Below are 52,300 nucleotides of genomic sequence, written 5' to 3'. Positions count from 1 at the left end.
GTTCCAGTCGATTCCAGAAATCCGCTCCCTTTCCGCCGACTGTCTGCCAAGCCTCCTCGACGTAAACGTCTCCGGGGTCTCGACTAGCCAGTTACTCGGCAGGAGTGTCCCATATTTCTTCCATCCTTTAAGGATTAATGTAAAAAAACTCAAGGATCACCTCGTCTTAAACTTGGTTCGGGAGGTCCAGCCTACAGGTATTCTTAAATTACATTTCAGTCGATTCCAGACAGTCGCTCCCTTTCCGCGACTGTCTGCCGAGCCCCCTTGACGTAAACACCTCCAGGATCTCGGCTAGCCAGTTACTCGGCAGGAGTGTCGCAACTTTCTTCCATCCAATTAAGGAGTACTGGAAAAAAATACGAAAGATAAATTAGTCTTAAACATGGTTCGTGATGAAACCGGCCTGCAGTTTTTTCTTTTAAAACACAAAGTTGATTGGAACGTAAGGTACGAGACTCCTGCGGGAAAAGCGTGGCATGTGAGACCCCGCAGGCGCGCCGAGGAGGCTCCCGCCCGCCCGCGGAAAGCGAGTGCCTGAAGTGGAAATCAACGTACCCATTTTACAAACCCACAAAAAAAGACTGTCGGCAAACAACTATTATCTAGTTTGTAGACAAAAGGGTTCTATTAAAATAAAACAAAGTTAATTGGAACGTAAGGTACGAGACTCTTGCGGGAAAAGCGTGGCCAAGGGAGACACCGAAGGCGAGAGACAAGGGCGGACCGCCCGCGGAAAGCGAGTGCCTGTAGTGGAAATCAACAATCAGATTTGCTAACCCTCAAAAACACTTTCCGTTTTACCTCAGAAACCCGCTCCCTTCCCTCCGACTGTCTGCGAAGCCTCATCAAAGCAAACGTCTCCGGGGTCCCGGCAGCCGATTTGCAATGGTTACTTTCTGCCTTTCGATTGATAATCATCGATGGTACATAAGCCTGGTACGCCTTTCTCATCCCCTTTAACAAAAAAGCACAAACTTATTCAAACTGATTCTACTAACGTAGTTAATCATATTGACTAAGTTTGTGCTGCATCGAAATCCCCGCACTCCCGGATGAAGGATGAATCAAAAATTTTTCGGGTATGACTACTGTATTACCGCTTCGATAAATGCAGGGAATTTGGACAATAAAAAAATCCCACTGTAAACAGTAGAATTCTTGTAATAATATTAAAACGCAAAGCTTCGTTCTCCAGGTAACGAAACCCTACGTTATGAGTATGTATTGGAGCGGGTGAAGGGAATCGAACCCTCATCATCAGCTTGGAAGGCTGAGGTTTTACCACTAAACTACACCCGCATATTCTTGTAGAAGTTTGTCGAATTACCAATCAACAAAATTAATTATATAGTTTAATGTGAAAAAATGCAATAGGTTTTTAAAAAAAATTAATAATTAGCGTATTGTAACGTTAATATATTCATTCACTCTAGTAAGTATGTTAAAAAGTCCTCTGATTCAGAGAACTTTTTTCATCCTATATGATGATTTAAGACCAAATGACTTCCATTAAACGCGGATAAACCTGCTGTGCCGTTTCAAGCAGCATGATTAACTTCCTGAACGCCAGATCCGGTACGATATCCCCCTCAATGGAGTATGAATAACGAATCGAAATGGTCCCATTTTCTTCATACAGTTTGGAATACCTGAAATTAGCATTAAATTCATTCAACAGTGTATGTACATCCTGTTTCTTTTCAGGGTTCTTCAACTCGGCGACATTAAAGCAAAATAAGTCCGCCACATTTTCATCTTGATTGAAAGCAAATACTAAAAGGACCTTCCACCCGTCCTTTAACTTTTGCTCGGCTCTAAAAAAGGTGGTGCCATCTTCATTCAACTCATTCATATAGATTTTCTCACTAGTTAAAAAATCACGAAATTTAGCAACGTTTGACATGGTTCATCACCTTTCTGTTTATAAGTCCATTTTATAATGAAAACAAGCATTTTTACAGACTTTTCTATTATCCTGCCAATTTCCTCCTTTTAACAGGGGCGACCTTAAAAGGAAGGGAGTCATATATGAACTCCCTTCCTGGATTGATTATTCAGTTGCTTCTCCGCAAAACTGAAGCGCTACTTGCAGGTCCAAAATTACCTGGCGGATTTTTGAGTATCCTTCCATTTCAGGAACTTCTTTATTCGTAAGTGGTCGACCTATATCTGCCGCTATCGTCATGGCTTATCCTTCAAATGGTTTAAGAGATACCACTAATATATTTTACTAGAAAGGAAATCGGCCTTTTCCCGATTGAATATCGAAAAAAGGCCGATTTTGTTATTGCTCCTTAAAATCACAACGAAGAACCTTCCTCAGCTATATTTCCATAAAACTTATAGTTGAGCGAATTCGGGTTCCGCAACTTTTACAAGCTGTTTTCCGAGGTTCGTTCCTTTAAACAGACCTAAAAATGCATCCGGTGTGTTTTCGAACCCTTCAATAATCGTTTCTTCATACTTCAGCTTTCCTTCTTGAAGCCACTTACCTAATTCCGTAGCACCCTCCTGGAATCTAGCAGCATAATTTCCAACTGTGAAACCTTTCATTAGTGCACTGGTTTTGATCATTGCCGATTGCAGACGCGGTCCTAGATCTTTTCCTTCCGCGTTATATGAGGAAATCGCCCCGCATAATGGAATTCGGGCATTCGCATTCAAAAGTGTAAAAACAGCATCGGACACCTCGCCGCCCACATTATCGAAATAAATATCGACTCCATCAGGAACAGCATTGGCTAAATCTGTCGCAAAACTATCACTTTTATAATTTACGGCTCCATCAAACCCGAGCTCTTTCGTTAAGTACTCAAGTTTTTCATCCGAACCAGCGATGCCAACAACCTTCGCACCTTTAATCTTAGCAATTTGTCCGACTACTGAACCAACTGCTCCAGCTGCTCCTGAAACAACTACCGTTTCACCTTCTTGAGGTTTACCAATATCAAGCAAACCAAAATATGCAGTTAAGCCGGTCATTCCAAGAATCCCCAAATGAGTTGTGACCGGAGCCACCTTGGGATCAATCACACGGATTTCCTTTTCAGTGACAACTGTGTATTCTGCCCAGTCGATATTCCCAACAACGACATCCCCTTGTTTGAAGGAATTCGATTTCGACTCAACAACTTCAGCAACAACGCCCCCCGTGATGACCTTATTCAATTCAAATGGAGCTATATATGATTTGGTATCTTGCATTCTGCCACGCATGTATGGATCGACAGATAAATATAGTGTACGTACTAAAATTTCATTATCCTTCGGTGTGGGAACTTCACTCTCAACAAAGTTAAAATCCCCTTTCGAAGGCATACCTTTCGGGCGATTTGCCAGGGTGATTATTTGTTGTTTGGTTTGTGTCATCATTGTTCCTCCTTGGTTTGAATACGTAATTTCGAAAAGAAGCGTATCACTGATGAAGTTCATAGGTCAAAGAATATGATTGGCTATTGCTTCCATAACACTATTTATGTATCCTTTCCTGAAAACCTCAAACTTGCTACAGCCTATTATGTCCCATGTTTTTCATTTTAATAAACGTTTCGCTCACCAGAAAAATTTAACGGCCTTTCCCCGATTGGATACCGGGAAAAGGCCGTAGCTTGAAATACTCTTTTTTTATTTTCCGTTACAGGGCTACTGCCCCTTCTTCTTATGAACTATTTCATGGATAGTCTACATCAATTTTGAAATGAACATCGTTGCCATTCCAAAGTAAATTAGTAACGAGAGTATATCATTCAGTGTTGTAATTAGCGGACCAGACGCAACTGCGGGATCGATGTTGAATTTATATAATATCAAAGGAATAATGGTCCCAGCTAAAGTCCCGATAATCAGGGTCATCACCAATGAACTTCCAACCACTAATCCCAAAACGGGATTTCCCTGCCAAACATAAGCTATGATGGAAATTAATATTCCGCAGGTGATGCCTATTATCAAGCCAACTTTCAGTTCCCGTATAATGAGCCTGGTCACGGCTCCTTTATCCGTATCACTAGTGATTAGGCCTCTTACAACAACAGCTAAAGATTGAGTGCCTGTATTTCCAGTCATCCCTGCGATCATCGGCATAAAGAAGGCAAGTGCAACAACTTTGGACAAGGTTTCTTCAAAACCGCTTATAATGGTTCCGGACACTAATCCGATGAATAAAAGTAAAATAAGCCAGGGCAGCCGACGATATGCGGCCACATGCGCCTTCGTGTCAAAGTCTATAGCTTTACCGGATGCCGATAATTTTTCAATATCTTCATTCGCTTCCTTAATGACAACATCAATAATATCATCGACGGTTACAATTCCTAATAACTCATTATTTTTTTCAACTACTGGAATTGCTAAAAAATCATACCGCTCGATAACACGAGCCACCTCTTCTTGGTCTTCATCTGCAGAAACGGAGATAACCCGGCTGTACATAATATCTTGAATTTTTTCAGATTCATCATTTATTATTAAATCCCGATAAGAGACAACACCTACTAATTTTTTATCATTATCTATTACATAAAGATAGTTGATCGTTTCCGAAAACTCCGCAAAGATTTTCAGTTTTTCAACTGCTTCACGCACCGAATAATGTTGGGGGATCCATACAAAACGGTTTGTCATGATTCTCCCTGCCGTTTCAGGGGGATAATTCATGATATTTTGAACGATTTTTGATTCTTCTTTTTTCATGCCAGAAAGAAGTTCTTCGATTTTTCCAGGGGATAGGTCCTCTAACAATGAAGCTAGATCATCATTATCCATTAAATCCATTACATGGCCGGATTTTTCTATTCCCAATTTACTAAGGATTTTTAATTGATGGACTTTCTCAACTTCTTGAATCAGTTCAGCGATTTGTTCTGAATCGAGTAACAACAAGAAGCGTGTATGATGTTTTTCTGGGAGCCCCTCAAAAATACGCGCAATGTCATATGGTTGGAGTTCATCCAATATCGCTTGAAATTCTTTCTTTTTTCCTTCTTTTAATACCTTTATGATCTGTAAAGTCATTTGATCTTCACTCCTTTTTAGGGGAGCCAAAAAATATTTCCCTTAAATATTAAAAGTAAAAAAAATATTATTATTCCCCTTCCAAAATCTTGTTTCCATTCACGAGTATGTCGTCGTGAATAGTTATCCAAATCCCTCACCTCCAGGAAAAAATAAAAACACCTCCATTACAAATGAAGGTGTTAAATACGGTATATATGCGTACATTGTCTGGATGACAAATACAAACAGCCGTATATGACTGAATGACAAATACAAGCATAAATCCAGTTCCTCCATTCGTAGAGCTTTAGCACTGTGTGGCATAGGACAAAGCCAGCTACATTAAAAACCACCTTATGTCGATGGTTTCTGTTGACCCATTGGCGTCTTTCGACATTTTTGGGCAGTAGCGTATCTCCTACACAGGAGCCTCACCTAACGAGGATATTTAATTTACACATCCACTCTAAAAGAGTTTCATTTAGATGTCAATGGTTAATTCAAATAATTCTAACTTTGACCTGATATCCATCCCCAAAAAAGTTACCTGAAAAAAACACCGACTTTTGCTCTCCCGGTTATTATGCCTGATTGAATGTCCCTTCGATATTTTTTAAGAATTCCTCTTAACAGCCACAATTGCCACCCTATTTAAAAGGATACAACGGAGAAATACATGCAACTACAAGGGAAAATATTGGAATTACATATTGAAACTTACTTATAATGAAGACGGATATCCAATGACTGAGTCTAATTATTTTAAGAAAGGAACTGGCTCAAATGAAAAAAATTTTGTCGATTATATGTATTATCGTAAGTGCTGCTTTATTAATGGCTGGTTGCAGAACCAAGGACGAGGTGCAGGTGAAAGAGAAATCGAAGGAAGTGAGCTCATTGAACGCTATTGAAGGCAGATGGGAAGGAGATATTAAAATCCCAAATCAACCGCTTCCAATCATTGTTCATTTTACGAAGAAAGATGGAACGATAAGTATTCCTGTACAAGGGTTGAATGAATTCCCCTTAACAAGTGTAAGGTTAAGTGAATCAGACTTGTTTTTTGATATGAAAATCCAAAACCAGCAAATTACGTTTGATGGGAAAGTAAACCAGGATAAGATTTCAGGAACATTCGTTCAAAAAGGGCAAGCCTTCCCCTTTGAATTGCTCAAGAAATCCGATCAGGCAGTTGAAGAAAAAGAATCAGGTGAAATCGTGCAGGCCGACTTAAAGAACGGAACCATTAAAGGCCTTTTAGAAACACCAAAACATGAAGGGCCTTTTCCTGTGATGATTATAATTGCGGGTTCCGGGCCGACCGATAAAGATGGTAACACCATTGCAAATCCCGGAAAAAATAATAGTTTGAAAATGTTAGCCGAAAGACTTGCTGAAAAAGGGATTGCAAGCATCCGGTATGATAAGCGCGGAATTGGTGAAAATATGCAATTGGCAGGAAAAGAAGAGGACCTGAGATTTGAACAGTATATTGATGATGCAGCTGCCTGGGTCCAATTTGCCAAAAAGGATGGCCGTTTTTCCAAAGTCGGCATCATCGGCCATAGCGAAGGCTCGTTAATTGGAATGGCAGCCGCAAAGAAAACAGAAACAGACATATTCATTTCATTGGCGGGTGCAGGTGAACCTATTGACCAAGTTCTCATCAAACAGCTTGAAGAGCAGCTTACACCGGCGTTATTAACGGAATCCAAAGATATACTGGCAAAGCTAAAACAAGGAAAACAAGTCGAGACTGTCAGTGCTGATCTGCAAAGTGTATTCCGCCCCTCTGTTCAGCCATACATGATTTCTTGGATTCAATATAACCCGCTAGAATCAGTAAAGGAACTGAATATCCCTGTTCTAATCGTAAACGGCAATAGAGACATTCAAGTGCCGGCAACTAATGCAAAAGCGTTACATGAGGAAAAAGGCGATTCAGAATTACTTATAATCGAAAAGATGAATCATGTATTGAAAGAAGCCCCTGCAGATCGAGCAGGAAATTTAGCAACCTATACAAATCCTGAACTGCCATTATCCTCTGGATTGGTGAGTGGAATCATTGAATTTTTAAATAAAAATGACATCACCAGAAATTGAGAATTGTGTCTCCCCCGGGTTTGCAAAGATCACTCAAATGATTCTTGCGCCTACAATATTAAGGTAAATAAGGAGATCAAAATTGAAAATTATAGCTTTAAAATTACCAATTGATTTGAATGAAAATACTTATGAAGAAATGCTCAATTTGTGTTCTCGACAAAGACAATTGAGCATACACAAATTACAAAAGATAAAGGATAAATACCGTTCTTTATTTGGGGAGCTATTAGCTAAGTGGTGCATAAGTGACAGTTTAAAAGATCCATTTCAAAATATCCAATTTGTCTTAGGTGAAAATAGGAAACCCCATCTAGCAGGAGGAAGAATTCACTTTAATATTTCCCATTCAGGTGATTGGGTTGTTGTTGGCATTCATAATGATTCCATAGGCGTTGATATAGAAGAGGTCAAAGATTTCAACATCTATGAAATTGCCAAAAGTACTTTTAGCAGTGAAGAACTAATGTATTTAATTAAAACACCCAAAGCTAATCAAATCGAAATTTTCTTTAAAATGTGGACGCTGAAGGAAAGCTGGTTAAAATGTATAGGTTCAGGTTTTTTGGTTCCCCCAAATACTTTTTCAATCTTGAATAGAAGGAATCGTTATAGTTTAGAAATACCAACTGAGGAATTTTCAAAATTAAAAACACTAGGTTTAAAAATTGGAAATACGTCTGACTATCGTTTTAAGTTGTATCATCTTGGACCTGGGTATCCCATAAGTGTTTGTATTAATAACGGAAATGAAAATCACTTTGAATTCCCTGATACTATCGATATTATAGAATTGAATAGTTTAATGAATGGGTTGAAAGCACTTTGAATAACTTTATATTACTATATAGAAGTTTTAAAGCGTCGTTCATGATTTTCCCTGAAGCTGAGAAATGAGGCACTTTATCATGGAAACCATTGCCTAAGAACAAACGGTAAGCCCTATTTGTTTTCAACTTCTTCAATTTTTTTACGCATCGCTGAATGGAATCATATTAATAAAGCATCGTCATCACCTCAAGCTTATTCATTCTATTTTTAAAAAATGAAGACTTTAGGCAATTCTATCTAAATGGCAAAACAATGTTGAGTGGAACGTAAGGTGCGAGACGCCTGCGGGAAAAGCGAGTGCCTGGCGTGGAAATCAATGTTCAAAATGTGCAACCGAAAAAAATGCAGACAAACTCAAATTTCATCGAGTTTGTCTGCATTCCGAAGGCAAAATATTTCTGCCTTTTTTTATATTTTCTCCGATATACTCTGTCCAACTTTTGAATTATAAGCTAATAAACTTTTTTGAAAGAGCATGAAAAATAGGAAAGCGCTTATTAAGGAAGAAAAAGCAGCGACCAGAAAAGCTCCCTCATGCCGAATCAATGGTACAAATGCTAGTAACTGTGGAGCAAATATTCGACTTATTGAATAGCGTATATTTGCCGCAGCAAAGTACTGTGCTTTTTGGTTAGCAGGCGCAATGCCAGCAATGTAAGAATCCTGTGTACTAACAACAAGTAATTCAGCTACTGTAAGGATTAAGACTCCTATAAAAAAACCTATATAGTTTTGAGAAAAACCAAAGATAACCATGGAGAAAGCATACAAAATACTGGAACCAACAAACCCAAAACGGGTGCTATACTTTGAAGAAAGTCTAGCCGCCATGCTGCCTAAAATAATGACCAAAATCCCATTCGTCATTAACAAAGAAGCATAGTTTTGAGAAGCATTAATTGTAAAACCGAATATTGATGTACTTTCAGATAAACGATCTAGTAAAGTTGACGGAAGCAATATTTCTAACTGCATGAAAGCTTGAGCTGCAAATACACTGGCAACAACAAAAATTAAAAGGCGTTTATCTTTTCCTATAAGCACTACTGCTTTTGTAAACTTACCATTTGCATTCATTCTTTCTTCATTACCTAATTTTCTATCATCCTGAAATTCCGGAGTTTTCCATAGTGATATATATACTAAAGTCAGTACAGATACCAAGGATGTTCCAATAAACCAAATAGGCATGGAATCAAATATAAAACTTCCTATAAGTGGACCAAGCGTCACCGCAACATTAAATATCTGGTAGGTGAATACATAAGCTTTTTTTTGTTCCTTTTCATCGAGCCAATCAGATATATAAGCTCTTCCTGCGGGTATATATGAAGAATAAGCTATACTCATTAAACCGAAGCTGCCAAACACCATTATATTGCTTCCAGCTATTCTTCCAATGATAAATAATATAGTCGCAACCAGAAAACCTATACTTGAAGATATCATCATAGGTTTTCTTCCTATCCTATCTGCAAAGATCCCACCCCAAATACCTGATATTACACCCAATACTGAAATTATGGCTAAAGCAAAAGATGCTAGGTAAGGGTTCCAGGCATCGTTTAAATATAAAACAATAAATGGAAATAGCATATAAAATAAAGTGTTTTGAATACCCTCAGCAAAAAATCTCCAACGCATATGATTTTTTTTCATACTAAAAACCCTTTTTCCTTAGATTTATACATACCTTATAGATGCAACTTGTTCCATAATAATCTTAGCAACATTTTCAGCATTTGGAGATTTATAGATCGTAAAATGTTGAGCTGGAACTGAACGCACTGTTAGTTCCCCAGCCAAGTAATTTTCCCACCCCACAGTGGTATCCTGCTCATTTTCTTCAGCTCGTATAAACAGAACTTTTCCATAAAAAGCTCCTGATATATTGTAACGATGAATAGCGACATTATTTGCTTCCCAAATTCCCAAGCCGCTCTTAACATCCTCAACTTCCGCGTCCATATGGAGATGACCGCCATCTTTTCCTAAGTTTAAAAGGAATTCCAATAGTTCCCCTTTGTCCATATGGGTTAACTTATCCGGATTAAACTTATCATTAGCTCCATTTGTAAACTTTAATGCATATGATTTAACAAACTCCATTTTGTCGAAATCACGAGCTTTACTGAAATGACAGTCTAATAATGTTAATAAACCAACGTCTCTTCCTTCAGCCTCAAAGGAACGAGCTATTTCATAAGCCACATTACCACCGAACGAATAACCCGTAATATAATATGGCCCTTCATGTTGAACAGATAGAATATAAGAAGCATATCGTTTAGCCATATTTAATAAATCATCTTCATATTTATCACTTTCAGGAATCTCCGCACTTTCAATTCCCCAGACGTCAAACATTTCATTTAATTCCGCAGCCATTTCTTTATAACACCAAAGTGCTCCGCCAGCTGGGTGAATAAACCATATTTTTTGACGGTTCTCAGCTGGTGAGACGTGTACTACGCCATTAGGTTTAATGGAATTTGTTATAACATGAGCTATTCCTTGTATAGTGGGATAATCAAATACAATTGATACTGGCAAAGTTAGCTCGAATTGTTTATTTAGTAGAGCAATAAATTTCATGGCCAATAACGAATGTCCACCTATTTCAAAAAAGTTACTATTTATATTGTCGTCTGAGTTTCTGAAGATATCCTTCCATATGTTCTGAACTTTCATCAATGTTTCTTTATCCGCATGATAGTTTTTGTCATTTTTCAATATTGTAGCTTCAATACTATTTTCCTGGATTTCAAATTTAGTGGTTTCATCAGCTATTCTTTGCATTTGAGAGATCCATTCTTGCTTCACTTCCGAGATTACATGATCCGTAAACAAATCGTTACAGTATTCTATTGTGAATGTTGAATTCTCTCCATCATGTTCTATGATGAAACTAAGATCGCATTTGGAAGTATCACTTAAAACCGATTCCATCTTAAATTGAGTATAGGGTTGTTTTTTCAAAAATCTATTATATACAAACATAACTTGAAATAGTGGCCGATAGTCACTACTTCTACTCTTCAGAACAGCAGGAATAATTTTTTCAATGGGAATATGCTCGTACTTTATTATCTCGGCATAATCCTGTGCAATTTTTTCGGAAATACTTTTTAATGTAGCATCCTCAGTAAAGTTTATTCTAAACGGAACAACATTAACATAATTCCCAATCGCTTCAAAATCCTGTTCGTGGGTTCTATTTGCTACTGGTACCCCCATGCAAATATCCCGTTGACCACTCATTCTGGCAAGGACATAAGCTGCCATTGCTAGATGAATGGAGAATTCTGTAATTGATGTATTCTGACAAAAAGAAAGTATCTTTTGCTCTAGTTCTTTTGGCAGCGAAAACTTTATATGATTACCATTTATTGTTTGGGTACTCCCCTTCATCATACTTGTTGAGAATCTTGATTGATTTGGAATCTGTTCTAGATACTCCGTCCAAAATTTAAGACCCTCACTAAAATCCATTGAGTTTTGATGATGTGCAAATTGGAAGAATGCAGCATTCATTTCCGTATTTTCCACTAGATCGGTTCCAATAAGTTCATGCAACTCATCTACAAATAACTGAGAGGACCAACCATCAACTATTAGATGATGGAAAGTTAATAATAAATATTCCGCCTTGTCAGTACTAAATAATGAGGCACGAAATCCTCCCTTATTTAATTCAAACTTCCTTTCTGCTTCAGTTTGAATTTCTTCTCTTAAGCCCGTTTCCTCAACTGAACGTTCACTTATTTCGGAATTCAGCGTACTGTCATATTTCTGTATATATTCACCATTGTTAGTTAATATAATTCGTGATGATAAAATCGGATGTCTTCTTCGTAAATAGGAAATTGCTTTTTTTATTTTTGTAGTTTTACCTTTTTCAAAGTTTAACAGAAACGCTATATGATATTGAGATGCTCCTTTTTCTTGTTCAAAGAATAGTATTCCCTGTTGTCCCAACGATAATGGGGCTTCAAGATTAGCATCAAATTTTTGGTTTATCTTTTCCAATTTCTTAGGTTCTACAGTATTCTTGCCATTCTTTGAAATATTCTTTTTCAGATAATCTGCTTGTTTTCGAATTGTTGGATACAAGAAGACAAATCCATGTGTTAACGAAAGTTGAAACTCCGCGGAAAGAAGGTTTGCGAGTCGAATTGCCAGTAAAGAATGCCCTCCTGCTGAGGCAAATGCAGTTGTAGCAGAATGAACTTTTTCTCCTAAGACATCTTCCCAAATATTCGCAATGACTTGCTCCCATTTATCATGAATTCCGCCAAAATCATTATTACTTCTAAAAGGTACTAAAGATAATTGCCGTCGATTCATTTTCCCATTCTCTAAATAAGGGAAACGATCCATCTGGACAAAAAAATTAGGAATCATATAGGAAGGCAAACGTTTTTCAATATAGCTTCTCAACCCAATCTCATCCCAAGACTCAGTATCACAACGTATATAAGCTACAAGCCATTGTTCTTCGACTTCTTCACGAACCTCTACTACTATGTCTTTAACGAAGGATACTTCTCGTATGGTTTCTTCAATTTCACCAAGTTCAATACGAAGTCCTCTTAACTTTATTTGTAAATCTTTACGACCTCGAAATTCGTAATGACCATCTTCTCTAATATGAACAAGATCTCCAGAGAGGTAAGACAATTGACCTGTAGAAGGACATATAACAAACTTTTCTTTTGTAGCATCGGGAAGACCAAAATAACCCAAGGCTAGACCCTCACCGGAAATCAGTAGTTCCCCTTCGCATCCAGTACCTAATAAATTCAACTCTTCATCCACAACATGTACTGAAGCATTATCGATTGGCTGTCCCAAATCGATTTCTCTAAAAAGGTGATTTTCACCTGGCAAACAAACTCTATAAGTAGTATCAATAGCTGCTTCAGTAGGACCATATAGATTTATAATCGGTATTGGTAAATTCGTTTGGATTTTATTTACTAATGATGTTTGCAATGACTCACCACCGCAAAACAATAGGCGCAAGGATGTGAAATTGGATAATGACTCCTGTTCTGACAGTAATTTAAGTACAGTTGGTACAAACTGTACAACTGTTACTTTATGCCTTTTGATATCAGTTGCAATATCAAATGGGTTGGATGAACCGATAACCATAGTACCACCAGACGATAGTGGTGCAAATATCTCCCAAACAGAAGCATCGAATCCCGATGCAGTTTTTTGTAAAAATATATCATCTTCAGTCCAAGAAAATTCTTTTTGCATCCATTGCATATGATTGACAATGGCACGATGCGGAATAACTACACCTTTTGGTCGTCCTGTAGAGCCCGATGTGAAAATGATATAGGCAGGTGTTTCATTATTAATCAGAACCATTGGAGGATCTTCCGCCCTAATTTTAGAATGCTCCCTTAAATCTATCAAATTCCGATTAAAGGCTAAATCCTTAACGGAACCGTCAGTCATTAATACATTGACTTCTGCTTTTTCAATACAATACCTTAATCTGTCTAATGGATAAGAAGGGTCAAGTGGTACGTAAGCAGCACCCGCTTTTAGCGTTGCAAGCATGGCAGCTATTAATGCAATGGATCTTTCTGCTGCAATGGCGACCCGGTCTCCTTCGTTAATACCCTTTTTTGCAAGCAAATGGGCGAGAGCATTTGCCCAAGTATCCATTTCCTTATATGTTATAACCACATCTTTATCTTTTATTGCAATGTTATTGGGATATATAGTTACCATAAGTTCAAAAGCATTTTGAAGAAACCTATTATTCATAATAATTTAGCGTATTGGCAAATCAATAACGCTGTCCTCCTTTGGGCAACTTAGTATGTATTATAAAATTCAAAACTATTAGAGGAAACAAACCTGTCGGGAGCTAACTCCCGACAGATTTATTATTTATCCGTTTACAATGCAATCTGTACCATCTACATAATGCTCTTTATGTTCTTCTAAACTCCACAAATTAACGGTTTTCATTATCCAACGAGTTCTTTGCTTCTCCACATCCGTGATTTCTTCAACATCCTTACCATGAATTGAATGATTGTTTGACAAGGAAATGAATTCACCCGCCTTTAGTAGGTGCGGAGCCTTTAATTCATGTAGTAAAACTTTTATTTTATCTACAACTCCCTGGGCTTCTTCCGTAAGACCCACTGTCCGATTTTCAAAATATGCAATATCAAATTCTTCTTCATTCAATAGGATGGCGTGATTTTTTGCACGCCCTAATTCAGTACGATTACCATATGTCGATAAATCATCAAAAGGTGTATAGAAGAGTTCTTGACGCATCAAATTTAAATCAGAAGGATCAAGTTTCTGAATTAAATCAATATTTTTGACGAATGTTGTAAAGATTCGATTTCCTTCATAGGCCCTCATTGATAACATATTCACAAAATCAGGCCGAACGAAATGATTTGCTAAATCTTTATGGAATCCTAAAGCCACCAGTGCTTTTTGTGATTGTGTTTCTGATAAAGATTTCATGGGATAGATATCTTGAAAGACATCGCCATCATTTACATTTATATATCCAATAGCTGGCATTTCCATGACTTGAGCATAGAATTGGAGAAAACCTTCCCCAACATATGTTTTTTTAAGCTCTCTTTTTGATTGAACTGGTGATTCATGATCAAAAATAGGAACATCTTTATCTATAGGGCAGTTTTGTAGATATAAGTAAGGTTCTTCCTTCCAAATCCTATTACCGGCAGCTTTTATTTTTTCCACAATATCTTCTATTTCAACATCGTTATCGACAATGTTTTCGATTTCTGAACGAAAGGAAGTGTAATCTTCATAAGGATTACATTTTAACTCCAAAAATTTATTTGTAAGAAGTTGATTCTCTGCATCTGTAAACACATAATCAACTTTTAATTTATTCTTCGTACTTGCATTAGTATCTACACCCATTAACTTAGCTCCAATTCTATTGATTTTATTTTTACGCAGTAAATCACTAAAGTCTAGATGTGAAAAAATCTAGCAATCTTCTGAATAATAGGGCCCTATTAATATGTAAATACGTAATATGATTGCTGGTGCTACCAAATTTTAACACGATAGTTTTCAGAATTCAACGAATGTTAAAAAAATACAACTTCTTGCTCATTACCACTCACATTAGAGCTTTCATTCTTTAAATGGCAATGTCATGATTCGTCATTTTCTGAACACCTGGCATGGCAGTGTTACATGAGATCAAAAGGAGGATTTTGGTGTTTTATAACCTGATTTATGGTGATGTACTGCCTGGTTGATAACAGTTGAGAAATACAAGAAAATGCCTGAGCTTATATGTCATTAAGTCAGGGCATCTAAATCAACCGGGCATCGAATTTTTCTTCATTTTTTGAATATATGTAAGTAATGAAGAGTAAGAGCATTCCTCTATTGACCTGATCGAGTAATGATCCTAAAACCCTGAGATCAGAAAAGCAACGTTGCGACTTCCTACCTAATTTGATCACCGTAAATGGAACAGGAACTTATGGACTGTAATTTTGCGTGGATAAAAGTAATCACCTATGTCATATTCCGTACTTAGGGTTAAAGAATGATGCCCTACCAAAATAGCAAGTGTTTATTGAGCCACGTAAAATAGCCATCCTTCATATACATGGCATCAGTTGGCCATGATGAACGATCCTGTTTCAACAAAATCGTACATCCAGAAAAACAATGGCAGGTAATCTAACAAAGAGGAAGATTTTGTATAAATTCATTAGTATAATTGATGAAATTACAATAAGAAAGGAAAGATCACTCATGCATGCTTTAAAAAAGAATGCCACATGTACCCTTGAAATCAGTTATCTGTATATACTGTTCTTTTTTTCAGAGCTACAAACTACTACTGCAAGCTTTTTAAAAATAAAGTAAGAATTATGTAATTAAAACCTCTTGAATGAACTATGCTAAAAGATCCTACGAACATTCCCTTACGAGTATTTTATCTTCATTATTAGCACTTTCAACCGTCATAACAGCCAATTTGTACGCCTTGTCTGTGCAAGATCCCTCAAAGGCGAAATGGCAATTCCCCTTACGGTTCCAGATTGATAAACTGGATGCCCGACAATCGTTTTAAGACATTAACTCAGTCCTCTGTAACTCCATAGGGCTGAGCTTTTTTCAACAGGTAATGATTATTCTACCTGCCCTCCCTACTGAGCTGCCTTACTAGCCGTGAATAAAAAATATTAAAAAGTTGTTCCTTTCAAGTGAGAAACATAAGTTCTCCAAAAAAGGACAAACTGTATTTGAAAAAAGAAAGGAGATGTGAGACATGACAAAAAAATTCAATAAAGGCAGCCGTAACCAAAATTCGCCGCAATTACACGGTCAAACCCCTGTTAGTGGGGACAACAGCAAAGGAAATAAAAGAAATAAAGATCAGAGCTCTAAATCAGAGTAACTAATGAAACAAACCGGTCATATTCAGACCGGTTTGTTTCAAATGCAGGCACTCTTCATTGTTAAAAAGAACAATTCTCAAAGGTCCCTTCTAGCGATCATTGAATTATCCTGTGTACACTGGACCAACTTTGATTCCAAAAAGCCCAATTCAGTAAAAGCGTTCCAAACTGAAAATGGAGTGCTGCAAAACTGACCCCAGGAAAGTTTTAATTGGAAGGAATTCGTTTTACATATTTAAACCGGATGTAAATGTGAAAAATCATGTTGAGTTAGCTATTTGATTCTTTTTGCATTAGATTTTCTGCTCTAGTGTTGATGTCTCCAAATCATCAGTATCTTGATGAGTATAAGTAAAGTTTTTTGTCATCAAACTGACCACCACTAAAACAACAATGTTAACAAATAGGGCGATAATACCAACATTCAGGTCTTTTATTGCCTGAGGAATATAAGGAAACAGTTGACCAATTTTTATATTCCCCAGTTCCATGATGGAAACTAGCACTCCTCCTGTTATAATCCCGGCAAATGCTCCATGTTTGGTTACAAAATTATTTCTCATCAAACTGGCGAAAAAGGCAGGAGCTAGTTGTGTGATGAAATTATAGGCGATTAACGCGAGACTAAAGAGGGTATTTCCACCCTGAAAGGTCAAGTATATTCCTAAAAGAGAAATAAGCGGAACCATGTATTTTACCAGTTTTGCAATCTGTTTTTCCGTTGCTGATGGAGTGAATACGCTGTATACATTTTTCGCAAGCAATGTTGATATAGACATCAACAGCATGGAACTTGGGACTAGAGCGGCTAACACGCCAGTACCACCGATTAAGCCTACAAACCATGGATCAAATTCTTGTTTAGAAAGCTGCAGCAAGATAAGGTCGGCGTCGCCGCCTTTTAATCCAGGCATCTGTAAGATCGCTGCAAACCCGACAAAAAAGGCAAACAATAAAATCAATTGGTACATTGGCATTAGGATTGCATTTTTTCGCAGTGCTTTCTCGCTAGAGGCAGCATAAATAGGAGAAAACCCGTGCGGCCACATATAAAATCCAATAGAGCTTAATATAACGGTCGATATATACCATGAAACGCTCATTCCCTGATTTGGAAGTATGGTATAGTTCGGTTTTGCCTGTTCAACGGCCTCATACATAGGTTGAAGACCGCCATAATAATGAAGTGGGAAATAAACTCCTAAAAATACAACAACGCCAAGAATCAGAATATCCTTCAAAATAGCTGTCCTGGCAGAACCGTGAATACCGGAAACCATTACAAAAATGGTAACACCAATTGCTCCAACCCAAATGGCAGCTGTAGAAGAAATGACCCCATAGGATGTTGCAGAAACGATATATCCTAAACCCTTCAATTGCAGGACCAAGTAGCAAGTACAAGCTATAACACCTATAACCGCAACAAGTACACCAAGATAGGGACTTTGATATTTTTTTACAAAAAAATCAGATTGGGAAACTAATTGATGCTTCTTTGCATACCTCCAGATTGCCGGAAATGTCCAATAGGAGATGACTGTAGCCAGACAGCCATATGTGACAATACTAAAGATGGAACCACCTTCCCCATAAGCTGAGCCACTTGCACCTAAAAAGGTAAAGGTAGTATACATTTCACCTGCGGATAAAAGGAAAATCAAAAGGGCTCCCATTCCGCGGCCTCCAACCGACCATTGTTCCAAATTCATTTCTTTCCCTTTTTTAGCCTGGATACCGATCAAAACGGAAATGACGAAAAAAAACAGGATGAAAAGAACGGCAATATTCATCTTGAATCTCCCTTCTGATCAGAAGGATCCAGTAGATAAATAGCCCACATTATACCTGTAGTTAGCACAGACCAAAGTACAATCCAAAAATGAAAAAATGGCATACCCAGAACATAGGGAGTCACTTTATTTGTAAACAAGGCGCCTACGATAAAACCAAGAAACGGGATAATTCCGAGCCAATATATTTTTTTCATTCTCTTAGCCCCCTAGTATGTTAGATTTAACATTTTTAAAGTCCCATGAACATATAACTTCACCCCATTTTGTAAAGCCTGTTCATCGACTGTAAATTTAGGATGATGGTGAGGATATATAATCCCTTTTTCTTCATTACGAGCCCCTATTCCCATATAAGTTCCTGGAACTACTTCTTGAAAAGCAGAGAAGTCTTCACTTCCCATAATCGGCTTTAAAATCTCTCGACTTTCTTCACCAAATACTTCACAAACCGTTTCGTCCATCAATCGGGTAATTTCTTCATCATTAATGATAGGAGCATAACCAAACTGATAATCGAATTCATATGTAGCTCCATGTGCTTCAGTAATCCCTTTTACTATCCGTTCGATAAAATTCGGGATTTCTACCTGCAGCTGTGGATTAAAGCTTCGAACTGATCCACCAATGCTTACCTTACTTGGAATAACATTAATCGCACTTCCCCCATGGAACTGAGTCACTGAAATCACCAGAGCATCCTGGGCATCACGATACCGCGAAACAATGTGCTGAAGATTCGATACCACCTGTGTTCCAATTGCAATTGGATCGACGGTAAGTTCAGGCTGTGAGGCGTGCCCCCCTTTCCCCACCAAGGTGATGTTAAAAGTATCGGCCCCAGCCATTATCGGACCGTAACCCAAACCAATTTTCCCTAGAGGAAGAGTCGACAAGAGATGGGTGCCAATGATCATATCAACCCCATCAAGCGCACCAGCCCTCACCATTTCTTGAGCTCCACCTGGCGGCAGTTCCTCAGCATGTTGAAATAAAAAACGCACCTCCCCTTTAATTTGCTCCTTTATCTGTGTAAAGATTTTTGCTGTTCCGAGCAGCATCGCCGTATGCCCATCATGTCCGCAAGCATGCATGACTCCTGAATTCTGTGACACAAAGTCAAAATCGTTTTCTTCTTCAATTGGAAGCGCATCCATATCTGCCCGAAGTGCAATGACCTTCCCAGGCTGCTGACCGATCAAACGAGCCATTATACTCGTTTTTGTCGGACGTGAAATTTCCAATTCACCAAAAGTTTGCAGCTTTTCATAAACAAATTGTGCTGTTTTTTCCTCCTGAAAAGACAGCTCCGGATACTTATGTAAATATCTTCTCCAAGCAATCACTTCATCTTTAACAGCCTCGATCAAATCATGAATCATTATGGTTTGAGACATACGCTACAACCCCTTTTCGTTTGATTTTAAACAGCAACCCTTAATTTAGGTTAGTTTAAGGAAAAAATTCCTTAAATAGAGTATAATCTCATACAGTCTTCATTACAATATTTTTTGAAAATTCCAAACCATTTTTCCCACACTAAAAAAGCACCCAAATTATGGGTGCCTGTAATTCATAATAATTGATAAATCTTACTCGGCCTTCCTCGGGTGGCATTAGCCTCTTCACCAACGCATTGTGCCAAATCAACTTCGCACATATCCGCAACAATTCGCCGTACATTACGCTCTGTCATCTCTAGATGTGTCGCTAAGTCCTTTGTAGTAAAATCACTCCAGCCCATTCTTTGAACAAGCGCCGATATCTTCTTATACGTTTTAACACTGATATTTCCGTTTTTCAACTTTTCTATAAGGGGTTTATTATGGGTACGGGTATCATATTGCAGTTCTTTCTTTTTGCCTGGTGATTCGATTATTTTGCCATCATCTTGAATAATCACAATTTCTCGCTTCTTCATCTCTTTTGAATGTTGAATAGCACGAAAAGCATTGATTTCCGCCGAATAGGCAGTCTCGCCGAAGCCAATTCCAACTGCAACGGTTGTATCTGCTTCAAAAGCCAATTTTTCAATCGTTTCTTCGAGCGTAATGATTTCTCGTTCAATTGCGCCGCGAGAACTAAAAATCATGTATCTTCCATTCCCTTTCTCTGAAAAGGAACCATTTATTTTTTCACCAAGTTGAATCAACATTTCTTTTAGCCGAAGCTCCAAGTACTGTAAATGATATGGAGTTTTCATTTCCTCTGCCACTTTATTAAAATATTCGACTTCAATGATTTCGACTCCGATTTGTGTATCCTTAAAGTAGGATGCTTTTACTTTTTCAGAAAGAATTCGAAGAGTTTGCCTCACTTCCATCTTACTCATCGACATACGGTAGGCTGGAATGCCAAATTCCCTTAAAGCTTCACACACGGAAGGAAAACAAGAAAAAGCGCCTTCTGTCTTTCCCGTATTCCATAAATCCAAGTGAAAATGTACCAATTCATCCGTATCAACATCTGTCTCAAACACTTTCGTATAAATCTTTTGGGTTTTTATATTCAACTGTGACAAAGCTTCTTCGCTAATATTATTTGAGGACATAGTATCGATACTTAGATGCTCAATGATTTTCCCTTGTTCATAGATCATCTCTAAAAAGGATTTATAAAAACCAGATTCCGTAGCTGGGACATGGACCATTATTTTATCTGTACATAGTGTTTTTCCCGCAATTTCATAGGGAAGTGGACCAGAAAAAAGCCATGCATGTACATGTGAATCATGTTCCTTTACAATATTCTCTACCTCTTCGGTCCTTACATAGGGCAAAGAGATGAATTCCAACTCATGTTTATATTCTTCTGCCGCGGCTAAAATTTGTTCTATAGAAGTTTTTAGACCGACAAGTCCGATTTTATACATCCAGTAATCGACTTCCTTTACCATCTGTAATAGATTCATTGTTATTTGTAGAATATCCTGGTTTAATCCAAGTCATGATATGTAATCCTAATTCTTCTGCTGTCTAACTATTGTTTCAATTTGTATGAGCCCTTGTTTTTATTTTTTTTGTTACCTCTTGATCATATCAGCAGCAAAAAGAAAAATGTGGTAGCCAATGCTTTAGTATATAGTTGTATTCATACCCACGCCAAATTTTTTTCTCTTATGTCTCATTTTATCATGCAACATGAAGGAAAAATACGTTGTATTCGTTATTCATCTATAATCACTGCACGGATAAATATAGTTAATGATTCACCACGCTATGTACCTTAAAGTAGGATACTAAAGTTATTTAATAGTTTAATTATGTTTTTTAAAATAGGTGTTTTGAAGAAATATTGTTATAAACCCCTAATATGAATGCAAAACAAAGAAGGGGATAGAGCCGCCTTCCAGTCACATCATCTCTTTAAGTTTATTATTTTGTTAACAACTTTTATTCGGAACATCTCCTCTTAGGTACGATTATAATGTCCGCCCATAACAATAAAAAAGCTGCCTCAATGACAGCTTCGCATTTCTGGAATCCTCTACGAATGACCCAATCCAGCCATACTTATTACTGGTCATAGGCAAATCCGCAGGAGCAATGATTTTTCCCAAATAACAGGTGGTAAGATGCGGGGAATTCATGATTGACCCGTTGAACTTCATGTGCAAATTCCTTACTATCTTTAGGTACTGTTGAAAGTGCATCCGCTTTTTCTTGTGAATCAATATTAGCTCCTGGCGGTACAAACCTACCAGGCGGTATTCGAACGCCATTTGTTACTACTGCATTATAAGAAATAAATGCGCCTCTTCCTACAATTGCCGTATAAACAATGGAATTAAAACTAACAAATACCTTATCTGCAATATAACAAGGCCCATGGAAAATCGCACCATGAGCAATGGTCACTTCATTTCCAATGAATATTGAATAGCCATTTGTCCCAACTAAAATCCTTTTATTGAATAATCCATGTAAAATTACTCCGTCCTGTATATTTGAATTGGATCCTATATAAAAAGGAGTTCCTTCATCCGCACGTATACTTACATTAGGCGCTACATAGACATTGTTACGAATGGTAACATCACCTATGACACTGGAAAACTGACTGACAAATGCTGTTTTATCAATTTTAGGAAAGCGTTGAACAGGATTTAATGAAGTAATGGGATTGGGGCTTATAAATGGTTCAAAACAGTGAGAATGGTTATTGGAAGAGGCGTTTGATCCTTTTTTTTCACCCAAGCAATTACCTCCCTCACAATCTATCGGGCTTAATTATTTTATGCAGGAAGATGGGTGGCGAAAGGGCTATCATTCATGTATCCATCCCTTTCCTGCAGTACAGACGATAGAATTTTTTAGTCTTTGCCTTGGTATAGAAATAGATATTTCGCGTATTAGAAACTAAGGATAATACCTATCGATCCTGTTATGCACCTGCGAGTTTGTAAATCAACCAAAAGAATCACGAAGTTTCTTCGCCACTGGGGATCTAAAACGTGAAATATACCACAATCAATACAGATATCAATGGAATTAAAAAGAATGCCCCCTTTTAAACAAAGATCATCCTCCTTAAACTAGCCTTATTTACTCTGTTCGTTACAGCGGGGGAGCTTTTAGCAGAAACCGCCATATCCTTGGACCGCTCCATTACCGCTACCATAACAAGTAGCTCCAACAATGATTAAGAGTATAAACAATACGACTATAAAAGCGAAACCTCCACCAATCGTTATCAGAATCACAATTTGTGATGACCACAATTTGACAATAGAAACATCTCCTTCTTTGTTTTAAGGAGGAATTAATTAAATGGTTCCTTTACTTTATGTTCTAATTGGGATATTGGCACAAGAACGTCAAGGTGTTACTTCTTTAACATATAAATTTTACGAGGTCTTCCCCGAGGTGATTGAAGTTCTTCTCCTTTATACTCCACTAAACCGCTTTCACTCAAACCACTCATGATTCTCTGGGCATTTCGAACGGTCATGGATAAATGGGAAGCTAAATCCGAGGAAGTGAAGCCATCCCAGCCCATACGATCGATCAATGCTTCTATCTTTTTATACGTTTTCACACTAATGTTAGCCTGATTCAATTTATCCAGCAGTTCTTTATCATTGGAACGGAAGGTGTATGCCAATTGTTCTTCTTGACCTACGGATTCGATCATTACACCATCTTCCTGGATAACAACAATTCCAGAACTTTCTTTCTTTTTTGAATGACGGATCGCCTTGCGGGCATTGATTTCTGCCGATGCTGCCGTTTCACCAAAACCAATGCCGACTGCAACAGAAACATCCATCTCAAGGGCCAGTTGTTGAACGGTACTTCGCAAGCTGCCAATTTCCCGTTCAATGGCCTTTCGTGAACTAAATATTTGATAGCGTCCGTTTCCATTTTCGATGAGGGATCCATCTAATTTTTCGCAAAATGTAAGCAATGTTTGTTTAATCTTAAGCTCCAAATGCTGCAGATGGTAACGAATATTAACCTCGTCAACAAATTGATCAAACTGATCAATTTCAATGATTTCGACACCTATCTGGCTATCCTTGAAATAAGTACTTTTTGCCTTTTCAATTAAAATCTTGACCGCTTGCCGAATTTCCATTTTGGTCATATTAATTTTGTAGACAGGAACACTTTCCTTCTTCAAGGCCTCATAAACAGATTGTAAAACGGTAAGGACACCATGTACCTCCCCTTCCCTCCACAACTGAAGATGAAATTGGACAATTTCTTGATAATCATATTGTTCATCAAATGTTTTTACATAAATATGTTCAGTGGAAATCCCCAGCTCTTGCAGCGACTCATGAAGAAAAAAGTCTTCCAATCGAATCATATCGATGGACAACTTATCGAAAAAATGTTTTTGATCTGCAGACATTTGTAATAAACATCGATATAGACTAGATCCTACAGGGGGACAATATGTAAAATTAGCCTCTGAATCCAACATTCCTTTTGCTATTCTATAGGGTACCGGTCCAGAGAAAAACCAACCATTTACTGTACTTTGATGTTTTTTTATAATATCCGTTACCTCACGTGCATCTTCATATGGAAAATCAATAAAATCAATTTCATGTTCAAATTCATTAGTAACATCCCGAATTTTCTTTAAAGATGAAAGTGGACCAACAACCCCAATTTTATACAAGTTTATTTCACCCCTACATCATACTATTCGTTTTATTATATCAAAATAACCAACCCTAACAGGGAATAAAAATGATATCCAAATATACAAGCATGGTAAAGCACCGTTTGACATGAATAAACGGTGCTGCTTAATATGGTTTATTTATCTATCGTAAGTTCAAGAATGGCAGGATTTAATCATTCAATGATTTCGCATTCCATTGTTTACTTCACAACAATTACCAGAAAATAATTTCCCTTTATTCAGAAAATTTTATTGAAATAGATTATTCTTAATTATATAATACATTTAACGAAAATAGCGCTAAATATTCGTTAAATAAAAAGCAGTATATTTGGAAGAGATTAATGAAAGTTCACAAAGGATGAAAGACGCTAATTTGAGTTTAAGGCAGGTTTAGAGAAAAGTTTATAAATGGAATGGTGCAAAACGCACAAACTACAAATGGAAGAAGGTTTAGGAGGAGAATGTAATGGAACAAAAAGTAATCAAAGATACAACTAATCTTCAAAATCAGAAAACGGGTGGTTTTTTCAATAGAGTAGAGCGAATAGGAAACAAAATCCCCCACCCCTTTATCTTATTTATTTATATGATTGCCTTTTTATTTGTTGTAACCGCTCTCTTATCCGTTTTCCATGTTTCGGCATCGGACCCCATTAGTGGAGAGAAAGTGGAAGTTCAAAACCTTTTAAGCCGTGAAGGCATCCAATGGATTTTGCCGAATATGATTAAAAACTTTTCAGGATTTTTACCATTGGGATCTATTTTAGCCCTAATGCTGGGAGTGGGACTCGCTGAAAAGGTCGGATTGTTAGAAGTTTTGATTCGGAAAATGTCGTTAAAGGTCTCAGGGAAATACGCAAGTTATTTAGTTGTATTTGTTGCCTTCTTCAGTCATGTTTCTTCTGATGCTGCGCTTGTCATCATGCCTCCCCTTGGAGCTTTGATTTTCCTTGCTGTGGGACGGCACCCTGTTGCAGGCTTGCTCGCTGCCATTGCTGGGGTTGGTTCAGGTTTCACTGCCAACTTATTAATCGTCACAACAGATGTCTTGCTTTCAGGAATCAGTTCGGAAGTAGCGAAAGGCATGAATGCAAATTTGACCGTTAATGTTACGGATAACTGGTTCTTTATGGCGACTTCCGTTCTCGTACTCACGGTAGTTATATCCTTGATTACAGATAAATTTGTTGAGCCGCGTTTAGGAAAGTATGAAGGTGGCGGTAAACATAAAAAATTGGAGCAATTAACGAAGCAACAAAACAAAGCACTCCTGGCTACAGGTATTTCAGCATTGATTTTTATAGCTGTTATGGCCATTCTAGTCGTTCCAGAAGGAGCCCTATTGCGAAATCCAGAAACCGGAGCCATCCTCCCTTCTCCATTCATGTCCGGAATTGTCGCAATCATCTTACTCTTCTTTTTTACAGTTTCCATTACTTATGGAGTTAAGGTGGGAGCAATCAAGAAACAAAATGACATTCCGGAATTATTGGTAGACCCAATTAAAGGCATGGCCGGATTCATTATTATGGTTTTCCCGCTTTCCCAGTTTGTCGCTTGCTTTAACTGGAGTAATATGGGTAAGTTTTTGGCTTTATCCATCACAGATCTGTTGGAACAGCTAAACATAGAAGGTGCACCTGTCCTAATAGGGCTAATGTTCTTATCTGGACTTCTTTCCATGTTCATTGCCAGCGGATCGGCAATATGGTCTATATTGGCACCCGTTTTTGTCCCAATGTTCATGGTATTAGGCTATCATCCTGCCTTCGCCCAAATGTTGTTCAGGGTAGCAGATTCATCTGTACTGCCATTGGCACCTGTATCTCCATTTGTCCCACTATTCTTAAGTTTCTTACAAGAGTATCGAAAAGATGCAAAACTAGGAACTTATTATTCTCTTATTTTGCCTTACCCGATTATCATCTTCATCATTTGGACATTATTGGTTGTGGTTTGGTATTTCCTTGGCCTCCCAATTGGTCCCGGAGTATATCCGAAATTACCGTAATTTGAAAAGTCCCAAGCGCCCCGTATGTCCCTTAAGCGACTTGAGGGGCTGGGCCGCTTGATATAGACACTAAATCGTATGATACGAATTATCATCAAATAAAATTAGGAGTGAAACGAATTGGATATTATTTCTTTAAGACGTGATCTTCATCAACACCCGGAAGTTGGCTTTACGGAATTTCGTACTGCTTCAAAGGTAGTGGAAGCACTAACTTCCCTAAAGTATAACGTGATATTTGGAAAAGATGCTTTAGATGGTGATTCTCGCCGTGGAGTCCCCCCTATCGAAGTATTAGAGGAAACATTTAATAGAGCATTACAAGATGGTGCCAATCCAAAGATCCTCCAAGAAATGGAGGGTGGATATACTGCCGTCATTGGTGTATTAAGAGGAAAAATGGCTGGCCCAACCGTAGCTTTCCGCTTTGATATGGATGCATTGCCTGTTAAGGAAAGTACTGATTCTGACCACTTCCCGCAACAAAACGGTTTTCGTTCAAAATATGAAGGAAATATGCATGCCTGTGCACACGATGGCCATACAGCCATTGGCTTAGGACTTGCTGAAAAATTAGCGGATGGTAATTTCGCAGGAACCGTAAAGCTTATTTTTCAACCAGCTGAAGAGGGCGTACGCGGTGCCTATTCAATTGTACAAAAAGGAATTTTGGATGATGTGGATCATATATATTGTCTGCACCTTGGCACAGATGTCCCTCTAGGAGAATTTCACGGTGGGTCTTCCGGATTTTTAGCAAGTACGAAAATGGCTGCACATTTTCATGGGGTATCTTCTCATGCAGGTGCTGCTCCTGAAAAAGGTAAAAATGCATTATTGGGAGCAGCCACCGCATTGTTAAATATTCATGCCATTCCTAGATTCAGTTCAGGCTCGACCCGTGTGAACGTAGGTGTTCTTAATGGAGGAACAGCCGCTAATATTATTCCAGCACATGCAAAAATGATCATTGAAACCCGATCTGTAACCGAAGAAGCAAATGCTGAAATGGAGAAACGTGTTCGAAATATCGTGGCTCATAGTGCAGGTATGCATGAGCTTGAACATGAAATTGAAATTATAGGACAAGCAATTACGATTCGCTGTGATCAAGAACTTGTCGAACTGGCCATGGAAGAAGCCAGGAATGTAGATGGTTTTTCAACAATCGAAGCATGCAGGAAATCCGGTTCTGCGGGAAGCGAAGATGCAAGTTTCATGATTCGAAGAGTACAGGATAATGGCGGGAAAGGGACATATATGATTATTGGGACTGATATTCCTGCACCACATCACCACCCTAAATTTGATATTCAAGAAGAGGTTTTACCAAGGAGTGTAGAACTTTTGAATCTTATTGCTAGACGGCTTTTAAAATAATTTTTCAGTATATTTATAGGAAGGAAAGAGTGAAAAATGACATATGTAAATAGACTATCGGAAATCATTGAACAAAAAAAAGAAAAATTCATTGAAGTCAGTGACTGTATATGGAATTTTGCAGAAACACGTTTTGAAGAATATCAATCTGCTGAATTGCTATGCAAAACATTAGAAAGCGAAGGATTTTCTGTTGAAAAAGGTGTTGGAAACATAGAAACGGCATTCATCGGCAGCTTTGGAACCGGTAAACCTATTGTGGCAATCATGGGAGAGTTCGATGCATTGTCAGGTATGAGTCAAAAAGCGGCTACGGCTAAACAGGAGCCACTAGTACAAGGTGAAAATGGCCATGGCTGCGGTCACAATTTACTTGGTACGGGATCTTTAGCTGCAGCTGTTGCAGTGAAGGATTATATGGAAGAGAATCATATAAATGGGACAGTTCGTTATTATGGATGTCCTGGAGAAGAAGGCGGATCAGGCAAAACCTTCATGGTCAGAGAAGGTTTGTTCGATGACGTTGATTTTGCATTTTGTTGGCATCCACTGGATGTTAACGGCGTCATGTCGATGGATTCACTTTCCAATTTCCAAGTGTATTATAAGTTTAAAGGCAAAAGCTCCCATGCAGCAGCATCACCACATTTGGGACGGAGTGCTTTAGATGCCGTAGAACTTATGAATGTTGGCGTGAACTATTTAAGAGAGCATATTATCCAGGAAGCAAGAGTCCATTATGCAATAACGAATTCAGGTGGATTATCTCCTAATGTTGTCCAACAAGATGCTGAAGTTCTTTATTTATTACGAGCTCCAGAAGTTTCACAAGTTCAAGATATTTACTTAAGAGTTTGTAATATTGCTAAAGGCGCTGCCCTGATGACAGGAACTGAATTGGAAATCGTTTTTGACAAAGCCTGTTCCAATGTTATCCAAAACACTGTGTTAGATTCCGTCATGTATAAGAATTTTCAAGAATTAGGCATTCCACAACACGATGATGATGAAAAACAGCTTGCCAAAGAAATCCGCGCCACCTTAACCGAACAAGAAAGGAACAGTACAATCAATCCATTTAAAGATAATCAAGATGATGCACTGGCAAATTGGTTAGAACCCATTGAGGGCCTCCAAGCGCCATTAACAGGTTCATCGGATGTGGGAGATGTTAGCTGGATTGTTCCTACTGCCCAATGCACAACGGCTTGTTTTGTTCTTGGGTCACCTTTGCATAGCTGGCAGTGGGTTACACTGGGATCAACATCCATTGCCCATAAAGGAATGCTTCATGCCGGCAAGGTTATTGCGGCAACTGCAGTAGAAGTACTTCAAAATCCGGAATTAATTGAAAAGGCAAAAACGGAACTAAAAGAACGATTACAAGGAAAAAGCTATCTCTCCCCTATCCCGCAAAATGTAAAACCTTTAGTAAAAAGATGAAGACTAGATTACTGAGTTGCCGTAATCGTAAATTGTTCGCAGCCAAACTCGATTTCTTCGAATTTTTCTAAAGTCTCAGGGATCTTCGATTGGAAGATCCCTTTTCCATTTGTGCTTATGAGCTCGCCGTTAAGATCAGGAAAGACCCAGTTTCGAAAATCTCTAAGATTCATAAAGATTAATGGTAAGAAGCTTATCCCTTCATATTCAACAAATATCCTTCAATATCGGGCTTACTTTTTAACATAACTATCACCTTTTCAGGGTCACTCTTTTGAAGATCTGCCAATTTGATTTTCATTTCTTTCTTGCGAGGAAAGTAAGTGGATATGATAAATTTGATAAACTCCCAGTCTAGTTTTTCATGGCAGCCTTTAGCCATATCAGGCCTTGTTTTACCTAGATTAGACAACCAGCGTTTTATCACACGGTAAAGGCAAACACCGAGGGGAAGTTCTAAATAAATAATCGTATCGGCTAGCTCCGAACGCAGATTTAAAGAATGACTATAGTTGCCTTCCATGATCCACTTGTCATGACTCACTACTTCCATTTGAGCAGAAATAAAATCCTCTAAAGGAGCCTCCACCCAGCCAGGTTTCCAGTAGAATGTATCCAAATGATATACCTCGATATTCAAATGATCTCCAAGCCTTCTTGCAAAAGTAGATTTCCCGACACCCGCGGACACTCCGATAACCATGATACGTTCCATCGATATACCATCCACTCTCCCCTTTTATGTTCATAAGAAAAGGCGACCCTTCTTGAAGAAGAATCGCATCAGTTTCAGAAAATGAAGTATGGTTGCTGCGATGTCCTGTCAAAGAACAAGCCAGCCTTACATTTTATCTCTATTAAATCAGATGCCCTAAATGTTTCTTTACCTCGTAATCAACAAGTTTTTCATCTTTCTTAATTCGTGCCAGATAATCCGGGTTGGCTATAAGCGGACGGCCAATCGCCGCAACGTCAATGATGCCTTTTTCCAGTGCTGCTTCCGCTGTTTCAGGATCAAGCCCGCCCACACCGACTATGATTCCATCCCAGTGGCTGCGTACCAATTCATGCATGGTCAATCCTCTTGCAATCGGTTTGGTAAATTCCATCGTGGATGGGTGAATCATTTTGACTCCTGTTTCATTGAACGCTTCAATAAATGTTTGGATCGCTTTTTCAGGGTCTTCCCACATATAAGACGGCTGGTCAATTTTCAAAGCCGAGAAACGAATAAGGGTACGTTCCGCTCCTACAGCATCAATAACTGCTTTTAGCACTTCCTTCATAAATGTCAGACGCTGTTTTAAATCACCACCGTACCGATCGGTCCTTTTATTGGAGGTGTCAGAATTGAACTGGTCTATTAAGTAGCCATGTGCACCATGAATTTCAACGCCGTCAAAACCAGCAATCATTGCATTCTTTGCAGCTTGTTTATATTGGTTCACAACTTCTGCAATATCCGTCTCTGTCATTTCTTCAGGAGTGTCAAAAGGTTTGCCGAATCGTGAAACCTTACCTTCTGCAGCGATAGGTGACGGAGCCTGCGGAGGAAGTCCTCCTGCAATTTCATGGTGGCTTGCACGGCCCACATGCCAGATTTGCGCAATAATCGTTCCGCCTTCAGCATGTACTGCTTCCGTTACTTTTTTCCATCCGTCGATTTGCTCTTGAGTATATATACCGGGAACTCCAGGATTGCCCTTTGCTCTTGGTGAAATCACTACACCTTCAGTAATGATAAGTCCGATTCCATCTTGAGCCCGTTTTCGGTAATATTCTACGGTCAGGTCATTCACAACACCAGTTTCGTTATCGGCAAACGACCGAGTCATAGGAGCCATTGCCGTTCTTGTTTTTAAGTTCCATGCACCTATTGTTACAGGTTCAAACATTTTGGTTTTTATTGTTTTCATTTGAGTTCCTCCTGTTAACCGCTTTACCTGAGCTGAATTTTAGTAACTTTCATTGTGTAAGATTATCCGATAAGTGGTTAGTTTTCAAATAATTCACTCTGATTTTTTCGTTTTTGATGAAATATGGTAATAAAGACCAGTAAAAAAAACCAGACAGAGAAACTCCATTCCCTGCTGGCTAATTTATCTTATTGGTCTCGTGCTGTTCTGATAAAAAACGATACGATCAAACCAATGATTGCAAGGACAAGGCCGAAAATAAAGGCATCTTGAACGCCTGCAGTCAATGAACCGCTAATGGCAGACGGATCGAACGGATCTTCTGCATTTGCCATATAATTTTTTTGGGATGCTGACATGATCGTAATGGCAACGGTTGTACCGATGGCCCCCGATACTTGTTGCAATGTATTCATTAGAGCCGTTCCATCCGGATAAAGATTTTTTGGCAGTTGATTCAGGCCATTTGTCTGGGCCGGCATCATGACCATCGAAACACCAATCATAAGGAGGGAGTGCATGACGATTACCATTATGATCGTCGTTTCAGTCGTTACGTTCGTCAAAGTCCATAACATGACAATCATGATAATGAAGCCTGGAACCACTAACCCTCTTGGACCGAACTTATCAAAAATGCGCCCCGTAACCGGAGACATGATACCATTAAGCACTCCACCCGGCAATAGTACCAGCCCAGCAGAAAACGCAGCTAATGCAAGCCCGGTTTGCAGGTATAGCGGTAAGAGAATCATGGATGACATGATGATCATGAAGGTGATGAAGACGGTTATTAACCCAAACGTGAACATCGGGTATTTAAAAACGCGCAAGTCAATCATTGGTTTATCCATATTGAATTGCCTCACAGCAAACAGGAATAACGCTATAAGTCCAACAATGATCGAGGATAAAACGATCGCATTGCTCCATCCTTGCTCTCCAACAATACTAAAGCCATAAACAATTCCCCCAAAACCAATGGTCGATAAAATAATGGATGGTACATCGATTTTAGGTTTGGTGATTATTGAAACGTTTTGCATATACTTGAGACCGAATAGTAAAGCGATCACAAAGAACGGCAAAGACACCCAGAAAATGTAGTTCCATTTTAGATTTTCAATAATCAAGCCTGAAACTGTCGGTCCGATGGCTGGGGCAAACATGATCACCAGCCCCATCAATCCCATCGTCGCTCCCCTTTTATGAATAGGAAAAATCAATAAAATGGTATTGAACATGAGAGGCAATAAAAGACCCGTTCCGATTGCCTGGATGACCCGGGCTAGCATCAAGATGCCGAACCCGGGTGCAATTGCTGCAATGAGCGTCCCAATGATGGAGAACACCATTGAGGCAATGAATAATTGACGAGTATTGAACCACTGAATCAAGAGTCCCGAAACGGGAACCAATATCCCCAATGTCAATAGGTAACCCGTTGTTAGCCATTGCACGGTTGAAGGACTGACATTGAATTCTTGAATTAGATCTCCCAGCGCCATGTTTAATGCCGTCTCGCTGAATAACCCGATGAACCCTGCTATTAAAAATGCAATTAATATAGGGGTCGTCCTAATGACAGGGTTTTGTTGCTGTGTTGCATCTGCTGACATAAAATAATTCCTCCAATTACTAACTGTTCGACCTAAGCTTAAGATAATTTTTCCGCATGACTTATTTATTTATCAGCAATAATGGTATCTGTTCCGCAATGGCTTGGAGAGGTTCCCCGTTTTTCGCCGTTAAGGATAAAAGGATACCCCCTTCAATCAAAGCATTAATTACGATACTCAATTCTTTTGCCCGTTTCTCACTGAAGTCCGCTTCGAGTAATTTCTTCACATAAATGGATTGCCAATCTTCCATCGCTTCTTGACAGGCCATTCTTATCTGCTCACTCGTCGTATATGTTTCCGCTGCAATCGTCCCGATTGGCAGTCCTAATAGATTTTCACTATGACCAAAAACCTCGGATAAATGAAAAATATGAGACTGAATGGCTTTAATAGGGTCTTCAATTTCATCAAACCCCCGTTTAATTTCATCTATCACGAATTCCTTTGTATGAATAATCGCCTCAATCGCCAATTCTTCTTTACCTTTCGGAAAATAATGATACATCGAACCTTTTGGGATACCACTTTCCTCAATAATGTCCTTAAGCCCCACACCGTAATATCCACGTATACGAAAAAGTCTGGAAGCAGCTTCAATAAGAATGTCTTTCGAGTTTCGTTTCTCTGCCATAGCTGGATCACTCCTTGAAATTATATCAACCGGTCTATTAGAGACTATACTTGTATATCATTGTTTTGTCAAAGATGATACTTATGTATGCATGGAATATCGATTAAAACTCATTGGAAACAAAACAAAAAAGAACACCTCATAATGGTGTTCTCTGCAAGTTTAAAAAATCGAGAAAATCAATACCTTCTTTAAATAACCCGGAATTTTTTAAAACGCTTCCATTATTAATCAAACACATCAGCCTGCCTCAATATCTTCAAGGATTTTTGTCATGATTTTTGAAATCAAGAATAGCAATTACAAACATGCCAAAGCTTAGCATCAGGGAAATAACTTCGAAAGTACCCATTCATACATCGCCTCCTTATATCCAGCTTTTCCTGATCAGAGATTGTCCTATACAAGAAAAAGATGAAGCAGCGGCTTTTAAACAAAAATAAGCAAACCCAATCAGGGTCTGCCCTTGTACTCCATTCGAATTTCTTTTCAAAAGACCGATCGCTCTTAATAACCAAGTTTTTTTTCTACAACGTTCATTAAGGGTTTACCATCAGAAAAAAGCTTTAAATTTCTAAGGAATAATTCCATCACACGATCTAGGTGCTTGGAAGAGTTGTAAGCATTATGTGGGGATACCATGACGTTTTCCAGCTGCCAAAATGGGTGGTCCTTAGGTAAAGGTTCTACTTCAAACACATCCAGAGCCGCTCCTGCTATGTGCCCATTGCTCAAGGAATGAATTAAATCTTCATCGACAATCGTATTACCTCGGCCGACATTAATTACATAACTGCCTTTTTTCATTTTATTTAAGCGTTCTTTATTGAAAAAGTATGAAGTATCTTTTGTAAACGGAAGGGCCAAGACGACAAAGTCGGACATGGAAAGGACCTCATCCACTTGATCCATTCCCATTATCAAATCAGCAGGTTCATATTCGGTGTTCCTCTTGGTGGGATTCCGGCGGCACCCAATAACGGTCATACCCAGCGCTTTACATCTCTTGGCTATCTCATGGCCAATATCACCATACCCAATTATCCCCACTTTCGCATTTTCAAGATCTTTCACTGGAATTTCAACCCACGTTTTGTTTATTTGATTTCTGATCATTGTCGGTACGCCTCTTGCTAACGAAGATAGCATCGCAATTGTATGCTCGGCTATCGGGACAGATGTGCAGCCTTTGACATTGGTGATGATGACATCGCTGTTTTTTATATCTTCATTCAGCATGGCCTCCACTCCAGCACTGTCTGAATGGACCCATTTAATCTTTGGAGCTTTTTTTATAATGTTAAGATTATCATGAAGCCCCATCGTATATAGGACATCAAACTTTGTTAAATCAACCGTTGGCTGTGGTTCGGGTTCGCCGAATTCCCATGGCTCGACAACAACTTCCGAACAAATCTCCTTAAACTGATTGATGTATTTTTCCGGTATATCGACCCTGATATAAAGTGAAGGTGCTGCTTTCTTAGAAGCGGACATTATAAAACCTCCTCAAGAACATACGATTCCTTTTTCCCTCTTTTACGGGAAGGCAATCCGTTGGGATTATACCATGCCGTGCTTCATGGTCACTTCAAGAAATCTGGTTGCTCTTTTCTGATCCTTTCCCACAGAGGCTGGAAACTCAGCCATCCCTCATATTCCGTTCCCGTTTGTTCTGCAGTCAATTTTGCATACTCTTCTTCTATAAAAATCGGCTTACCTACAGATTCAGCCATTATCTGTGCTTGACATGAACGTTCCATCGTTATGAACCACCAAGCAGCTGAATCTACAGATTGGCCGACCGTTAACAATCCATGATTGCGGAGAATGACAGCTTTGAATTGACCTAAAGCCTTCGCGATGCGTTTACCTTCTTCGGATGCATAAACGACACCAGTAAAATCATCAAATAATGCATGGTCATTGTAAAATTGGCAGGCATCTTGCGTAATCGGATCTAACAGTCTCCCTAAGGAAGACCATGTCTTTCCATAGACCGAATGAGCATGTGCCGCTGCAATCGCATCCGGCCGTGCTTTATGAATTTCAGAATGAATGGCAAAGGCAGCACCATTAATAGAATGTTCACCCTCTACAATATCACCTTTATGATTAACCAATATAAGATCCGAAACGGAAATTTGACTAAAATGCATCCCAAACGGATTGACCCAGAAATGGTCTGTATATTTAGGATCACGGACCGTAATATGGCCTGCTATCCCTTCATCGAAACCAAACTTTGAAAAAAGGCGGAATGAAGCTGCCAAGCGTTCCTTCCTGTGAATGCGTTCTTCTTCCATTGTATTGAATGTTGCCGGTTGCAGGGAAATTGTCTTTGTCATATTTCGTTCCTCCTCGAATCTTTTTCCGTTTTTTTGCTGAAACATTAATTAGCCATGGTATCCATGTCAGCTTTGCCCTTTATATCTTGCTTTACTTCACTTTCATTTTTATGATCATTATTGGAACTTAGGAGAGTGATCGTAGTAATGACGACAAAACTAGTAGCGAGCCCGTACAGAATTGGTTGAGTGGAGGAAGGTCCATTAATCACCAATCCGACAATGATAACGATCATGCTGGCGAGAATCGAGTAAAATGCCGCTGTAGCCGTGACCCTTTTCCAAAAGAAACCAAGGATGATCGGAAAGAACACAGCTCCGGATAAAATTGCGTAAGCTACATCCAATGCAACTAAAATATCTTGAATCCAAATCGAAACGATTATGGTCAATACACCAATCGTTAAAGTTGTAATTCGGGATGTTTTTAAAAATTGTCGTTCACTCATTTTTGGACCAATATATTTTTTAATGATGTCATTAACAACTAAAGTGGACGAAGCAAGCAAAGTACCTGAAGCTGTGGACATAAGAGCAGATACCACACTCGCAATGACAACCCCCAATAGACCAGCAGGTAAAGTTACCATCGCTATACTGGTAAATGCATTTTGGGGATCGCCTAAATCAGGAAGGATAATAAAAGCGCACATTCCAATGATACTGATTGCAATCGCATAAAAAACACTATATAACCCCGCTCCAATCGTTCCGCCACGAGAAACAGCTTTGGTTCGTGCAGTGAATAGACGCTGCCAAATATCTTGGCCAACAACTACCCCGAGGGTAAATAATAGGAAATATTGAAAAATCGTCTCTCCGCCAATGTTCCCTAACTCGAAATGTGATGCTGGGAGATTTTCTTTAAGCGAGCCCCACCCTCCTGCCTTAGAGATGCTCATCGGAAGCATGATAAAGAAAATACCGATCGTCATGATGACGAATTGCACGACATCAGTCATTGTGACTGACCACATACCTCCTAATATTGTATAAAATAAAACGATCCCGCCCCCGACTATCATGGAAACCGTTAAATTCCAGCCAGCCAAAACATGTAAAATTGTCCCCATCCCGATCACTTGCGTTACAGTCAGCATGAATGTATAGATAACAGAGACAAGGGCACTGATCAATCTTGTCTGAGAGTTGTAGCGTTTCTCAAGCATTTCACTGATCGTCAATACTTTTAAATTAAATATCTTATTTGTTAAAAACAGCCCGATAGCGATAATGCCGAGCCCGATCATCACCACTAGCCAAATACCGGATATCCCAAACTGATAACCTAACTTTGCTGTTCCTAGAGTGGAAGCCCCCCCTAATATCACAGCAGCTAAACAGGATAAATACATAAAATGACCAAGATTGCGTCCTGCCACAATGAAATCATCTGCTGTTTTTGCCCGTTTGGATCCGATTACTCCCACAATGATTAAAACAGAAAAATATAGAATCATGATCGATATATCCAAAATATGCATGTACACATCTCCTTTTGGGCTTGTATTGTTCTTATCGCTTTGTAAAAAGGGAAGAAAGGAATTACAGCTTCCTTCCTTCTCTATAGTTAAATGAGGAAACTAATTATTAAGCTGCGTTTCCAAATCTCCTACTCTCTCTGTCTTCTCCATTTTCCCTTTTTTTGCGAGTGCGATGAGAGTGATGAATTCATAGACAATATTAGCGGCTGCAGCAGCCGTGATTTGTCCGTGATCGTATGATGGTAAAACCTCCACAAGATCGAATCCAACAAAATCTATATTCGTCAATCCTCTTACCAAGGCTAAAGCATCATCAATGCTGGCACCGGAAACTTCTGGAGTCCCCGTACCCGGAGCATAAACCGGATCTAAAAAATCAATGTCGAAAGATAAAAACACCGGACCATTCGCAACACGCTCATGAATGACCCTTAACATCTTTTCGACCCCGATACGCTTATAATCGTTTGTCGTGTAAACTCCCAAACCTAAATCCCGGGCATCCTGAAGATCTTCGGGTCCGTACAGACCGCCCCTCATACCAATTTGAAGAGATCGCGATACATCGATGAGCCCCTCTTCTATTGCGCGGCGAAAAACGGTTCCGTGATTATACTTTTGATCAAAATAACTATCCCAAGTGTCAGAGTGAGCATCGAACTGAAGCAGGGCAACGGGTCCATGTTTTTTTACGATTGCACGTAACTCCCCTAGTGTAATGGAATGATCGCCTCCCAATGAGATCGGAATGATCCCTTTTTCAATGACGGGAGTAAGCTCTTCTTCGATCTTTTTATATGTTTCCGAAATATACCCCGGGATGATCGGAACATCGCCATAATCAATTCCTGATATATAGTCAAAAATATTAATATCTTGTTCTGGATTATAAGGACGTAAAAGGATTGAAAAATCGCGAATGGCTTCTGGACCGAATCTCGCACCCGTCCTAAATGATTGCCCGGAATCAAATGGAATTCCCGTAATGACAAAATCCATATTTTCATCTATCTGTTCAACAAATGGGAGCCGCATAAACGTACGCACTCCACAAAAACGGGGTGATTTGAATGAGTCTTTCGGTTGATACTTCTTCATGTAACATCCTCCTAAATTCTAATTCTACTATTAATTTTTTCAATCCATTGCATTTGCAGATGTCATACAAACTTCCATCTTTTCTAATAGAATGGATATTCATAACACCCTTGGTTGGAAATTCCCTTCTTACCTTTTACATAAGCAAGATTCAGGCCAACTATTTCGCTGCGGTATATAAGGCTTTTCATTATTTTGTTTCATCAAATGATTAAAAACTTAATCATTTTCTTATTTCTTGATTTAAATTTTGATTATTTAGACTTTTTGATTTATATTTTAATTAAGCAGCATCCCAAAACCCAAAGGAGCGTAACGTATGTACGATGATATGCTGGAGGAAGAACTAAATAAAATTATTGAAACATCGAATAATAACATTCTCATTACCGATCAAGATGGAATCATTTTATATTCCAACCCAAAGCTTTGGGAGATTTATGGTATGAAAAGTGACTCTTATATCGGTACCTCCGTCTATCAATTAGAAAGCGAGGGCCTTCTTGCACCTTCCATCAATGCGATTGTTTTAAAGGAAAAGAAAGCGAAACGCATAATGCAAGAAACAAAAACGGGTCATGTTGTCATGTCGACTGGCTATCCCATTTTTAATAAGGAAGGGCACCTCGTTAGGGTAATCAGCTATGGTCAGGATCAAACCGAGATCCTGCAATTGCAGGATCAATTTGAACAATTACAACGAAAAGTTAAAGGCTATCAAACGGAAGTCGAGGATTTAAGAGAAAAAGAACTGGATAACCATTATCTGATTGCCAGAAGTAATGAAACGAAGCATATTTTAAAAACGATCCATAATGTTTCAAAAACCGATGCCACGATTCTCTTATTAGGACCTTCCGGCGTAGGGAAAAGCACTTTTGCCCGTGCTGTTCATGACCAAAGCAACCGAAAAAAAGAACCCTTTATCGAAGTGAATTGCAGCACCATACCTGAAAGTTTGTTTGAATCAGAAATATTCGGCTATGAGCCGGGATCATTTACAGGGGCAAATAAGCAAGGGAGGCAAGGCCTGATCGAGCAGGCTGACAGCGGTACTCTTTTCTTGGATGAAATTGGGGAACTCCCACTTGCCATGCAAGCTAAATTACTGAATGTACTACAGGAGAAAAAGATAAAGCGCATCGGTGGAAAAAAAGAAAACCATATTAACTTCCGCCTAGTTGCAGCGACTAATCAAGATTTGAAGGAGATGGTAAGTCAAGGTAAGTTTAGATTGGACTTATTTTATCGTTTGAATGTGATTCCCATCCAAATTCCGGCATTGCATGAACGTAAAGAAGATATCCCTCTCCTAATTCAGCATTACTTAGAAAAAACCAATGATAAATACCAGAAATACAAAAAAATCCATCCATCGACATATGAAGTTTTAACCCATTACCATTGGCCCGGAAATATACGGGAATTAGAAAACTTAATTGAACGGTTAATCCTGACCATCGAAGAGCCAATTATATTTCCCGAACACCTTCCGCAATCCATCACAGGGCAAATTGAACAGCCTGAAGACTCCAACTTCCTTGCAATCGAACAGGATTGTGAAGAGAATTTCGATTTAAAAAAGACACTGGAAAAGGTTGAAAGGCAACTAATTGCAAAAGCATGGAAAAAATGTAAAACCACATACGAAATGGCAGAACATTTAGGCGTCAGCCAGCCAACAGTCATCTATAAATTAAAGAAATACAAACAGTATTTGTAATCTGGATTGAAATCCCCCGTAATCCATGAATGGTCCTTGGCCTTTAGCCATAGATGCTGTTCAAGCTAAGGGCGCTTTTTAATATTTGCCGGCAATTCGAAGTGAAACGTATGAAGATTATCGGCCATTATTTCATATAAAGGCCATCAAAAAAATCCACATTCAAGTTGAATGGGATTCACAATATCACGTTTCCATATTTTAATGTTACAGCTTTTTAATTCAAACGGATGATCTCCGTGAAGCTCCTGCAGATCTCCACCTAGGCACTAAACCAAATAGCTTTAGGGATATTATATCCCCTGCTGATAAATGTACAATTTCATCATTGAAAAACCCTCTTAGTATGTTTGGCAAACTCCCCTAATGTGGTTTTTTCACATCTTTGGTCGAAATGTAAATAGGCTCCCATAAAAGGAAGCCATTCATTTACTTACCTAACAATCTTACCAAACATTTTTATGAATTCAAGCTTTTTTCCAATTTGGAACCGCAAGATTCGCGGATGATCAACTCATCTTCCAGAACGAATTTTTTCTTTTCTATGGTTCCGCCTTTCATTAAGGTCAGCAATAAGTTCGTTGCCTTTTTCCCTATTTCGTACTTAGGCTGGTCAATTGTCGTCATATGCGGATTAAAAATCGATGCTATTTTCAAATTATCAAAACCTACGACAGCAATATCCTCGGGAACGCTCAAGCCATGATCCTGGATTGCCTTTACAGCTCCCAGCGCCATTTCATCATTAAAAACGAACACTGCTTCAGGCTTGTTTTCAAGCGATAATAATTTAACCATCTGGTCATAACCTGAGTCAATGCCATAATCCCCTTCCTGGATGTATTCCGGGTTTACTTTCAAGTGATGCTTCTTCATTGCCTGCTGGAACCCCCCTAGGCGATCCCGGCTAAGAATGATGTTCATAGGCGCTGTTATATGGGCAATCCGTCTATAACCAAGCTTGATTAAATGTTCCGTTACTTTTCTGGCACTGCTTACATTGTCGATCGAAACAGTTGGAATGTCCAGTCCGTCCACGTATTCACATGCCAATACAATCGGAAATTGATTTGATAGTTTTTCCAGGCTTTCCCTATTCATTCTAGCAGTAAGGAGTAACGCTCCATCTGCCTGCTTTTTGTATAGCAAATCGATATATTCCTTTTCCCGTTCAATGTCGTTCTCCGTATCTCCCAATATAACCTGATAGCCATTTTCTACAGCTGTATGCTCAATGCCCCGAAGCACTTCGGAAAAAAAGGGCCTTGTTATATCCGGAACGACGACGAGAATGATCTTTGTCTCTTTCGTCCTGAACTGACTGGCAATCATGTGAGGCTTGTAATTCATCTCTTCAATCACCTGCATCACCTTTTGTTTAGTATCCTCGCTGACTAAATCCGGCTGTCTGAGCACTCTTGAAACGGTTGCAGGAGATACGTTTGCCAATTTCGCCACATCGCTCATTTTCATACTATTATCTCCACCTGCCAATTTCTTTTTTTTATTTTCATTAAGTCCATTATAAAGTAATTTAGACTTCATGTTAAAACATCGAATTCTCTAGGCAACGTTTCTTTCAAAACATTCATGGATTTTTTCACGCCCGTTAGTGGTTCCATTGTCAAATCTTCCATTTCGAGAACGATGGGCCCTTCATAACCTATCATTTTAACGATAGTAAAAAACTCCTTCCACCAGTCACTGTCGTGTCCATAACCGAGTGCAACATAATTCCATGATCTATCTGCATATTGGTTCATCGGTTTCACATCAATCAATCCCTGGACATCATATATCCCTCTTTCTAAGCGAACATCTTTTGCATGAATATGATAAACAGCGCTTCCTAAATTCCTTAATGCTGCGATGGGGTCACCGCCCATCCAAAATAAATGACTCGGATCAAAATTCATTCCGACCGTATCACCGACTTCATGCCTCAATTTAAAGAGTGTTTCAGGATTGTAAACTAAATTGCAGCCTAGATTTTCGATGGCAACCTTTCTAACCCCGTTTTGTTTTGCCGTTGTCACAGCTTTTTCCCAATAAGGGAATGCCACTTCATTCCACTGCCAATCAAGCATCTCAAAGTGTGAGGGCAAAATGGGATGTGTCAGCCAATTTGGCGTCCTATCACTTGGTCCGCCGCCAGGACACCCCGACATCATGACCACCGTTTCAACACCTAAAAGCCCAGCTAGCTGAAAGGTCTTATTAACAACGGCTTTATGCATAGCTCCTTCATCTGATGGATCAAGCTGATTGCCAGAACAATTCAACGCTGCAATGCTAATCCCCCTTACATTCAATTCATTTAAAAATTGCTTTCGTTTTGCCGCATTGCCAAGAAGTCCATCGAGATCGAGATGTGGAGCCTTCGACCAATTCCCGCATCCTAGCTCCAGTGTCTCTATTCCCTGATCCACACACGTATCCAGCATCTCTTCAAATGGCATGTAACCTAAAATATCAGTAACTAAACCAACCTTCATAAGTGCTCCTCCTCTATTAAACTAGCATCGCTTTCACATCGCTTAGTTCAATTTCAAATTATGTTTTATTGCTTTCCTTTCAAGGTGACTCCATACAATCATAAATAATAAAGCGGTTAAACCTAATGACCCCGCGAAATAAAATCCTGAAGAAATACCTAAATGAGAGATCAATATTCCTGCAATGAAAGGTCCAGCGAACATACCAATCGCGTAGATTGCTTGATACGCCCCCATGGCCGTTGCCCTTTTTTCAAGGGAAATCGCCTCTACCGCCATTCCTAAAAACAAGGGAAAAAGAGTGCCTAATGAGAAGCCATTCAATCCTTGAATCAGAAAAAGCAGCTCTTTTGTTTCTGCTAATGGCGTACATGCTGTAAAAATGGCCGTTAGAGCAAAAGCTAGTTTCAGTAACTTCCATTGTCCGAATAATGGTACGAATAATTTCCCGCTAAGCATTGTGGCAATAGCATGAGGAATCATGAATGAAAAGATGACCATGCTGATCTCATCAGTCTGGAGACCAAGCTTTAAAGCAAATGTCGGGGTGAACCCGAACATTGTCGAGAAGATGATGCCATGTGCGAGAATGGATAGAAATGATACTTTTAAAAGCCCTGGTTCAAGCATGACTGATAACAGTTCTTTCAATTGAATGGGCTCTTTCTGAAAATCCTCGTTTGATTCGTAAATAAAAAGCGAAAGGACGATACCAACGAAACCGATGATCCCGCCTCCCCAAAAAGGTGCGTGCCATCCCCATTGATCGACAATGTACCCGCTGACCACCATTCCAATCAGCTGTGCCAGAACCACAGCTAACGAGATACTTCCCATCGCTCGGTGAAGATCACGTTCTGAAAAATAGCTGGAAAATAAAATGGTGAAGGCTACCCAGGTGGCGGCGGCAATTCCAGCTAACGAGCGGGCCAAAAGGATCCAGCCTAAACTATCGGCCCATGCAAATGTCACGCAGCTCAATGTACTTACGACCATTCCAAATATAATAAAAGGTTTTCTTACTTTTATTAGGTCGGATAGGATTCCGAACGGAAGCCTGAAGAGAAATTGCATTAGCCCATAACTGCCTAATACCATGCCGATAAATGTATAATCCCCTCCAATCGTCTCAAGGTAAGGAGACAAAATGGGAATATAAATGAAATTAGAAAACCAAAAAATAAATGAGAGCACTAAAAATAAAAATCTATTACGTGCGTTATGTAACAAAGTCATTGCAACACTTCCCCTAACCAGCGAACTATCTTTCAGCAATGGCATCTCATGAAAAAAAGTGAATGTACAAAAAGGTGCCCGCAGCGTAATCGGGAACACCTTTTCATTCTTAAGCCTTTCCACTTGTATTGAACTCTGCCATTTTTCTCTTCACGACGGAGATGATAGCTTCTTTCGCTGGTGTGATAATGGCGCGCGGCTCATATACTTTTCCTTCAACGGCCAATACTTCCCGAATGGTTTTTGCCCACACTTGTATGCTTTCGGTATTAACATTTATTTTGGCGTGTCCAAGTTCAATTGCTTTTTTAATTTGGTGCAACGGAATACCTGAGCCTCCATGTAAGACAAGAGGTACATTAGTCATGTTCGAAATTAATTCCATTTCCTCAAAACCGAGTTTAGGTTCTCCTTGATACGGGCCATGAACGGAACCCAAAGCAGCAGCTAGTGCATCAATTTCTGTTTCTTTTACAATCCGCGTGCATTCATGGGGATCTGCATATTGAATACCGCCAACGAGTCCATCTTCCGTCCCACCGACTGTCCCCACTTCCGCCTCAACGGAAACGCCGTTCTTTTTGGCATAGTCGACAACCATTTTGGTTATTTCAATATTTACATCTATTGGATGATGGGAGCCATCGATCATGACCGATGTAAAACCCGCATCAATCGCTTTTCTGCATCGTTCCACATCCATTCCATGATCAAGATGAAGGGCAACAGGAACCGTAATGTCCATTTCTTCCATAAGGCTTTTTACCATGGCCGCAATCGTTTTAAATCCGCCAAGATAATCAACAAGTCTGTCCGATGCCGCAAGTATGATCGGCGCTCGTTCCTCATTGGCAGCTTGTAAAAACGACTGGGCGAATGCCAAACCATTAATATTATATTGACCCACAGCATACCTTTCTGCTTTTGCTTTTAAAAGCATCTCACTCATTGCTACTAAAGGCATTATTCCATCACCCCCTTATTCCCGAGTTTATTTAGATCCACTCATACATTCTGTAGTGCAAAGTATTTCGAAATGACTTGAATTGTCGTTTCTTTTGCAGTCTTAATGGCTTCTTCAGCATCGAGTTCATAATATTCTGGACGGAACAATTCCACTGAGGCGACGTCAGAATAACCAATTCCCTTCAAGATGGATAATATGCTATCTAAATCTATGGCACCATGTCCAGGCCATACCCGGTCTTCATCCGTCAAAAAGCCAATCGGAAAATCCTCTGTATCATCAATGTGTAAAATGAAGATTTTCTGCCCATCCGCTTTCTTCAAGTCTTCCAAACTGGAACCCATGGCATGGAAGTGAAAACAGTCCAGCACCAAACCAACATTATCACGGTTGACTGTTTCAACGATATCGTATGCCTGACCGAATGTATTCACAGTACATTGCGGATGCCCGACAAATTCTACTGCAATTTTAACGCCAAACGGTTCAGCGATCTCGGAAAGTTCAGCCAATACTTCCACACAGCTGTTTTTAATATCTTCTTTCAATATTTTCGCTTCCGTTACAAGCGGAACCGCCACCACATATTTCACACCCAATTTCTCCGCCATGTTCATCATATTCTTAAATTCGGCTATTATCGCCTTACGGCCGTCTTCATCGCGATTATTAAAGAATACGAGCGCGTTGAAGGCCAGTGGCTTAATATGATTTGCATTAAAAAATTCGGCCAGTTCTTCAATTGTGTGTTTTTCCAAGTACTCAGGCAATTTATCCATGGTACGGATTTCGATATAATCGTAACCGTGTTTTTCACAGTGTTTGAGATCTTTGACCAAGTTGGAATTTTCAAGTGTGGTCGCTTGGTTGAAACAAAGTTTCATTCTGTCAGCCTCCAATTCTTTCTGCTAAACCCAATCCGTCTCTCATTTTTTGAAGCATAAGCTTACTTGACCAGTCTGCTTTGTCGATCCAAGCAAATACTGCATTTGTCGCGATGCCGTCAAAATTCATTTCTTTCAGTTTTTTGAAGATCGTATCAAAGTCAACTTCGGCTTCGCCGATGTTCAAATGCTGATGGACGGTTGCCTCGACACCTGGAGGATTGACGATATAACGGAGTCCGTTGGACGCTTTATGATTGAATGTATCAGCAAACAAGACATGTTGCAGGCGATCCCCGGCAGAATCGAACATAGGGGCAATATCGCCTTTGCCATCATCATAGAAAAATGTATGTGCTGTTGAATATACAAGGTTGATCCATGGGCGATCAAGGGCACGGATCATATCCATAGCTCCCTCATGCGTTTCGATGAAATCGAATGGGTGTGCCTGCAAATTAAGTTTAACGCCTTCCCTTTCAAATACCGGAAGGAGTTCATCCATTGATTTAATGAATTTTTCTTCACAGATAACTTCATTGAATTTAGATCCGTTAAATTCACTATTCATCAAATCAACATCCAATTCCACTGCCACTTCAATGGCGCGTTTCCAATTACGGACTGCGGCCTGGCGCCGTTCCTCATCAGGACCGGCCCAGTAGTAAAGCGGAAGCAAGGAGGATATCTTCACACCTGCGTCGTTGCACCAGCGTTTCAAATTTTTAATCTGTTCCTTATCCACTTTAGGATATTTATAGAATGGACAAAAATCTTCCCTCGGTGACAGTTCGATATATTCATAGCCTAGTTCAGCTGTTTTATCGACCATTTCTTTTAATGATAAATTGGCATACATCGTAGGATCCAAAGCTAGTTTCATTGGTCTTTCCCCCTATAATTTATTTTTCCGTTTCAATGCATAATTACGTTCACTGTACAGTGTTTTTTCCGGTATAAAAAACGGGCTTCTCTTCAAGGTCAACGGATTCTTTCTGTCCGGACTCCTGTGCTTTTACACAAGCATCAGCTGTTACAGCAGCAATGTATCCATCCCATGAAGTCGGACCATTCGGCTGACCTGTCTTTATAATGGACTCTATGAAATCCTGTAATTCTATGTCATATGCATCCATAAAACGATCCTTCCAATCTACCAAGATATCCGTGCTCCGTTTAGCGCCTTTCCTTGTTACGATGCTCGCTGGTTCAGGGAGATATGCAACACCGTCCTCACCAATGACTTCACATTGGATATCATATCCATATTTACAATTCACGAATACTTCAGATTGGATGACAATCCCACTCTTCGTTTCCATTATGATAAGTTGGGGATCTTTTAAGTTAGCATGCGCGCGGCTTGCTTTCTTCGGGTAAATGACTTGAACTGATTTGTAATCATCGCTGATTAACCAATGCAATACATCAATCTCATGAATCAATGTATCAACGACCGCCATTTCCGTCGTATATGTTTCATCCACTTCTGGATTGCGGTGTACACAGCGGACCATAAGCGGCTCGCCAATTTCATTTCTATCAATGGCTTGTTTCAGTTGTACGTAACCGCTATCATAACGTCGCATAAAACCAACCTGCACCAAACGCTTCCCGTGTTTCATTTCCGCTTCTGCAATTCTCCTGCAGCCTTCCGCCGTTGTCGCCAGTGGCTTTTCACAGAACACATATTTACCAGCCTCAATCGCATTCAATACATTTTGCTCATGTGCTGGCCCCCAACTCGTAACAAGCACTGCATCGACATTTTCCGAGTTTACCAGTGATTTGTCATCCGGATATACAAGTGCCTCAAGTCCATATTGTTTTACGACCTGCCTTGCCGCCTCTTCATTCACATCGGTTACAGCCACAATTTTCCCTCCGGATAATTTGTCTGTGATTCTTTTAATATGCTCCCGGCCGATGGCACCCGTTCCTATTACACCAAAATTTAATGTCATGATCATTTTCCTCCTTTTATGCATATCTGGTTTATTACTCTATAACTCTTAAATTATTTTTGTCATTTCCTTTGCAGGTTCTTTTCCATGATTGCGGAAGTTCTGTTCAAGCTGTTCAAGTGTAAGTCCTCTCGTTTCAGGTAAACATTTTTTCACAAAGGTGATAGCCATGATGCCAAAAGCGAAAAAGATATAAAATGTGGTAGACAATCCGACTTTATCTAGTAAAACCGGGAATGTTAAGCCGATTAGAAAGTTCACGACCCAAAGGAAAAATACGGTGACACCCATACCGAGCCCACGAACTTGAAGCGGGAAGATCTCTGAAAGCATCAACCAGGTAACCGGTGAAATGGCCCCCTGCTGAAAGGCAAGGAAAGTGACAGTCAAGGACAAAATGATATAGGGAAGGGCAGCCGTCCCTTCAAGAAGGGACGATAAGACGCCAATCAATAGCAATGTGGTCGTAGTACCTATCAAACCGGTTAAGAGCATTGGACGGCGCCCGATTTTACCAAGCAGCCAAATACCTAAAAATGTTGCCAAAACGGAAATGATACCGTTTGCAATATTCCCTATCAAAGCAGCTTTTGTCTCAAACCCTGCATCTTTTAAAATTTGGGTACCATAGTACATGATGGAATTAACGCCCGTTATTTGCTGAACGATGGCAATCCCGATTCCAAGAAAGACGATTCTCCGTATCCATGGGACGGTCAAATCCTTATATGTCGCTTTTTTAACATGGTTTTCCTCATCGAATGTCGCTTTGATTCCCTGAAATTCCGATTCTGCCTCATCCATTTTACGTATTCTTTTCAAAACCTTCAGAGCCTCTTCACTTTTGTTCTTGGACACAAGCCACCTTGGACTTTCAGGCAACCTGATCATGCCAAAGAAAAGAAGTATGGCTGGAAGTGAGGCTATTGCCAGCATGTAACGCCAAACATGTGAACTGTCACCCATCGTTGTCCCAAGAATGGCATTGAAGATGAATGCAAGCAGCTGTCCGCTAACAATCATTAATTCATTTTGGGTGACGATCCGGCCGCGTCGTTCAGCTGGAGACATTTCCGCCAAATAAGTAGGAACGGTTACTGACGCACCGCCTACCGCAATGCCGAGTAGAAAACGGCAGGCAATCATGACCGTAACACTCGGTGCAAACGTACATCCAACAGTTGAAAAGAAAAAAAGTACCGAAAGAAAAAGAATGTTTTTTCGGCGGCCCGCATAATCAGAAAGCCTGCCTCCCAGAAAAGCTCCAAGTGCCGCGCCTAAAAGAAGTGAACTGGCAACAAGTCCTTGCGTAAGTGAATTGAGGTTAAGTTGATCCGCTTCGGACATGAAGGGCAAGGCACCATTAATGACACCTGTATCATATCCGAACAAAAGACCGCCTAACGTCGAGATAATAATAATCTTGCGTAAGAATGCCATTTGATTTCCATCATTATTCAAATTAATCACTTCTTTCCCGTTTTTAATCTTGAACTAGGAGCAGCCTTTCATTTATATACTTGCGAGCGATTAATGCGTATTCCAATGGATGGGCAACGGACGGATCTTGTTCCGCCTCTACTACAATCCAGCCTTTATAATGATTTTCCAGTAATGTATGGTAAGCTTCTACAAAGTCAATGCAGCCGTCACCAGGCACCGTGAACATGCCGGCTAAAAAAGATTCTTGAAATGATTTTCCAACTTTTCTGCACTGCTCCAGCACGCTATGCCTCACATCCTTGAAATGAACGTGCCCAATGCGGTTGATATGCTTTTGCAGAAGGGACATGCAATCGTTATCCGATACATAAATATGTCCAGTATCATATAACAGTTGCACTTTCTTTTCGGTATTTTCCATAAGGCGGTCAATTTCACTCAGTGTCTGGACGCCCGTCCCCATGTGGTGGTGATACACCAGTTTTAAGTTGTAAAGTCCTGCAATATCCCCTAACCGATTCAGGCCCGTACACAATATTCCCCATTCTTCTTCAGTAAAGCGGGGCTTTTCCTTAAATACATCGTACCTTTCGCCTTGGATACTGTAAGTCTGTTCGGATACTACCGCTACATCTCCACCGACAGCCTGTAAATATTTGCAGTGTTCATGGAAATCCTGTTCTGCTTTGTCGATGCCATCACGGATGATGAAACTGCTGAACCACTGACCGGCTATTTTTAATTTCCGAAGCTTCAGCTCTTTATTCAGGACCTCCGGTTCCGGGAAGAAACCTCCTACTTCGGTCCCCTGAAATCCCGCCACGACAATATCGCTTAAAAGGTGGGATAAGGTGTTTTCAGCTCCGATTTCCGGTATGTCATCATTACGCCAGCCAATTGGGGCAATCCCCCACGAAATCTCCTGCATTTTCCGACTTCCCCCTTTTAATATTGCTTGGCCATTTTTAATTTTTCTTGTCTCGCTTCATATGCCCTTTGTATACTTTTCCGTTCAGAGACCTCTGCCACGCCAACATTCCACCAGGAGTCATACCCATCCGTCATCGTTTTCGGCAGAACCTTCATTTCTATTAATGTAGATGCCGACTGTTTCTTTGCATCCTCCAATGCAGCTTTCAGCTCATCGACAGTATTGGCCCGATAAGTTTTGGCTCCATACCCTTCGGCTACTTTTGCGTAATCAATATTCATGATTTGGTTATCATGTGTTCTGAACTCACAGCAATATGTTCCGCTGCCATTCTCCATTTGCAGATTATTGATGCAGCCAAATCCAGAATTATCAAACAATAAAATGTTGATTTTATGATTATATTGAATGGCTGTAATCAATTCCGAATGGAGCATCAGAAAACTGCCATCCCCTACCATTGCATAGACTTCCCGGTCTGGATGGGCAAGCTTAGCTCCTAAAGTTCCTGCAATTTCGTACCCCATGCAGGAGAATCCATATTCAAGATGGTACGTATTTGGCACGCTTGAATGCCAGAGGCGCTGCAAGTCACCCGGAAGTGATCCGGCTGAACCGACCACCACACTTTCCTGATCGACCGTATCGTTTATTGCGATCATCGCAGTGGATTGTGCCAATTCAGTTTTTAATGCATCCGAGTATTCATTCAAGACTTGCTGTGAAAACTGGCTTTTGATTTCAGGCATGAAATTTTCACGGCTGAAAGTGACTTGACTTAAACGGGTCCGTTCGGAAAGCCACTCCTCCTTCCAATCTCCAAGCATCTCCCCATATTCGGTTTCATAGCCTACTAGTAACGCTTCAAGGTTCTCAAGCGCCACTTTTGCATCAGCGACGACCTGAAATCCATCTAATTTATAGGTTTGAAGGCGGCTGACGTTAATGTTCAAGAACTTTGTCCTTTCAAAATCAAATGCAGTTTTGGAAGACGTCGTAAAGTCCGTATAGCGGGTCCCGACACCAATTACGAGATCTGCCTGGCGGGCAGCCTTATTGGCAGCCATCGTACCGAGAATGCCGACACCGCCCAAATTCTTAGGAAAAGATGATTCCACCGTCGATTTACCTGCCTGTGTTTCCACAAGTGGAATGTTATGCTTTTCTGCCAGCTTCATCAAAATATCCCGAGCCCCGGAATATCTTGCTCCGCCACCGACGATGATGATCGGCTTCTTACTTGCTCTAATTCTCTCGGCAGCTCCTTGCAGTTCACGTTCTACCGGAACTTTCCGATCTAAATAATGGACGCGTTTTTCAAAAAAATGTTCATCGAAATCGAATGCTTCCCCTTCTACGTCCTGTGAGATGCATATCGTCGCTGGCCCGGCTTTCCCGGGATCGGTCATGACCTCGAAGGCCCGGATCAGACTGGACATGAGCTGCTCAGGGCGAGTGACACGATCCCAATATCTTGATACTGCCAGAAAAGCGTCATTAGTTGTGATCGCCGTACTATGCTCATGCTCAAGTTGCTGAAGAACCGGATCCGGCTGACGTGTCGCAAATGTATCAGCAGGAAGTAAGAGGACAGGAATATTGTTGGCGAGTGCCGTCCCCGCTGCCGCTATCAAGTTTGCCGAGCCTGGCCCGGCAGATGTAGTGACGGCATAAATTTTCCTTCTTAGCATTTCCCGGCTGTAGGCGATTGCAGCGTGTGCCATCCCTTGCTCATTCTTTCCTTGAATCACTTTCAAGTGGCCAGCGTCCTGTTCGAGTGCCTGACCGATACCAACTACATTCCCATGGCCGAATACATTAAATATCCCTTCTACAAACGGAGACTCTTCACCATCAACATGAATGTACTGCTGATTTAAAAACTTGATCAAAGCCTGGGCTGTAGTCAACCTCACTGTTCCCATCTTCTGTTCACCCCTCTATGTAGATAAATTCCTTACACGCGTTCGGCAATCAAATCCTCTATTTCTTCTGCAACAGGCATCGCCTCAGATGAACTGTGCTTGCTTACAACTATGGAAGCGGAAGCACTGCCAAACTTCAAAGCGCTTTCAATCCCTTTGCCACAAACTAACGCATATAAGAAAGCGGAAGCATATGAATCCCCTGCGCCGAATGTTTTCAATACTTTCGTCTTATAGGACTTCGCTTTAAATACTTCTCCTGATTTGGCATAGGCATATGAACCCTCGACGCCGTGTTTGATGACGACCAGGTCTGCGGAATGTTCAAACAAGTAACGGACGGTCCTTTCATTCGTACCTTTTTCGGTATTTTCCATTACATCATATTCATCACGTGTGCCAATCAAAATGTCTGATTGCTCTGCGACTAACGAATAGTAAACGGAGGTTTCTTCAATGGAATTCCATGTATAGGGACGGTAATCC

General features: G+C 39.8%; 41 protein-coding genes, 1 tRNA gene and 1 riboswitch (1 of these 43 only partly in view). Of the genes, 7 read left to right on the top strand and 35 right to left on the bottom strand.

The window, feature by feature from the left end:
* Nucleotides 1–1,228 precede the first annotated feature (1,228 nt).
* The 5 genes from AC2YHV_RS23360 to mgtE all read right to left on the bottom strand — a co-directional run bounded on the left by AC2YHV_RS23360 (nt 1,229) and on the right by mgtE (nt 5,016).
* Nucleotides 1,229–1,302, bottom strand: a tRNA-Gly gene (locus AC2YHV_RS23360).
* Nucleotides 1,303–1,492: 190 nt separating this feature from the next.
* Nucleotides 1,493–1,906 (bottom strand): YbjN domain-containing protein, encoded by a 414-nt coding sequence (locus AC2YHV_RS23355; RefSeq protein WP_053533892.1) that lies wholly within the window; start codon nt 1,904–1,906, stop codon nt 1,493–1,495.
* Nucleotides 1,907–2,053: 147 nt separating this feature from the next.
* Entirely contained in the window at nt 2,054–2,188 is a 135-nt protein-coding gene (locus AC2YHV_RS23350) for a hypothetical protein (RefSeq protein ID WP_487374278.1), read from the bottom strand.
* Between the two features lie 155 nt (nt 2,189–2,343).
* Complete coding sequence (locus tag AC2YHV_RS23345; protein ID WP_187050511.1) at nt 2,344–3,372, bottom strand: NADP-dependent oxidoreductase; 1,029 nt, start codon at nt 3,370–3,372, stop codon at nt 2,344–2,346.
* Nucleotides 3,373–3,684: 312 nt separating this feature from the next.
* Nucleotides 3,685–5,016 (bottom strand): magnesium transporter, encoded by a 1,332-nt coding sequence (mgtE, locus tag AC2YHV_RS23340; RefSeq protein ID WP_487374277.1) that lies wholly within the window; start codon nt 5,014–5,016, stop codon nt 3,685–3,687.
* Nucleotides 5,017–5,282: 266 nt separating this feature from the next.
* A riboswitch (M-box (ykoK) riboswitch) is annotated at nt 5,283–5,448 on the bottom strand.
* A 333-nt stretch (nt 5,449–5,781) separates the two neighbouring features.
* Between mgtE and AC2YHV_RS23335 the strand changes: the two genes are divergently transcribed.
* Both AC2YHV_RS23335 and AC2YHV_RS23330 read left to right on the top strand, forming a co-directional pair.
* Nucleotides 5,782–7,104, top strand: a complete 1,323-nt coding sequence (locus AC2YHV_RS23335) for an alpha/beta hydrolase family protein (protein ID WP_487374276.1) — start codon at nt 5,782–5,784, stop codon at nt 7,102–7,104.
* A gap of 82 nt (nt 7,105–7,186) precedes the next feature.
* Nucleotides 7,187–7,933 carry a 4'-phosphopantetheinyl transferase family protein gene (locus tag AC2YHV_RS23330; protein WP_487374275.1) on the top strand — a complete coding sequence of 249 codons (747 nt, stop codon included), beginning with the start codon at nt 7,187–7,189 and terminating at the stop codon, nt 7,931–7,933.
* Nucleotides 7,934–8,343: 410 nt separating this feature from the next.
* Here AC2YHV_RS23330 and AC2YHV_RS23325 read toward each other — a convergent pair whose 3' ends face one another.
* The 3 genes from AC2YHV_RS23325 to AC2YHV_RS23315 all read right to left on the bottom strand — a co-directional run bounded on the left by AC2YHV_RS23325 (nt 8,344) and on the right by AC2YHV_RS23315 (nt 14,877).
* Nucleotides 8,344–9,594, bottom strand: a complete 1,251-nt coding sequence (locus AC2YHV_RS23325) for an MFS transporter (protein WP_057275612.1) — start codon at nt 9,592–9,594, stop codon at nt 8,344–8,346.
* Nucleotides 9,595–9,618: 24 nt separating this feature from the next.
* The gene (locus AC2YHV_RS23320; protein ID WP_487374274.1) at nt 9,619–13,722 is read right to left on the bottom strand and encodes a non-ribosomal peptide synthetase family protein; all 4,104 of its coding nucleotides are present in this window, start codon (nt 13,720–13,722) and stop codon (nt 9,619–9,621) included.
* A 126-nt stretch (nt 13,723–13,848) separates the two neighbouring features.
* Nucleotides 13,849–14,877: a hypothetical protein gene (locus AC2YHV_RS23315; protein WP_487374273.1), complete on the bottom strand. Its 1,029-nt coding sequence runs from the start codon at nt 14,875–14,877 to the stop codon at nt 13,849–13,851.
* Between the two features lie 1,375 nt (nt 14,878–16,252).
* Between AC2YHV_RS23315 and AC2YHV_RS23310 the strand changes: the two genes are divergently transcribed.
* On the top strand, nt 16,253–16,381 hold the full coding sequence (locus AC2YHV_RS23310; RefSeq protein WP_258832991.1) for a hypothetical protein: 129 nt from the start codon (nt 16,253–16,255) through the stop codon (nt 16,379–16,381).
* A gap of 294 nt (nt 16,382–16,675) precedes the next feature.
* Here the strand turns inward: AC2YHV_RS23310 and AC2YHV_RS23305 are convergent, their stop codons facing one another.
* The 7 genes from AC2YHV_RS23305 to AC2YHV_RS23275 all read right to left on the bottom strand — a co-directional run bounded on the left by AC2YHV_RS23305 (nt 16,676) and on the right by AC2YHV_RS23275 (nt 24,304).
* On the bottom strand, nt 16,676–18,175 hold the full coding sequence (locus tag AC2YHV_RS23305) for a sodium:solute symporter family protein (RefSeq protein WP_487374272.1): 1,500 nt from the start codon (nt 18,173–18,175) through the stop codon (nt 16,676–16,678).
* Nucleotides 18,172–18,372 carry a DUF3311 domain-containing protein gene (locus AC2YHV_RS23300; protein WP_487374271.1) on the bottom strand — a complete coding sequence of 67 codons (201 nt, stop codon included), beginning with the start codon at nt 18,370–18,372 and terminating at the stop codon, nt 18,172–18,174. Before AC2YHV_RS23300 ends, AC2YHV_RS23305 begins: the two co-directional genes overlap by 4 nt.
* Nucleotides 18,373–18,384: 12 nt before the next feature.
* Nucleotides 18,385–19,572 carry a M20 family metallopeptidase gene (locus AC2YHV_RS23295; protein WP_487374270.1) on the bottom strand — a complete coding sequence of 396 codons (1,188 nt, stop codon included), beginning with the start codon at nt 19,570–19,572 and terminating at the stop codon, nt 18,385–18,387.
* Nucleotides 19,573–19,748: 176 nt separating this feature from the next.
* Nucleotides 19,749–21,047, bottom strand: a complete 1,299-nt coding sequence (locus AC2YHV_RS23290) for a hypothetical protein (protein ID WP_230134414.1) — start codon at nt 21,045–21,047, stop codon at nt 19,749–19,751.
* A gap of 643 nt (nt 21,048–21,690) precedes the next feature.
* On the bottom strand, nt 21,691–22,371 hold the full coding sequence (locus AC2YHV_RS23285; protein WP_487374269.1) for an LbetaH domain-containing protein: 681 nt from the start codon (nt 22,369–22,371) through the stop codon (nt 21,691–21,693).
* Nucleotides 22,372–22,748: 377 nt separating this feature from the next.
* Nucleotides 22,749–22,904, bottom strand: coding sequence for a YjcZ family sporulation protein (locus tag AC2YHV_RS23280; protein WP_487374283.1), 156 nt, complete (start codon nt 22,902–22,904; stop codon nt 22,749–22,751).
* Nucleotides 22,905–22,999: 95 nt separating this feature from the next.
* Nucleotides 23,000–24,304, bottom strand: a complete 1,305-nt coding sequence (locus AC2YHV_RS23275) for a helix-turn-helix domain-containing protein (RefSeq protein ID WP_098185642.1) — start codon at nt 24,302–24,304, stop codon at nt 23,000–23,002.
* A gap of 475 nt (nt 24,305–24,779) precedes the next feature.
* On the opposite strand from AC2YHV_RS23275, the gene AC2YHV_RS23270 reads away from it, so the two are divergent.
* The 3 genes from AC2YHV_RS23270 to AC2YHV_RS23260 all read left to right on the top strand — a co-directional run bounded on the left by AC2YHV_RS23270 (nt 24,780) and on the right by AC2YHV_RS23260 (nt 29,147).
* Nucleotides 24,780–26,324 (top strand): AbgT family transporter, encoded by a 1,545-nt coding sequence (locus AC2YHV_RS23270; protein ID WP_098864956.1) that lies wholly within the window; start codon nt 24,780–24,782, stop codon nt 26,322–26,324.
* Between the two features lie 120 nt (nt 26,325–26,444).
* Entirely contained in the window at nt 26,445–27,704 is a 1,260-nt protein-coding gene (locus tag AC2YHV_RS23265; protein ID WP_487374268.1) for an amidohydrolase, read from the top strand.
* A gap of 36 nt (nt 27,705–27,740) precedes the next feature.
* A complete protein-coding gene (locus AC2YHV_RS23260) occupies nt 27,741–29,147 on the top strand; it encodes a M20 family metallopeptidase (RefSeq protein ID WP_487374267.1) in 1,407 nt (468 codons plus the stop codon).
* Between the two features lie 193 nt (nt 29,148–29,340).
* On the opposite strand, the gene AC2YHV_RS23255 is transcribed toward AC2YHV_RS23260, so the two are convergent.
* The 9 genes from AC2YHV_RS23255 to speB all read right to left on the bottom strand — a co-directional run bounded on the left by AC2YHV_RS23255 (nt 29,341) and on the right by speB (nt 38,246).
* Nucleotides 29,341–29,862: a P-loop NTPase family protein gene (locus tag AC2YHV_RS23255; protein ID WP_487374266.1), complete on the bottom strand. Its 522-nt coding sequence runs from the start codon at nt 29,860–29,862 to the stop codon at nt 29,341–29,343.
* Nucleotides 29,863–30,004: 142 nt separating this feature from the next.
* Complete coding sequence (locus tag AC2YHV_RS23250) at nt 30,005–31,063, bottom strand: alkene reductase (RefSeq protein ID WP_057275595.1); 1,059 nt, start codon at nt 31,061–31,063, stop codon at nt 30,005–30,007.
* Between the two features lie 188 nt (nt 31,064–31,251).
* Complete coding sequence (locus AC2YHV_RS23245; RefSeq protein ID WP_487374265.1) at nt 31,252–32,682, bottom strand: MDR family MFS transporter; 1,431 nt, start codon at nt 32,680–32,682, stop codon at nt 31,252–31,254.
* Between the two features lie 61 nt (nt 32,683–32,743).
* On the bottom strand, nt 32,744–33,316 hold the full coding sequence (locus AC2YHV_RS23240) for a TetR/AcrR family transcriptional regulator (RefSeq protein ID WP_487374264.1): 573 nt from the start codon (nt 33,314–33,316) through the stop codon (nt 32,744–32,746).
* A 259-nt stretch (nt 33,317–33,575) separates the two neighbouring features.
* Entirely contained in the window at nt 33,576–33,668 is a 93-nt protein-coding gene (locus tag AC2YHV_RS23235) for a putative holin-like toxin (protein ID WP_220126990.1), read from the bottom strand.
* Between the two features lie 155 nt (nt 33,669–33,823).
* A complete protein-coding gene (locus AC2YHV_RS23230) occupies nt 33,824–34,813 on the bottom strand; it encodes a D-2-hydroxyacid dehydrogenase (RefSeq protein WP_487374263.1) in 990 nt (329 codons plus the stop codon).
* Nucleotides 34,814–34,902: 89 nt separating this feature from the next.
* Nucleotides 34,903–35,709, bottom strand: a complete 807-nt coding sequence (locus tag AC2YHV_RS23225; protein WP_487374262.1) for a class II aldolase/adducin family protein — start codon at nt 35,707–35,709, stop codon at nt 34,903–34,905.
* On the bottom strand, nt 35,709–37,148 hold the full coding sequence (locus AC2YHV_RS23220; protein WP_057275591.1) for a sodium:solute symporter family protein: 1,440 nt from the start codon (nt 37,146–37,148) through the stop codon (nt 35,709–35,711). The genes AC2YHV_RS23225 and AC2YHV_RS23220 overlap by 1 nt, the downstream gene beginning before the upstream one ends.
* Before the next feature lie 99 nt (nt 37,149–37,247).
* Complete coding sequence (gene speB / locus AC2YHV_RS23215) at nt 37,248–38,246, bottom strand: agmatinase (protein WP_057275590.1); 999 nt, start codon at nt 38,244–38,246, stop codon at nt 37,248–37,250.
* A 319-nt stretch (nt 38,247–38,565) separates the two neighbouring features.
* Between speB and AC2YHV_RS23210 the strand changes: the two genes are divergently transcribed.
* Nucleotides 38,566–39,969, top strand: coding sequence for a sigma-54 interaction domain-containing protein (locus AC2YHV_RS23210; RefSeq protein WP_369315836.1), 1,404 nt, complete (start codon nt 38,566–38,568; stop codon nt 39,967–39,969).
* Nucleotides 39,970–40,428: 459 nt separating this feature from the next.
* Here AC2YHV_RS23210 and AC2YHV_RS23205 read toward each other — a convergent pair whose 3' ends face one another.
* The 11 genes from AC2YHV_RS23205 to iolC form a co-directional block, all read right to left on the bottom strand.
* Nucleotides 40,429–41,442: a LacI family DNA-binding transcriptional regulator gene (locus AC2YHV_RS23205; RefSeq protein ID WP_063577847.1), complete on the bottom strand. Its 1,014-nt coding sequence runs from the start codon at nt 41,440–41,442 to the stop codon at nt 40,429–40,431.
* Nucleotides 41,443–41,510: 68 nt separating this feature from the next.
* On the bottom strand, nt 41,511–42,464 hold the full coding sequence (locus AC2YHV_RS23200; RefSeq protein ID WP_487374261.1) for a sugar phosphate isomerase/epimerase family protein: 954 nt from the start codon (nt 42,462–42,464) through the stop codon (nt 41,511–41,513).
* A 42-nt stretch (nt 42,465–42,506) separates the two neighbouring features.
* Nucleotides 42,507–43,700 (bottom strand): MFS transporter, encoded by a 1,194-nt coding sequence (locus tag AC2YHV_RS23195; RefSeq protein WP_063577848.1) that lies wholly within the window; start codon nt 43,698–43,700, stop codon nt 42,507–42,509.
* 109 nt (nt 43,701–43,809) lie between these two features.
* A complete protein-coding gene (gene fba, locus AC2YHV_RS23190) occupies nt 43,810–44,664 on the bottom strand; it encodes a class II fructose-1,6-bisphosphate aldolase (RefSeq protein WP_421161735.1) in 855 nt (284 codons plus the stop codon).
* Between the two features lie 41 nt (nt 44,665–44,705).
* Entirely contained in the window at nt 44,706–45,551 is an 846-nt protein-coding gene (iolI, locus tag AC2YHV_RS23185) for a 2-keto-myo-inositol isomerase (RefSeq protein ID WP_063577281.1), read from the bottom strand.
* 4 nt (nt 45,552–45,555) lie between these two features.
* Nucleotides 45,556–46,434 carry a sugar phosphate isomerase/epimerase family protein gene (locus AC2YHV_RS23180; RefSeq protein WP_487374260.1) on the bottom strand — a complete coding sequence of 293 codons (879 nt, stop codon included), beginning with the start codon at nt 46,432–46,434 and terminating at the stop codon, nt 45,556–45,558.
* 49 nt (nt 46,435–46,483) lie between these two features.
* On the bottom strand, nt 46,484–47,515 hold the full coding sequence (iolG, locus tag AC2YHV_RS23175; protein ID WP_487374259.1) for a bifunctional inositol 2-dehydrogenase/D-chiro-inositol 1-dehydrogenase: 1,032 nt from the start codon (nt 47,513–47,515) through the stop codon (nt 46,484–46,486).
* A 48-nt stretch (nt 47,516–47,563) separates the two neighbouring features.
* Nucleotides 47,564–48,976 (bottom strand): sugar porter family MFS transporter, encoded by a 1,413-nt coding sequence (locus AC2YHV_RS23170; RefSeq protein ID WP_063577283.1) that lies wholly within the window; start codon nt 48,974–48,976, stop codon nt 47,564–47,566.
* 22 nt (nt 48,977–48,998) lie between these two features.
* Nucleotides 48,999–49,886, bottom strand: a complete 888-nt coding sequence (gene iolE / locus AC2YHV_RS23165) for a myo-inosose-2 dehydratase (protein WP_487374258.1) — start codon at nt 49,884–49,886, stop codon at nt 48,999–49,001.
* A 17-nt stretch (nt 49,887–49,903) separates the two neighbouring features.
* Entirely contained in the window at nt 49,904–51,814 is a 1,911-nt protein-coding gene (gene iolD / locus AC2YHV_RS23160; protein WP_063577285.1) for a 3D-(3,5/4)-trihydroxycyclohexane-1,2-dione acylhydrolase (decyclizing), read from the bottom strand.
* 32 nt (nt 51,815–51,846) lie between these two features.
* A protein-coding gene (iolC, locus tag AC2YHV_RS23155) for a 5-dehydro-2-deoxygluconokinase (protein ID WP_063577286.1) crosses the window boundary here: on the bottom strand, nt 51,847–52,300 show its 3' end. Its footprint extends 524 nt past the window's final position; the window shows 454 of its 978 coding nt (coding positions 525–978); the start codon falls outside the window, past its right edge — the gene reads right to left on this strand; its stop codon occupies nt 51,847–51,849.

This window comes from Peribacillus sp. SRI_006 (assembly GCF_057586375.1).
This window is presented reverse-complemented; position numbering and strand designations above follow the sequence as displayed.

Coding starts and splice junctions, on each gene's coding strand:
- AC2YHV_RS23305 (WP_487374272.1), bottom strand. CDS start 18,175: ATGAATATTGCCGTTCTTTTCATCCTGTTTTTTTTCGTCATTTCCGTT.
- iolD (WP_063577285.1), bottom strand. CDS start 51,814: ATGGGAACAGTGAGGTTGACTACAGCCCAGGCTTTGATCAAGTTTTTA.
- AC2YHV_RS23205 (WP_063577847.1), bottom strand. CDS start 41,442: ATGAAAATGAGCGATGTGGCGAAATTGGCAAACGTATCTCCTGCAACC.
- AC2YHV_RS23295 (WP_487374270.1), bottom strand. CDS start 19,572: ATGTCTCAAACCATAATGATTCATGATTTGATCGAGGCTGTTAAAGAT.
- AC2YHV_RS23255 (WP_487374266.1), bottom strand. CDS start 29,862: ATGGAACGTATCATGGTTATCGGAGTGTCCGCGGGTGTCGGGAAATCT.
- AC2YHV_RS23245 (WP_487374265.1), bottom strand. CDS start 32,682: ATGTCAGCAGATGCAACACAGCAACAAAACCCTGTCATTAGGACGACC.
- AC2YHV_RS23230 (WP_487374263.1), bottom strand. CDS start 34,813: ATGTCCGCTTCTAAGAAAGCAGCACCTTCACTTTATATCAGGGTCGAT.
- AC2YHV_RS23315 (WP_487374273.1), bottom strand. CDS start 14,877: ATGGGTGTAGATACTAATGCAAGTACGAAGAATAAATTAAAAGTTGAT.
- AC2YHV_RS23300 (WP_487374271.1), bottom strand. CDS start 18,372: ATGAAAAAAATATATTGGCTCGGAATTATCCCGTTTCTTGGTTTTATC.
- AC2YHV_RS23200 (WP_487374261.1), bottom strand. CDS start 42,464: ATGAAGGTTGGTTTAGTTACTGATATTTTAGGTTACATGCCATTTGAA.
- AC2YHV_RS23270 (WP_098864956.1), top strand. CDS start 24,780: ATGGAACAAAAAGTAATCAAAGATACAACTAATCTTCAAAATCAGAAA.
- AC2YHV_RS23240 (WP_487374264.1), bottom strand. CDS start 33,316: ATGGCAGAGAAACGAAACTCGAAAGACATTCTTATTGAAGCTGCTTCC.
- fba (WP_421161735.1), bottom strand. CDS start 44,664: ATGCCTTTAGTAGCAATGAGTGAGATGCTTTTAAAAGCAAAAGCAGAA.
- AC2YHV_RS23320 (WP_487374274.1), bottom strand. CDS start 13,722: ATGAATAATAGGTTTCTTCAAAATGCTTTTGAACTTATGGTAACTATA.
- AC2YHV_RS23260 (WP_487374267.1), top strand. CDS start 27,741: ATGACATATGTAAATAGACTATCGGAAATCATTGAACAAAAAAAAGAA.
- AC2YHV_RS23250 (WP_057275595.1), bottom strand. CDS start 31,063: ATGAAAACAATAAAAACCAAAATGTTTGAACCTGTAACAATAGGTGCA.
- AC2YHV_RS23235 (WP_220126990.1), bottom strand. CDS start 33,668: ATGGGTACTTTCGAAGTTATTTCCCTGATGCTAAGCTTTGGCATGTTT.
- AC2YHV_RS23225 (WP_487374262.1), bottom strand. CDS start 35,709: ATGTTTCAGCAAAAAAACGGAAAAAGATTCGAGGAGGAACGAAATATG.
- iolI (WP_063577281.1), bottom strand. CDS start 45,551: ATGAAACTTTGTTTCAACCAAGCGACCACACTTGAAAATTCCAACTTG.
- iolE (WP_487374258.1), bottom strand. CDS start 49,886: ATGCAGGAGATTTCGTGGGGGATTGCCCCAATTGGCTGGCGTAATGAT.
- AC2YHV_RS23345 (WP_187050511.1), bottom strand. CDS start 3,372: ATGACACAAACCAAACAACAAATAATCACCCTGGCAAATCGCCCGAAA.
- AC2YHV_RS23310 (WP_258832991.1), top strand. CDS start 16,253: ATGACAAAAAAATTCAATAAAGGCAGCCGTAACCAAAATTCGCCGCAA.
- iolG (WP_487374259.1), bottom strand. CDS start 47,515: ATGACATTAAATTTTGGTGTAATAGGAACGGGTGCCATCGGCCGGGAG.
- speB (WP_057275590.1), bottom strand. CDS start 38,246: ATGAAGAAGTATCAACCGAAAGACTCATTCAAATCACCCCGTTTTTGT.
- mgtE (WP_487374277.1), bottom strand. CDS start 5,016: ATGACTTTACAGATCATAAAGGTATTAAAAGAAGGAAAAAAGAAAGAA.
- AC2YHV_RS23290 (WP_230134414.1), bottom strand. CDS start 21,047: ATGTATAAAATCGGACTTGTCGGTCTAAAAACTTCTATAGAACAAATT.
- AC2YHV_RS23210 (WP_369315836.1), top strand. CDS start 38,566: ATGTACGATGATATGCTGGAGGAAGAACTAAATAAAATTATTGAAACA.
- AC2YHV_RS23325 (WP_057275612.1), bottom strand. CDS start 9,594: ATGAAAAAAAATCATATGCGTTGGAGATTTTTTGCTGAGGGTATTCAA.
- AC2YHV_RS23220 (WP_057275591.1), bottom strand. CDS start 37,148: ATGCATATTTTGGATATATCGATCATGATTCTATATTTTTCTGTTTTA.
- AC2YHV_RS23350 (WP_487374278.1), bottom strand. CDS start 2,188: ATGACGATAGCGGCAGATATAGGTCGACCACTTACGAATAAAGAAGTT.
- AC2YHV_RS23180 (WP_487374260.1), bottom strand. CDS start 46,434: ATGAAACTAGCTTTGGATCCTACGATGTATGCCAATTTATCATTAAAA.
- AC2YHV_RS23355 (WP_053533892.1), bottom strand. CDS start 1,906: ATGTCAAACGTTGCTAAATTTCGTGATTTTTTAACTAGTGAGAAAATC.
- AC2YHV_RS23195 (WP_063577848.1), bottom strand. CDS start 43,700: ATGACTTTGTTACATAACGCACGTAATAGATTTTTATTTTTAGTGCTC.
- AC2YHV_RS23335 (WP_487374276.1), top strand. CDS start 5,782: ATGAAAAAAATTTTGTCGATTATATGTATTATCGTAAGTGCTGCTTTA.